At 60.9% G+C, this 56,139-nt stretch carries 52 protein-coding genes and 1 riboswitch (2 of these 53 running past the window's edge); of the genes, 35 read left to right on the top strand and 17 right to left on the bottom strand.

Features of this window, described 5'->3' with window-relative positions:
- The 4 genes from K3J57_RS10390 to K3J57_RS10375 all read left to right on the top strand — a co-directional run.
- Positions 1 to 204, top strand: the final stretch of a protein-coding gene (locus K3J57_RS10390; protein ID WP_259795737.1) for an ATP-binding cassette domain-containing protein. Its footprint begins 564 nt before the window's first position; the window shows 204 of its 768 coding nt (coding positions 565–768); its start codon lies off the left edge, out of view; it ends in the stop codon at positions 202 to 204.
- On the top strand, positions 198 to 941 hold the full coding sequence (locus K3J57_RS10385) for an ABC transporter ATP-binding protein (RefSeq protein ID WP_259795735.1): 744 nt from the start codon (positions 198 to 200) through the stop codon (positions 939 to 941). The genes K3J57_RS10390 and K3J57_RS10385 overlap by 7 nt, the downstream gene beginning before the upstream one ends.
- 297 nt (positions 942 to 1,238) lie before the next feature.
- Positions 1,239 to 2,663, top strand: coding sequence for a sensor histidine kinase (locus K3J57_RS10380; protein WP_259795733.1), 1,425 nt, complete (start codon positions 1,239 to 1,241; stop codon positions 2,661 to 2,663).
- Positions 2,635 to 3,273 (top strand): response regulator, encoded by a 639-nt coding sequence (locus K3J57_RS10375; RefSeq protein WP_259784347.1) that lies wholly within the window; start codon positions 2,635 to 2,637, stop codon positions 3,271 to 3,273. Before K3J57_RS10380 ends, K3J57_RS10375 begins: the two co-directional genes overlap by 29 nt.
- 82 nt (positions 3,274 to 3,355) lie before the next feature.
- On the opposite strand, the gene K3J57_RS10370 is transcribed toward K3J57_RS10375, so the two are convergent.
- The 3 genes from K3J57_RS10370 to K3J57_RS10360 all read right to left on the bottom strand — a co-directional run bounded on the left by K3J57_RS10370 (position 3,356) and on the right by K3J57_RS10360 (position 5,810).
- Complete coding sequence (locus K3J57_RS10370) at positions 3,356 to 3,976, bottom strand: TIGR02466 family protein (RefSeq protein WP_259791550.1); 621 nt, start codon at positions 3,974 to 3,976, stop codon at positions 3,356 to 3,358.
- A gap of 106 nt (positions 3,977 to 4,082) precedes the next feature.
- On the bottom strand, positions 4,083 to 4,562 hold the full coding sequence (locus K3J57_RS10365) for an EF-hand domain-containing protein (RefSeq protein ID WP_259795731.1): 480 nt from the start codon (positions 4,560 to 4,562) through the stop codon (positions 4,083 to 4,085).
- Positions 4,563 to 4,775: 213 nt separating this feature from the next.
- Positions 4,776 to 5,810, bottom strand: a complete 1,035-nt coding sequence (locus K3J57_RS10360; RefSeq protein WP_259795727.1) for a zinc ABC transporter substrate-binding protein — start codon at positions 5,808 to 5,810, stop codon at positions 4,776 to 4,778.
- A gap of 148 nt (positions 5,811 to 5,958) precedes the next feature.
- Between K3J57_RS10360 and K3J57_RS10355 the strand changes: the two genes are divergently transcribed.
- The 5 genes from K3J57_RS10355 (at position 5,959) to K3J57_RS10335 (ending at position 10,574) form a co-directional block, all read left to right on the top strand.
- Positions 5,959 to 6,438: a transcriptional repressor gene (locus K3J57_RS10355; RefSeq protein ID WP_259777458.1), complete on the top strand. Its 480-nt coding sequence runs from the start codon at positions 5,959 to 5,961 to the stop codon at positions 6,436 to 6,438.
- Positions 6,435 to 7,253, top strand: a complete 819-nt coding sequence (locus K3J57_RS10350; protein WP_259784340.1) for an ATP-binding cassette domain-containing protein — start codon at positions 6,435 to 6,437, stop codon at positions 7,251 to 7,253. Before K3J57_RS10355 ends, K3J57_RS10350 begins: the two co-directional genes overlap by 4 nt.
- A complete protein-coding gene (locus K3J57_RS10345; RefSeq protein WP_259795724.1) occupies positions 7,250 to 8,056 on the top strand; it encodes a metal ABC transporter permease in 807 nt (268 codons plus the stop codon). Before K3J57_RS10350 ends, K3J57_RS10345 begins: the two co-directional genes overlap by 4 nt.
- Before the next feature lie 225 nt (positions 8,057 to 8,281).
- Positions 8,282 to 9,310, top strand: coding sequence for a lipid A-modifier LpxR family protein (locus K3J57_RS10340; RefSeq protein ID WP_259795722.1), 1,029 nt, complete (start codon positions 8,282 to 8,284; stop codon positions 9,308 to 9,310).
- 202 nt (positions 9,311 to 9,512) lie between these two features.
- The gene (locus K3J57_RS10335) at positions 9,513 to 10,574 is read left to right on the top strand and encodes a Hint domain-containing protein (protein ID WP_259775679.1); all 1,062 of its coding nucleotides are present in this window, start codon (positions 9,513 to 9,515) and stop codon (positions 10,572 to 10,574) included.
- A gap of 265 nt (positions 10,575 to 10,839) precedes the next feature.
- Here the strand turns inward: K3J57_RS10335 and K3J57_RS10330 are convergent, their stop codons facing one another.
- Entirely contained in the window at positions 10,840 to 12,231 is a 1,392-nt protein-coding gene (locus tag K3J57_RS10330) for a hypothetical protein (RefSeq protein ID WP_259795720.1), read from the bottom strand.
- Between the two features lie 464 nt (positions 12,232 to 12,695).
- Here K3J57_RS10330 and rpsD point away from each other — a divergent pair, with 464 nt between their 5' ends.
- The 5 genes from rpsD (at position 12,696) to K3J57_RS10305 (ending at position 18,105) form a co-directional block, all read left to right on the top strand.
- A complete protein-coding gene (rpsD, locus tag K3J57_RS10325; protein WP_259773993.1) occupies positions 12,696 to 13,316 on the top strand; it encodes a 30S ribosomal protein S4 in 621 nt (206 codons plus the stop codon).
- A gap of 495 nt (positions 13,317 to 13,811) precedes the next feature.
- Entirely contained in the window at positions 13,812 to 14,930 is a 1,119-nt protein-coding gene (locus K3J57_RS10320; protein ID WP_259795718.1) for a Hint domain-containing protein, read from the top strand.
- Between the two features lie 183 nt (positions 14,931 to 15,113).
- Entirely contained in the window at positions 15,114 to 16,250 is a 1,137-nt protein-coding gene (gene hisC / locus K3J57_RS10315) for a histidinol-phosphate transaminase (protein WP_259795716.1), read from the top strand.
- Positions 16,247 to 17,188 carry a prephenate/arogenate dehydrogenase family protein gene (locus K3J57_RS10310; RefSeq protein ID WP_259795714.1) on the top strand — a complete coding sequence of 314 codons (942 nt, stop codon included), beginning with the start codon at positions 16,247 to 16,249 and terminating at the stop codon, positions 17,186 to 17,188. The genes hisC and K3J57_RS10310 overlap by 4 nt, the downstream gene beginning before the upstream one ends.
- Positions 17,185 to 18,105 carry an extensin-like domain-containing protein gene (locus tag K3J57_RS10305; protein ID WP_259795712.1) on the top strand — a complete coding sequence of 307 codons (921 nt, stop codon included), beginning with the start codon at positions 17,185 to 17,187 and terminating at the stop codon, positions 18,103 to 18,105. The genes K3J57_RS10310 and K3J57_RS10305 overlap by 4 nt, the downstream gene beginning before the upstream one ends.
- 143 nt (positions 18,106 to 18,248) lie before the next feature.
- Here K3J57_RS10305 and dtd read toward each other — a convergent pair whose 3' ends face one another.
- From dtd to K3J57_RS10265, 8 genes are all read right to left on the bottom strand, one after another.
- Positions 18,249 to 18,686, bottom strand: coding sequence for a D-aminoacyl-tRNA deacylase (gene dtd / locus K3J57_RS10300; protein ID WP_173485711.1), 438 nt, complete (start codon positions 18,684 to 18,686; stop codon positions 18,249 to 18,251).
- A 117-nt stretch (positions 18,687 to 18,803) separates the two neighbouring features.
- Positions 18,804 to 19,472 carry a nitroreductase gene (locus K3J57_RS10295; protein ID WP_259795710.1) on the bottom strand — a complete coding sequence of 223 codons (669 nt, stop codon included), beginning with the start codon at positions 19,470 to 19,472 and terminating at the stop codon, positions 18,804 to 18,806.
- A 7-nt stretch (positions 19,473 to 19,479) separates the two neighbouring features.
- On the bottom strand, positions 19,480 to 20,625 hold the full coding sequence (locus K3J57_RS10290; protein WP_259795708.1) for a TFIIB-type zinc ribbon-containing protein: 1,146 nt from the start codon (positions 20,623 to 20,625) through the stop codon (positions 19,480 to 19,482).
- A gap of 197 nt (positions 20,626 to 20,822) precedes the next feature.
- Positions 20,823 to 21,986, bottom strand: a complete 1,164-nt coding sequence (locus K3J57_RS10285; protein ID WP_259795706.1) for an SPFH domain-containing protein — start codon at positions 21,984 to 21,986, stop codon at positions 20,823 to 20,825.
- A 70-nt stretch (positions 21,987 to 22,056) separates the two neighbouring features.
- A complete protein-coding gene (locus tag K3J57_RS10280; protein ID WP_259795704.1) occupies positions 22,057 to 23,091 on the bottom strand; it encodes a DUF2927 domain-containing protein in 1,035 nt (344 codons plus the stop codon).
- Between the two features lies 1 nt (position 23,092).
- Positions 23,093 to 24,250 (bottom strand): toxic anion resistance protein, encoded by a 1,158-nt coding sequence (locus tag K3J57_RS10275; RefSeq protein ID WP_259795702.1) that lies wholly within the window; start codon positions 24,248 to 24,250, stop codon positions 23,093 to 23,095.
- A gap of 27 nt (positions 24,251 to 24,277) precedes the next feature.
- Positions 24,278 to 25,186 (bottom strand): 5-bromo-4-chloroindolyl phosphate hydrolysis family protein, encoded by a 909-nt coding sequence (locus K3J57_RS10270; RefSeq protein WP_259795700.1) that lies wholly within the window; start codon positions 25,184 to 25,186, stop codon positions 24,278 to 24,280.
- Positions 25,187 to 25,702: 516 nt separating this feature from the next.
- Positions 25,703 to 26,755, bottom strand: coding sequence for an alkane 1-monooxygenase (locus K3J57_RS10265; RefSeq protein WP_259795698.1), 1,053 nt, complete (start codon positions 26,753 to 26,755; stop codon positions 25,703 to 25,705).
- Positions 26,756 to 26,972: 217 nt separating this feature from the next.
- Here K3J57_RS10265 and K3J57_RS10260 point away from each other — a divergent pair, with 217 nt between their 5' ends.
- Together K3J57_RS10260 and K3J57_RS10255 are read left to right on the top strand one after the other, a co-directional pair.
- The gene (locus K3J57_RS10260; RefSeq protein WP_259791473.1) at positions 26,973 to 28,658 is read left to right on the top strand and encodes an NAD(P)H-dependent oxidoreductase subunit E; all 1,686 of its coding nucleotides are present in this window, start codon (positions 26,973 to 26,975) and stop codon (positions 28,656 to 28,658) included.
- Between the two features lie 150 nt (positions 28,659 to 28,808).
- A complete protein-coding gene (locus K3J57_RS10255) occupies positions 28,809 to 29,444 on the top strand; it encodes a lysoplasmalogenase family protein (RefSeq protein WP_259791471.1) in 636 nt (211 codons plus the stop codon).
- A 34-nt stretch (positions 29,445 to 29,478) separates the two neighbouring features.
- Here K3J57_RS10255 and K3J57_RS10250 read toward each other — a convergent pair whose 3' ends face one another.
- Positions 29,479 to 30,228 carry a BUD32 family EKC/KEOPS complex subunit gene (locus tag K3J57_RS10250; protein WP_259795696.1) on the bottom strand — a complete coding sequence of 250 codons (750 nt, stop codon included), beginning with the start codon at positions 30,226 to 30,228 and terminating at the stop codon, positions 29,479 to 29,481.
- A gap of 116 nt (positions 30,229 to 30,344) precedes the next feature.
- On the opposite strand from K3J57_RS10250, the gene ftsY reads away from it, so the two are divergent.
- From ftsY to K3J57_RS10210, 8 genes are all read left to right on the top strand, one after another.
- Positions 30,345 to 31,526, top strand: coding sequence for a signal recognition particle-docking protein FtsY (gene ftsY / locus K3J57_RS10245; RefSeq protein WP_259784315.1), 1,182 nt, complete (start codon positions 30,345 to 30,347; stop codon positions 31,524 to 31,526).
- 57 nt (positions 31,527 to 31,583) lie between these two features.
- Positions 31,584 to 32,486, top strand: coding sequence for an EamA family transporter (locus K3J57_RS10240; protein ID WP_259794909.1), 903 nt, complete (start codon positions 31,584 to 31,586; stop codon positions 32,484 to 32,486).
- Positions 32,487 to 32,589: 103 nt separating this feature from the next.
- Positions 32,590 to 33,204 carry an inner membrane-spanning protein YciB gene (locus tag K3J57_RS10235; RefSeq protein WP_055189922.1) on the top strand — a complete coding sequence of 205 codons (615 nt, stop codon included), beginning with the start codon at positions 32,590 to 32,592 and terminating at the stop codon, positions 33,202 to 33,204.
- A gap of 92 nt (positions 33,205 to 33,296) precedes the next feature.
- Positions 33,297 to 33,376: riboswitch (SAM riboswitch) on the top strand.
- A gap of 64 nt (positions 33,377 to 33,440) precedes the next feature.
- Positions 33,441 to 34,619: an O-succinylhomoserine sulfhydrylase gene (gene metZ / locus K3J57_RS10230; protein ID WP_259795694.1), complete on the top strand. Its 1,179-nt coding sequence runs from the start codon at positions 33,441 to 33,443 to the stop codon at positions 34,617 to 34,619.
- An 82-nt stretch (positions 34,620 to 34,701) separates the two neighbouring features.
- Positions 34,702 to 35,808 carry a GTP cyclohydrolase FolE2 gene (gene folE2 / locus K3J57_RS10225; protein WP_259775662.1) on the top strand — a complete coding sequence of 369 codons (1,107 nt, stop codon included), beginning with the start codon at positions 34,702 to 34,704 and terminating at the stop codon, positions 35,806 to 35,808.
- Positions 35,809 to 36,048: 240 nt separating this feature from the next.
- Entirely contained in the window at positions 36,049 to 36,291 is a 243-nt protein-coding gene (locus K3J57_RS10220) for a DUF1127 domain-containing protein (protein ID WP_259784302.1), read from the top strand.
- Between the two features lie 112 nt (positions 36,292 to 36,403).
- Positions 36,404 to 37,852 (top strand): TrkH family potassium uptake protein, encoded by a 1,449-nt coding sequence (locus tag K3J57_RS10215; protein WP_055189916.1) that lies wholly within the window; start codon positions 36,404 to 36,406, stop codon positions 37,850 to 37,852.
- A gap of 33 nt (positions 37,853 to 37,885) precedes the next feature.
- The gene (locus K3J57_RS10210; protein WP_259795691.1) at positions 37,886 to 39,499 is read left to right on the top strand and encodes a 5-guanidino-2-oxopentanoate decarboxylase; all 1,614 of its coding nucleotides are present in this window, start codon (positions 37,886 to 37,888) and stop codon (positions 39,497 to 39,499) included.
- A 178-nt stretch (positions 39,500 to 39,677) separates the two neighbouring features.
- Here the strand turns inward: K3J57_RS10210 and K3J57_RS10205 are convergent, their stop codons facing one another.
- Entirely contained in the window at positions 39,678 to 41,483 is a 1,806-nt protein-coding gene (locus tag K3J57_RS10205) for a serine protease (RefSeq protein WP_259795689.1), read from the bottom strand.
- A gap of 195 nt (positions 41,484 to 41,678) precedes the next feature.
- Here K3J57_RS10205 and K3J57_RS10200 point away from each other — a divergent pair, with 195 nt between their 5' ends.
- From K3J57_RS10200 to glmM, 8 genes are all read left to right on the top strand, one after another.
- Positions 41,679 to 42,617 (top strand): glycine--tRNA ligase subunit alpha, encoded by a 939-nt coding sequence (locus K3J57_RS10200; RefSeq protein WP_259774017.1) that lies wholly within the window; start codon positions 41,679 to 41,681, stop codon positions 42,615 to 42,617.
- A 27-nt stretch (positions 42,618 to 42,644) separates the two neighbouring features.
- Positions 42,645 to 43,112, top strand: coding sequence for a DUF6446 family protein (locus tag K3J57_RS10195; RefSeq protein ID WP_259784294.1), 468 nt, complete (start codon positions 42,645 to 42,647; stop codon positions 43,110 to 43,112).
- Positions 43,113 to 43,126: 14 nt separating this feature from the next.
- Positions 43,127 to 45,352: a glycine--tRNA ligase subunit beta gene (gene glyS / locus K3J57_RS10190; RefSeq protein ID WP_259795687.1), complete on the top strand. Its 2,226-nt coding sequence runs from the start codon at positions 43,127 to 43,129 to the stop codon at positions 45,350 to 45,352.
- 173 nt (positions 45,353 to 45,525) lie between these two features.
- The gene (ppdK, locus tag K3J57_RS10185) at positions 45,526 to 48,075 is read left to right on the top strand and encodes a pyruvate, phosphate dikinase (RefSeq protein WP_259795685.1); all 2,550 of its coding nucleotides are present in this window, start codon (positions 45,526 to 45,528) and stop codon (positions 48,073 to 48,075) included.
- Between the two features lie 161 nt (positions 48,076 to 48,236).
- Positions 48,237 to 48,950, top strand: a complete 714-nt coding sequence (locus tag K3J57_RS10180; protein WP_259795683.1) for a cell wall hydrolase — start codon at positions 48,237 to 48,239, stop codon at positions 48,948 to 48,950.
- 114 nt (positions 48,951 to 49,064) lie between these two features.
- Complete coding sequence (locus K3J57_RS10175; protein ID WP_375542804.1) at positions 49,065 to 49,934, top strand: dihydroneopterin aldolase; 870 nt, start codon at positions 49,065 to 49,067, stop codon at positions 49,932 to 49,934.
- A gap of 26 nt (positions 49,935 to 49,960) precedes the next feature.
- Entirely contained in the window at positions 49,961 to 50,941 is a 981-nt protein-coding gene (gene folP, locus K3J57_RS10170; protein WP_375542842.1) for a dihydropteroate synthase, read from the top strand.
- Positions 50,938 to 52,284 carry a phosphoglucosamine mutase gene (gene glmM / locus K3J57_RS10165; RefSeq protein ID WP_259795681.1) on the top strand — a complete coding sequence of 449 codons (1,347 nt, stop codon included), beginning with the start codon at positions 50,938 to 50,940 and terminating at the stop codon, positions 52,282 to 52,284. The genes folP and glmM overlap by 4 nt, the downstream gene beginning before the upstream one ends.
- 197 nt (positions 52,285 to 52,481) lie before the next feature.
- Here the strand turns inward: glmM and K3J57_RS10160 are convergent, their stop codons facing one another.
- The gene (locus K3J57_RS10160) at positions 52,482 to 53,411 is read right to left on the bottom strand and encodes a DMT family transporter (protein WP_259791435.1); all 930 of its coding nucleotides are present in this window, start codon (positions 53,409 to 53,411) and stop codon (positions 52,482 to 52,484) included.
- A gap of 105 nt (positions 53,412 to 53,516) precedes the next feature.
- On the opposite strand from K3J57_RS10160, the gene K3J57_RS10155 reads away from it, so the two are divergent.
- Complete coding sequence (locus tag K3J57_RS10155) at positions 53,517 to 53,966, top strand: SRPBCC domain-containing protein (RefSeq protein WP_259784263.1); 450 nt, start codon at positions 53,517 to 53,519, stop codon at positions 53,964 to 53,966.
- A gap of 72 nt (positions 53,967 to 54,038) precedes the next feature.
- Here the strand turns inward: K3J57_RS10155 and ilvC are convergent, their stop codons facing one another.
- Positions 54,039 to 55,061, bottom strand: coding sequence for a ketol-acid reductoisomerase (ilvC, locus tag K3J57_RS10150; protein ID WP_259774025.1), 1,023 nt, complete (start codon positions 55,059 to 55,061; stop codon positions 54,039 to 54,041).
- 142 nt (positions 55,062 to 55,203) lie between these two features.
- On the opposite strand from ilvC, the gene K3J57_RS10145 reads away from it, so the two are divergent.
- Entirely contained in the window at positions 55,204 to 55,659 is a 456-nt protein-coding gene (locus K3J57_RS10145) for an Lrp/AsnC family transcriptional regulator (protein WP_173485684.1), read from the top strand.
- Positions 55,656 to 56,111, top strand: coding sequence for an Lrp/AsnC family transcriptional regulator (locus K3J57_RS10140; RefSeq protein WP_055189896.1), 456 nt, complete (start codon positions 55,656 to 55,658; stop codon positions 56,109 to 56,111). Before K3J57_RS10145 ends, K3J57_RS10140 begins: the two co-directional genes overlap by 4 nt.
- Here the strand turns inward: K3J57_RS10140 and K3J57_RS10135 are convergent.
- On the bottom strand, positions 56,108 to 56,139 hold the end of the coding sequence (locus K3J57_RS10135; RefSeq protein WP_259791432.1) for an ArsR/SmtB family transcription factor. 295 nt of this gene lie beyond the right edge of the window; 32 of the gene's 327 nt are visible here — the last part of the coding sequence; the start codon falls outside the window, past its right edge; the stop codon is at positions 56,108 to 56,110. The two genes, K3J57_RS10140 and K3J57_RS10135, sit on opposite strands and share 4 nt — an antisense overlap.

Here is a 56,139-nt window from a genome sequence, read left to right as displayed (position 1 = left end):
AACACCATGGCGGATGAAACCGGGGCCACCTTGTTGTTCATCAGTCACGACCTGCGCGCGGTGCAAGCGGTTGCCGAGCGCACATTGGTCATGCAGCAGGGGCGTTTGGTGGAAGACGCACGGATTGACCAACTCGCGGTGTCCGGCGTTGCGGCGGCACGGGATCTGGCGGGGGCGGCGGCGGCGCTGCAGGGCCAATGCTGAGGGTGCGCGGCCTGTCGAAACGCTTTCACGGGCAGGAGGTGTTGCGGGACATTCATCTGGATCTGGCCCCGCGTGAAGTGGTTGGCCTGATTGGCCGGTCCGGTGCGGGGAAATCCACCCTTGCCCGGTGCATGGTCGGGTTGGAACAGCCGGATGCGGGCTCGATTTCGCTGGGCGGCCACAAGGTGGCACCCGGCTCAGGTGCGGCGCGACAGAAGATACAATATCTGTGGCAGGACCCGACCCAGTCCCTGAGCCCGTTTCTGACTGCCCAAGGTGCGGTGCTTGAAACGCTGGACGGGTTTGGCATCGGGGATAGGCGGCAGCGCCGATCGCGCGCCGCCGCCCTGCTTGAAGAGCTGGGGGTGCAGGGCGAGATGCAGCAGCGCCGCCCACATGCGCTGTCGGGCGGGCAATGTCAGCGCGTGGCGCTGGCACGGGCAATCGCCGCCAGACCCGAGATCCTGATCCTTGATGAACCGCTGTCCTCTCTGGATCTGGTGACACAGGTGAACACGATCCGCCTGTTGCGCCAGCTGCAGGGGCAAAATGCCCTGTCGATGCTGATTGTCAGCCATGATCTGGCCCCGTTGCGCCAGTTGGCAAACCGGGTTCTGGTGCTGGATGAGGCGCGCATTGTCGAGGATATCCCGATGGCCGGATTTGCCACCTGCGCGCGCCACCCCCTGTCACGGGCCTATGCCGACACGCTGGTCCGCGACGCCCCGGCAATCTGATCTGAGGGACGTGGCGGGCTGAGATCTGCAGGGGGAAACAGACTGGGGATTTGCCTCGGCAAGACCTGCCCCGAAACCCGCGCGCCTTTCTGGCATGAGGATGGATTCTGTCGCCATGGCGTGGTCACGGAAGGGCGTCTTTCGGCCAGATGCCACCTTGGGCCAGCCCTGCTATACTGATCCCGGCCACGGGGCCAACACGGGGCCAAAAAGCAAGCGATTCCCGCCCTTTTTCCGTCAATTGATAGGACCAAAGTCGATAGTGTATTGCCCGAAATCCCATAAGATCGCCGCATCATGTTGACCCCGGCCCGAAACATCCTGTCCCGCGCGTCCATCTCGGTGCGGTTCCTGTTTGCCGCCTGTATCGTGATGTCTTTGGCCGCCTATGTGCTGGGGACATGGGTGGTGCGCAAGATTGAAAACGGGGTGGTGCAGAATTACGGCTCAACTGCCGCGCTTTACATTGAAAGCCTGGTGTCCTCGCGGGCGTTGGAGCGTATCTTTCACCAGGAGGACGCAGCCGATCCCCATGGGGCGCTTCACACGGTTTTCACAGCGGGCAATCTGAGCGAGCGGGTGGTGACCTATAAGATCTGGGACCGCAGCGCCACGATTTTGGAAAGCAATAACAAAGCCCTGGAGGGGAGGGGCTTTGCACCGTCCGAAGAGCTTTTGGTCGCCCTGAACGGGGACGTGGCCGCAAGTTTCAGCCCGCTGGAGGTGCATGCAGAGACCGAACAGGCCATTGTCGGCCTGCCGCTGCTTGAGGTCTATGTGCCAATTCGTGACCCGGCCAGTGGCGAGGTGGTGCTGGTGGTCGAGTTCTATGAGCGGGCGGAGAGGCTCGTGGAGGATCTGCAGAAAGCCCGGCGCGACACATGGTATGTGGTGGCCGCGATTTTCTGCGCCAGCGGGCTTGCGCTTTACGGCATCGTGCTGTCGGCCAGTCGCCTGATCGAACGGCAGCGCGCCGATCTTGCCGCGCAGCTCGATGCGACAAGCGAGCTGCTTCGGCTCAATACCGAGCTCAGAGAGCGCATGGCGCTGGCGGCGCGGCGGTCGTCCTCTCAGGCCGATCGCATCATGCAGCGGATTGGTCTTGATCTGCATGACGGGGTGGCGCAGCACCTGTCGCTGCTGGCGCTCAGGCTGGAGGGGGCCGGGCTGGCGGACACGGCGGATGGCGAAACGGTGCGCCGCTCGCTGTCAAATGCCATGGCGGAGTTGCGCGCGATTTCGCGCGGGCTTGCGCTGCCGGATATCGAAAAGCTGACCCTGAGCGAGATTGCCGCGCGGGCCGTGCAGGATCACAACAACGCCTTTGCAGCCGAAGTCCGGTTGGTGGATGAGGTGAAAGAGGAGCTGCGCCCGGAGGAAGCCACCAAGCTTTGCCTCTACCGCGTCATTCAGGAACTGCTGGCCAATGCGGAAAAACACGCCAAGGCGCAGAATATCACCGTGCGCCTGTCGCAAGGTTCGGCCGGGATCGAGGTCGAGGTGGCCGATGATGGGATCGGGTTTGACGTGGAGCAGGCAACCCGGCTGCGCGAAGATGGCGGGCAGGGGTTGATCGGGCTTGAAGACCGGCTGGCGCCGCTTGGCGGCGCGCTCATGGTTCAATCGCGGATCGGGGCGGGAACCCGCGCCCGGTTCCATTTGCCGCTTGAAGGAAAAGAGGTAGGGAAGACAGATGACACTGCGCATTCTGGTCGCGGATGACCACCCGATTTTTCGCGACGGGCTGGTCACCAGCCTTGAGGAAACCGGCGAGTTTCAGGTGGTGGCGCTTGCCTCGACCGCGGATGAGGCGGTTGAGCTGGCACGACAGCACCAGCCGGATCTTGCCCTTGTGGATCTGTCCATGCCGGGGGGCGGGATGCAGGCCATTGCCCGCATTTCGGCCGATAACCTGTCTGGCAGGATTGTCATGCTGACCGTGTCGGAAGAGGGGGAACATGTCACCGAGGCGCTTCAGCTGGGGGCAAATGGCTATGTGCTCAAGGGGGTGTCCGCCCGCGAGCTGCGGCAGATCCTCAAACAGGTCGCAGCGGGAGAGACCCATGTCTCGCCCGCATTGGCGCAAAAGGTGCTGTCGCTGATGTCACAGGGGCAGGGCAGGCCGGAGCCCTCCCCGCTGCGCGACCTGAGCGCGCGGGAAGAGGAAATCCTGCGGCTGGTGGCCCGCGGTCAGAGCAACCGCGAGGTGGCAGAGGCGCTTGGGCTTCAGGAAAAGACGGTCAAACATTACATGACAGCCATCATGGAAAAACTTCATGCCCGCAACCGGGTTGAAGCCGCGATCATTGCCCATGAGGCCTGGCGCAGCTGACCGGGGACCCGCCTGTCCCTCTGCCCCCCGCGCAGAACCCCGCGACAGGGTGGTCAGGGCAGGCTGATCAGTGGCGGGTGGGTCAGCTTTTCTCGCGGGCTGAGAAGGTGGCGTTGAACGCGATGCTGACCCGATCTTCGGCTGAGCTGTTGGGAAACACCCAATGCATCAGATAGGAGGGGAACAGGATCATCTCACCCGGTTTTGGTTTCAGGCTTTTTTTCACCTTGAAAGCCTTGGCGTTCAGGAGGCGCCAGTTCGGCAGGTCGCTGCGGGGATCCAGAAATTCGATCCGGCCACTATCCGGGTCGTCCACCTTTGGCTGGGCCACGTAGTAGACGCCGCTCCAATGGGCGCCCGGATGGGTGTGCGGGGCGTTGAACGCGCCGGTGGGGTTGCGGTTCATCCAGGCAAACAGCTTCAGGTCAAGCTGGTCGGGATCCGTGCCGCCAATGCGGCGGGTCGCCTGTTTGACGGCCGTTTCACACAAGACAGACAGCAGCGAGATACAGGGGGCCTCTTCGTCAAACAGGTTGCCTTTTGAATGCCAGCCCCCCCGGTTCGACTTGGCGGACCCTTTGTTTTGTCGCTCCAGTGCCTGTCCGAAGGCCAGAAGCTCCGTGTTGAGGGCCTCATGCCCGTCGACCTGAAATGAAAAGAAGGGGCTGGAGAACAGCTTTTCGTATTTCTGCGCTTCGATCATTCGGGGATTTTCCGCGGTGTAAGAACAGGAGGGCGGGTGCGCAGCTTTGCTTTGATCGCGCGCACCCGGTTTGGAAGGGTCAGACTGTGCTGGCCGCGACGATCAATCAATCGTCGCTTTCGTCGCCGCCGCCTTCGCCATCATCGCGGTCGTCACGATCATCGCGATCCGAGCTTTCATCGTCCCGATCCCGTTCGTCATCATCCCGTTCATCGTCATCACGATCATCGTCACGCTCGTCATCGTCGCGTTCATCATGTTCGTCATCTTCATGATCATCGTTTTCGTCATCATCATTTTCGTCGTCGTTTTCGTCGTCATCCTCATCGTCATTTTCGTCATCATCATGCTCGTCATCCTGCGAGACCTGAATTTCAGATGGGGTGATCAGCCCGTCCCCGTTCAGATCGCTGCGCTTCATGATCGCACGGGCCCCTCGGGCGCTGAACGCGGCTTCCAGCTCTTCCAAAGACAGGGCGCCGTCCTTGTTCTGGTCGATCTCGCTGAAATTGCGCGATTTTGCCCATCCGGGTGCGGCGACCATGGCGCAAAGGGAGGTTGTCAGCAGCAGGTGTTTGAGTTTCATCTCGGATCTCCTTGGTCCAGTGCCGGTTTGGCGTCTGCCCCCATCCTGACATTGCGGGACAGGGGACGGAACGCACCTATGTCCGGCGCTTTTTCAGACCAAGGTCGGGCCCAGATTACCCCGGACCTGCCAGGGCGGGCCATGGTGGGCCGATGAGGGGGCCATGCCCCCGTCACCGCTCAGGCCCCGCCATGACTTAGGCCCGGTCAACACTTAGGGAAGGCACCCGGCAAGGCTTGTGCCCATGTCGCGCAATAGATCCGCATAGAGCGCGGCCCCCGGTGTCAGGCTGGTGCCCAGCGGATCAATCACCCGGACCTCAACGCCGGAGCTGTCAAACACGGTAGCAAACAGGCCCGGATCAAACTGCGGTTCCGCAAGTGCGCAGCGAATGCCGTTTTCGCGCACCGCCTCTTGCAGTGCAATCAGCCGCGCCGGGCTGGGTCGACTGGCATCACCCAGAGAAATTGCCCCCGCAGCGGCAAGGCCGAAATGGCTTTCAAAATACTGATAAGCGTCATGGAACACCACGAAAGGGGTGGACTGAACCGGGGCCAGCTGGGCGCGAAGCTCACCTTCCAGCGCGGTCAGCTCTGCGCGGGCCTGATCCGCGTTGCGTTGATAGGTGGCTGCGTGCTCCGGGTCGAGATGGGCCAGGGTTTCGGCAATCCGCGTCAGCCAGAGACCTGCATTTTCCGGGTCAAGCCAAGCATGTGGATCCGAGCCGCCGGGGCGGTGATCATGCCTGTGGTCGTCATGATCATCATGCTCTTGCGCATCGTGGTCATGCCCGCCATGGTCCTCATGGTCCTCATGGTCCTCATGGTCCTCATGGTCCTCATGGTCCTCATGGTCCTCATGGTCCGTCTTTCCGTCAAAGACCGGCGTGTCGCGCAGGGCCAGACGCCGGGTGCCGGGCAGGGTCAGAAGCTCAAGCTGGGTCGCCTGTGACGCGATGGTCTCCAGCGGTTTCTCCAGCCAGGGCACAAGGTCATGGCCCATCCAGACCACCAGATCCGCCTGCGCAAGACTGGCCGCCTCCGAGGGGCGCATCGCATAGCCATGCGGAGAGGCACCGGGCGGCAGGATCAGCTCGGGCGTGCCCACCCCCTGCATCACCTGCGCCACCAGGGAATGCACCGGGGCGATATCGGCGGCCACTTTCGGGACCTCTGCCAGCGCGGGCAGGGCAAGCAGGACGGGGCTGGACAGAATTGAGGTAAACGCAAGAAGGGGGGAGAGTCGCATAGGGTTCCTGTTACTTTATAACATCGCTGCCTGCTTGCTATATGTAATACTATATCATATCAAGTGAAAAATCCGGTGTCTCAGAGCGCCCCTATTCAATGGACTTTCAATGACCCAACCCGTCGCAGACCCGCACAGCCGGGATGACATGGCCACGCTGGGCTTTGCCAAGCATGATCACCATTCCTGCATTCATACCGCCCTTGAGGCCGCTCAGGCCCATTGCGCCCGCGAAGGGTTGCAGCTGACGCCGGTGCGCAAACGGGTTCTGGAAATCCTGCTTGAGCGCCATACCGCGCTGGGCGCCTATGAGATCCTCGACATGCTGCGCGCAGAGAAGCTCGGCTCGCAGCCCCCGGTGGCCTATCGCGCGCTGGATTTCCTCGTCACCCACGGGTTCGCCCATAAGATCGAGCGTCTGAACGCCTTTATTGCCTGTGCCCATCCCGATACCGAACATGCCCCCGTCTTTCTGATCTGCCGCGCCTGTCAGGCCGTGGCCGAGACCCATACCGACCTGACCGTGGGGCGGCTGGGGCAGGCGGCCGGGGCGGTGGGGTTTGCCATTGAACGCATGGTGGTTGAGGTCGAGGGGCTCTGCCCCAATTGTCAGGATGCGGCCGCATGACCCTGATCCAGACCGAAGCCCTCTCCGTGCGCCGGGGGGGCAAACCAATCCTGACCGGTGTGGATTTTTCGCTGAGCAAAGGCGAGATTGTCACCATTGTCGGTCCCAACGGGTCGGGCAAATCCACCCTGCTGAAACTGCTGATCGGGGCAGAACGCCCCAGCGCCGGCAAAGTCCACCGACAAAAGGGGCTGCGCATCGGCTATGTGCCGCAAAAGCTGCATATCGACCCGACCCTGCCGCTGACCGTTGCCCGGTTTCTCAACCTGCCGCAGCCGGTTGACAGGGGGCAGGCGCGGGCGGCCCTGGAGCGGGTGGGCGCGTCAGGGCTTGAGCAGCGCCAGATGACCGACCTGTCCGGGGGCCAGTTTCAGCGTGTCCTGCTTGCCCGTGCGCTGCTGATGGAGCCGGACCTTCTGGTGCTGGATGAGGCCACCCAGGGGCTGGATCAACCCGGTTCTGCGGCCTTTTACCAGTTGATTGAAGAGCTGCGTCAGGAGCTGGGCTGCGCGGTGCTGATGGTCAGCCATGAGCTGCATGTGGTGATGGCAACCTCGGACCGGGTGCTGTGCCTCAATGGGCATGTCTGCTGTCAGGGCGCGCCGGAACAGGTGGCCTCTGCCCCGGAATACCGCGCGCTGTTCGGATCCGGCACCCATGGGGCGCTGGCCCTTTACCGGCATGAACATAATCATAGCCATGACGGGCACAGCCATGACGGGTGCAACCACGATCAGGATCCTGCGCCCTCACACGCGCATTCAGATCAGACCCGTGCAGATCAGGCCCGTGCAAATCAGAAAGGGGCGGTATGAGTTTTCTGGATGCGTTCATGGTGCGCGCCGCGCTGGCCGGGCTGGGCGTGGCGCTGGCCGCTGCCCCCTTGGGGTGTTTTGTCGTGTGGCGACGAATGGCGTTTTTTGGCGATGCCACCGCCCATGCGGCGATCCTTGGCGTGGCATTGTCGCTTAGTTTCGAAGCGCCGGTTTTTGTCGGGGTGCTGATCGCCGCGCTGGGAATGGGCTATGCGGTCTCGACCCTGAGTGTGCGCGGACATGCGATGGATACGCTGCTGGGTGTGCTGTCCCATTCCGCCATCGCCTTTGGCCTCGTGGCGGTGTCCTTCCTGTCCGGTGTGCGGGTCGATTTGATGGCCTATCTGTTTGGCGACATTCTGGCGGTCAGCCGGATGGATCTTCTGGTGATCTGGGGCGGAGCGCTTGCGGTGCTTGGCCTGCTCTGGTGGCGCTGGTCTGCGCTTTTGATGGCAACGCTGAACCCGGATCTGGCGGCGGCCTCGGGGATTGATCCCCGACGCGAACAGCTGGTCCTGACCCTGGCGCTGGCCCTTGTGGTGGCGGTGGCGATCAAGGTGGTTGGGGTTCTGCTGATCGGCGCCATGCTGGTGATCCCGGCGGCGGCGGCCCGTCCCTTTGCCACCACGCCCGAGCGGATGGCGCTTGGGGCGGTGGGGCTGGGGGGGCTGTCTGCGCTGGCCGGGCTGCAACTCTCGTTCTGGATTAACACCCCCACCGGGCCGACCATCGTCTGCGTGGCGGCAACCCTGTTTGCGCTGGTGGCGCTGGGGGATGCGCTGCGTGCGGTGATCCGGCACTAACGGGAAGTGCTTTAAACGGTCCGGGACCGATCCGGCTTGCGTGCCAGCCGCGAAAAATCTGCTGTATTGGCATCCGATGCCACCTCCCGACGTGCGCGCGGCAGGTGCAGGAAAAGTCATATTATTCGCTCGGAAAATAACGGAAAACTTCGAAAGATTGTTCGAATCATCCAGTTAAGGTTAATATTGGCCCTCAAGGGTGGGGGCCCTGAACCTGGATTTGACATGCGCAATTTGATTTCAAACCTCCCCCAAAAAGCGATCCCGATCCGTGCGATCTTTGCCTCAGGGCGACGTCTGGGCAGCCCTTGCCTGCGCGCGGCACGGGGCATGTCCGTCTGGTTTCTTTTGCTGCTGACGGTCCTTCTCGGCACCGTTCCGGCGCAGGCAGACAGGGATGTATCGGGCTTTGCCAGCCTTGGCTACGGGCGCGTGTTTACCAATGATATTCTCGGGGATGGTGATGACCGCTGGCGCACCGGTGCCTATGTCCTGTCAAATCTGCGTGGCCCCAGGGGCACCCTGTCCCTGCCGGACCGGATCGGTGTGCTGTACGAACTGCGCTTTGGGGTGCAGATGATCTCTCCGGCCAACCTGACTGAGGGTGGGGCGGGGGACCGGCCTTATGCGGGGGTGATTTCTGCAGGGCTGCACAGCTATTTCCAACGGGGCCGGGCCGAGCTGCGCGCCGGTCTGGATCTGGTCGCCACCGGCCCGTCGACAGGGGTGGGCAATTTCCACCAGTGGTTTCATGAGCGTTTCGACATGGTGCCCCCCTCGGACAGCGTGCAGCAGGCGCAGATCGGCAACAGGATTTTCCCCACAGCCTCGTTTGAAATTGCCCGCCCGCTGCGCTTCGGCGCGGCCACGCTGCGCCCGTTCCTGTCGGCACAGGCCGGGGTTGAAAGCTATGCGCGGATTGGCGGGGATCTGTTGTTCGGCCCGGCCTATCACAACCCGGTGCTGCTGCGGGACGTGACCACGGGGCAGCTTTATCCCGGTCTGCAACAGGCCTCCGACCCCGGCTGGTCCTTCCTGATCGGTGGTGACCTGGCCCATGTGTTTGACAGCGCGTTGCTGCCGCAGGACCGGGGGCTGGACCTGACGGACCTGCGCGCCCGTGCCCGCGCCGGGGTGCAGCGGCAGGGGCGGCGATGGGGGATGTTTTACGGCCTGACCTGGCTGGGACGCGAATTTGACAGCCAGCCCGAGGGGCAGCTGGTCGGCTCGGTCAGCCTGCGGATGGCCTTCTGAGGGCGGGAGCGAAAAGGCCCGCTGATCGCCGTTTCGACAGGCCCCTTTCTACATGCGCCTGTCCTGAACCTGTCTTGCGCCCTGTGTCCTTTTCGCAAGAGGACCTATCCAAAAGATGTAGAAAGGTTAACAAGCCGCTTCACAGGCCGAATCACCTCTGCTAACGTGCCTGTAATAAAAAAAGAAAATGGCAGGTACAGGCATGAAGACGGGCTATCGTGGCACGTTTGTCATCTCTTGGGCGCAGACGGAAATTGACGGTTTGGCGAATGCTGCCAAATCCGTATTGGGTATGGGCGCCATCTGGCGCTGGACCGGCGCGCCGTTGCGGGTGGACGGACCACAGGATGTGCTGAGGCTGACCGAAGCCTCGGGCGAGGCGGATCTGCGCAGGCGGGCCGCGAAAATGGTGCATAAACTGGTGGGGGCCGCGCTGGTTCCGGGCCTCTCGATTGAGGCTGCACCGGTTGAGGATCCCCTGCTCAATATGGGGTTCAAGGTCACGGACGGGCACCGGAGTTTCACCATTACCCTGATCGAGATCGGCCCCGGCAAGACGCCACTTCTGATGTTTGTGGATGACGTGCCGCCGGCTGATACCGACCTTTGGGTGGTTGAGGCCCGTCTGGAACCCAGCACGGTGAACCGCCTGACAGATCAGCCCACCGGGGTGATCTGTTTCACCCCCGGCACACGCATTCGCACTCCCGAGGGCGAAGTCCCGGTCGAAGAGCTGCGCGAAGGGGACCAGATCCAGACCCGTGACAATGGCGCGCAGACGCTTTTGTGGATCGGCCAGCGCCGGATTTCCGGGGCACGGCTGTTTGCGATGCCCGAGCTGCGACCGATCCGGGTGCGGGCCGGTGCCCTGTCCAGCGGACAACCGGATGAGGACCTGCTGGTCAGCCCGCAACACCAGCTTCTTTTACGCGGGGACCGGGCCCGCGACCTGTTCAACAGTGACGAAGTGCTGGTGCGTGCGCAGGATCTGGTGGATGAACGCCGGGTGATCGTGGATGGATCCGTGCGGGAGGTGACCTATTATCACCTGCTTCTGGAGCGCCATCAGGTGGTCTGGGCCAACGGGGTTGCCGCGGAGAGTTTCCACCCTGCGGGCACGGCGCTTGAAACCGTGGAAGACGCGCAGCGCGCGCGCCTGTTTGAGATGTTCCCGGCGCTCGACCTGAACCCGATGAGCTATGGGGATTATGCCCGCCGCACATTGACAAAGGCCGAGGCGGCGATCCTGCAGGGGGTGGCCTAAGGGGGTGGCCTAAAGCGTTTCGGTTTTAACCTGATACAGGGGGAAACCGAAACGCGGTAAGAGATCTCAATGTCGTGGGCGTTTCGGAATAAACATGTGTCTCAAGTTTATCCCGAAACGCTTTAGGCGCCCACGAATGTGTTGGAGGCCCCCGAGTAGGTCGCGCAGTGTCTGTCGCGAGGTGCTCCGGCCCGTGCATTTTCAGACCCGGTTTCAGGGTTTCCCAGCCACAGGTTTGCAGGGGCTATGGTCAGGTAGGGAAGGGTTATTTTGCCCGTGGGTCTGGTCTTCTGCGGGTCGCCTCCTGTATCGGTGCACCGCCTTGTCCCTTGACCTGTCCCTCGTGCTGTCCTCTGCGTTGTCCTCCGCGCAGCCGGGCCAGAAGGCCATGTCGTGCAATCTGTCGTTCGTAATGGCGATATGAGGGCGAGCGCCGCAGGCAACGCTCCTCGCATCTGGCGCGCAGCAGGTAGATCAGGTTGACCCCCAGCAGCGACGCGCAATTGGAAAACCCGGTGGCCAGATCAGTGGCCACAAAGGGGATGTCGATCAGCCACCAGGTGATGTTTTTGGAGATATATTGCGGGTGCCGGGACAGGTTGAAGGGAAACCCATAGGCCACGCCGCGATAGGTGAGGTTGGAAAAGCGCAATCCCATCCGCATTGTTCCCATCGTGTAGATTGCCATCAGGACAAGGATGGTTGTGCCCCAGATCCCATAGGCCACGGGGTAATCCCACAACCAGTTGCCCCAGGTGTAGCTGGGCGAGAAATAGTCGAAATAACTGCGTGAGAACAGTTGCCAGAATGGGGCATAGCACAGGATGCAGACCACCCAGCCCAGCATGGTGGGTTCGCTCCAGCGGATATGCGAATTCAGCACCCGCGCGGCAAAGACATAGCCCACCACCACCAGGCTCAGATCTGCAAAGAAAAGAAACCGGTATAGAAACGCGTAGATCGCGGGGAAATCGGTCAGGGTGGTCAGGTCGACACCGCGCAGATACTCCCAGTCATAAACAAGGTAGCAATACATCAGCGGGATAAAGAAACCCTTGATGGTAAGGGCGAGCAGATGCCCGGTGATCTGCTCCCGGTCTGTATCCCCGCGGCCGAGGGTCAGCAGCAAGGCCCCGATATGCCAAAGCCCGTCCCGCGGGCGCAGCATCGCGAAATGGGCCAGCGTGACATTGGTGACAATGACCGCAAGGATCAGCCCCCCATGGTCAGACAGCGTGGCGAAAAACGGGGCATACCAGTCCCCCCGATACAGCTCTGCCGCCCAGTAGACCACCGCCAGCCCGCCAAGGCTCGCTGCCAGCCCCACCAGTTTGACCACATAGCTCTGCCAGCAGGTCGGGTCAGTGAAATTGCGCCTGTCAAACCGCAGCCCGGTGCCCGGGCTGTTATGGATCCTGAGAAACAGCAGCTCGTGCAGGGCGAGGCTGAGAAACAGGGCAAGGATGTAAAGATTGCAGCTGTCGCGCGCAGACAGGGCTGTCCTGTCAGGCAAGAGCGAGTTGGGTGTGAGAATGTCGGGCCAGGATGTGTCGGGCCAGAGGAAAAACAAAAGCGGAATGGCGGCAGCGGCGACCCAACCGGAAGAGGCCGGGATGGCATGGGCCGGGGGCTTAGCTGAGAGTGCGGATCGCGCCATAGGGGCTTTCGTAAAAAGGGGTTTTGTTATCTGAGCTGTAGCATAGTTTGCGCTTGGGCCGAAAAGTTCTTCGTGATGCCACAAAACAGGCCCCGACGCGGTTGGGCTTTCATCTGAGACCGGGAGGGGTCGAAACGCCGCAAGAGATCTCAATGCCGCGGAGGGCAGTAGGGGGGCAGAATAAAGTGGGCGGCGGAACAAACATGTGTTTCAAGTTCATCCTGAAACACTTTAAAAGTGGAAAAAACGGGGCGAAAACCGGTGCCCGCCCGTTGACTCCCCTCTGAACCCCGCTATAAGCGCCCAGTCGGTCCCTTTTGGGGGCCGCATTCATTTGGTGTTGGTGGCCCTCGCAAGAGGATGCCTGTCACGCCCGAGAGCCCCGGGGTTTCAGTTCATGAAAAACCGGACCCGGTTCAAAGGCGAGAGGACAACGCCCTTCGAAACTATGAAGGAGAACAGCTGTGACGAAACGTACCGCTGCCAAGTATAAAATTGACCGCCGCATGGGCGAAAACATCTGGGGCCGTCCGAAATCCCCGGTGAACCGTCGTGAATATGGCCCCGGCCAGCACGGCCAGCGCCGCAAGGGCAAACTGTCGGACTTCGGTCTGCAGCTGCGCGCCAAGCAGAAGCTGAAAGGCTACTACGGCGACCTGACCGAGAAACAGTTCCGTCGCATCTACGGCGAAGCCGAGCGTGTGAAGGGCGACACCGGTGAAAACCTGATCGGTCTGCTGGAACGCCGCCTGGACGCCGTTGTCTACCGCGCCAAGTTTGTGCCGACCGTCTTCGCTGCCCGTCAGTTCGTGAACCACGGCCACGTGACCGTGAACGGCAAAAAAGTGAACATCCCCTCCTACCGTGTGAAAGAGGGTGACGTGATCGAAGTGCGCGAGAAGTCGAAGCAACTGGCCATCGTGCTGGAAGCTGTGGCCCTGGCCGAACGTGATGTTCCGGACTATGTCGAAGCTGACCACTCGAAAATGACCGCCACCTTCACCCGCACCCCCGGCCTGTCGGACGTGCCGTACCCGGTGATGATGGAACCGAACCTGGTGGTTGAATTCTACGCGAAGAACTAAGGCGTTTCGCGGGTCACACTGCAAGGCGTATCGGGTTTCACGTTCGAGCTTCTGGCGAAGACAGAGGCGAGAGGCAGAGAAACCCGGTTCCTTCGGACCCGGAAACGGCTGTCTTCGCCGATCCACAGAATTACGAAAGGGCTGCGCCATCGCGCGGCCCTTTTTTGTTGGCGTGACCCCAGTTCAGGGGGCGCGACAGCTTGGGCGCGGCTTAATGCCTTCTCGAAACGCTTCAATGAGGCGGTGAGGTGTTAACCTCCGGGGGAGTTTTTTCAGCGATATCCCTGCGGATTCTTGCGGGTGAGAAAAGATGCCCTCAGGGTCAAGCCTGTCTCTATGCGGCTGAGTTTTCAGGGAAATCCTGTGTCGCCGCCCGATTGATTGCTTGTTTCAAGGCGCGGATTTCTGCCGATCTGCCCCGCTGCCAAATTTTTACCTAAATTTGCAGGTAGTTAATCATGTAATCAAGAACTGATTACAGTTATGAGTAGAGTCATGTCAGATCCATACATCTCAGAGGTGAAGTACCTGGGCGCCGCTACCCTCGACTTTGTCGAGATTGCCGTGGAGTCGGGGACTGATGTGTCCGATCTGGTGGTGACGATTTACAACGCGGATGGAACCGTGCGGTCGACCAATTCGCTGGATGGTCTCAGCTACACCACTGTAAATGGAAAAGATGTCTATGTGGTCGAGAGCGGTTCCCCCTCGACCTTCAGTGGTCTGCACAAGTTTGGCGGGGTATCGCTGAGCGATAGCAGCACGCTCTACAATTTCATCTCGTTTTCTGACAATGCCTCAACCATCACGGCCACGGAAGGACCGGCAAGCGGGCAGACCTCAACCGATATCGGGGTGGCAGGGTCCGGGGCGTCCCTTGAAACCACCGATGGGGGCGCGACCTACGTCACGCAAACCAGCCCCAGCAAAGGGACTATTCCATGCCTGACCAAAGGTGTTCGCGTGCGCACCGACCGGGGGGATGTGAAGGTTGAGGATCTTGAGCCGGGAATGCGGGTTGCGACTGTGGACGGGGGCCATATCACATTGCGCAAACTGCTAAGTCGCAAGGTTTGCGATCAAGAGATCAGGCGCGATATCAGGCTGGCCCCGGTGCGAATCAGACAAGGCGTGCTGGGGAACAACCTGCCGACCCGCGACCTGCTGGTGTCCCGGCAGCATCGCATGCTGGTCTCGTCACCGATTGTAAAACGGATGTTTGGTGAGGAAAACGTTCTGGTCGCGGCAATCAGGCTGACCGACCTGCCGGGCATTTCGGTTGATGACAGCGTTATGGACGTGACCTATTACCACCTGCTGTTTGACCGGCATTGCATCATTTTCGCAGAAGATGCGCCAACGGAGAGCCTTTTCGTGGACCGCGATGCCATGTCCTGCCTGCCCTCGGATGTGATCGCAGAGCTTTCGGCGCTGTTTCCACATTTTCGGGCGACAACCTATGTCCCCAAACCAGCCCGCCATATTCCGGATGGAAAACGGCAGAAAAAGCTGATGCAGCGCCATGCGAAAAATGCCTGTTTGCCGCTGCTTTCCTATAAGGCGCCCATACCCGGTTCAGCGAAAGCGTCTTCAGATTTCGCTGAAACAGCGTGATGTGGAAACGCTTTATCATCTGAATTATCAGACCGACGCAGATCCGCATCCCTCAAGGCATATGTCTTTGCTGCGCTGCGTGCGCGAAAGCCTCACCTTGTCCCGGATCACACCCGTTAGCGCTTTCCCTCTTCCACCGCCCCGCGCCCGCCACTACAACCGCCCCCAGAAGGAGTATCGGTGATGGCGAAGATTGAACCGCAACCCGGGATCATGACAATCAAACCCTATGTGGGCGGGGCCGCGAAAGTGGCCGGCGTTCAGAATGTGGTAAAGCTCAGCTCAAATGAAAACCCGTTTGGCCCCAGCCCGGACGCGGTTGAAGCGTTCAAGCGCGCGGGCCATGACCTGCATCGTTACCCCAATACCGACCATGCGGCCCTGCGCAAGGCCATCGGAGATCTGCACGGGCTGGACCCCGAGCGTATCATCTGCGGTGTCGGCTCGGATGAGATCATCACCTTCCTCTGCCAGGCCTATGCCGGGCCGGGGGACGAGGTGATCCACACCGAACATGGTTTCTCGATGTATAAGATTTCCACCCTGGCCGCCGGGGCAACCCCGGTTGAGGTGCCAGAGCGGGAACGGATGGTGGATGTGGACGCAATCCTTGCAGGCGTGACCCAAAACACGCGGCTTGTGTTCATTGCCAACCCCGGCAACCCGACCGGCACCATGGTGGGGATGGGCGAACTGGCCCGTCTGGCGGAAAACCTGCCGCCACAGGTGCTTTTGGTGCTGGACGGGGCCTATGCCGAATATGTCGAAGGGTTCGATGGTGGCGCGTCGCTGGTCAGCATGCGCTCAAACGTGTTCATGACCCGGACCTTTTCCAAGATGTATGGGCTTGGCGGACTGCGCATCGGCTGGGGCTATGGCACGGCTGAGGTGATTGATGTGCTGAACCGTATCCGCGGGCCGTTCAACCTGTCGATGCCGCAACTTGCCGCCGCCGAGGCCGCCTTGCGCGACCGGGACCATGTGGCGAAATGCCTGTCGGAAAACACCCGGCTGCGCGGCTGGATGGCCGAGGCGCTGGCGGAAATCGGTGTGCCCTCCGACACGTCCTGCGCCAACTTCATCCTCGCGCGGTTTGCCTCGGAAGACGAAGCCAACGCGGTGGATGAATATCTGAAATCCGAAGGGATCATCGTGCGCCGGGTGGCGGGCTATGGTCTGCCGAACTGCCTGCGGATCACCGTGGGGGACGAACCTTCCTGTCGCCGCATCGCCCATCTGGTGGGGCGGTTCAAAGGGGTGATCCCGGACCCGAAACAGACCGGCAAGGCAAATGCTGCGACGAAGGAGGGGCAGGCATGAACACTCCGGGCACACAAGTTTACAATCGCGTCGCCCTGATCGGGCTTGGCCTGATCGCCTCCTCCATGGCCCATGCCATGCGACGCGCCGGTCTGGCGGCTGAGATTGTCGGCACCGCGCGCTCTGCGGAAACCCGCGATATCACCCGAGAGATCGGGTTTTGCGATCAGGTGGTGGACAGCGCCGCCGAGGCGGTGAAAGAGGCTGACCTGGTTGTGCTGGCCGTGCCGGTGGGGGCGATGGGCCATGTGGCCGAAGAGATCGCGCCGCATCTGATGCAGGGCGCCACCGTGACCGATGTCGGGTCTGTGAAACAGGCCGTGATCGAGGCTGTCGGGCCGCATCTTCCCACGGGCATCCACTTCATCCCCGGCCACCCGCTGGCGGGCACCGAACATTCCGGCCCGCGCGCCGGATTTGCCGAGCTGTTTGACAACCGCTGGTGCATCCTTGTGCCCAATGGCTCTGATCCGGCGGCGGTGGCCCGGCTGCGGGCGCTTTGGGAAGGGATGGGGTCCAATGTGGAAGAAATGGAGCCCGACCATCACGACCTCGTGCTGGCGGTGACCAGCCATACCCCGCACCTGATCGCCTATACAATGGTCGGGGTGGCGGATGATTTGCGCCGGGTGACCGATAGCGAGGTGATCAAATACTCCGCTGCGGGGTTTCGTGATTTCACCCGGATTGCGGCCTCCGACCCGACCATGTGGCGGGACGTGTTCCTGACCAACAAGGACGCGACACTGGAAATCCTCGGCCGGTTCACCGAAGAGCTGTTTGCCCTGCAACGGGCCATCCGCACCGGGGATGGGGAACAGCTTTTTGACTATTTCACCCATACGCGCGCGATCCGTCGCGGTATTATCGAAGCCGGGCAGGATACGGACGCCCCCGATTTCGGTCGCGTTGGCCAGCACGAGGCCAAGCGGAAATGATCGGGCGGGGGCTCGGGGCGCTCTTGCTGGTGACCGCAATGTGCGGGCAGGCGGCCCTTGCCTACGCGCCCGAACGATCTGAGCGCCCCCTGTTGCGACCGGGCACCCCGGTTTCGGCGCCCCCCGCAAAGCCGCAGTTTAACGTGGTTGTGCGGTATCACGCGGATATTCGCCCGCGCCTGCGTCCTGGCACAGCGACCCCGGGCACAGCGATCCCCGCAACCGCTCCGGTCAGCGCAGGCCAGCCGGCCGTGATCGCGGCCTCTCCGACCAGCCCCTATGCGGTTGCCCGCTCTCCCCGCCCGCAGCTGCGTCCCCGCAGCCTTGTGGGGCAGGCACGGGTCGCCACGCCGCAGAAAACACCGGCGGCGCTCCCGCAATCTACCGGGACATTCGGGGCGATTTGCGGCTCTCGCCGGATCCGGGGACAGAAAGTTTCCGCCATTTCCGGCACCTTGCCAGGCTGCGGGCTGCGCGGGGGCGTGAAGGTCAGCGAAGTGTCCGGTATCCGCCTGTCCACCCCTGCGGTGATGGATTGCGATACCGCCAAGGCGCTGGACAGCTGGGTGCGCAAAGGGGTGGTGCCTGCGGTGGGGCGCCTGGGCGGCGGCCCGGCAGAGCTTAGGGTCATCGCCCATTATGCCTGCCGCACCCGGAACAACAAACCGGGGGGGAAAGTGTCGGAACATGGCAAGGGCAAGGCGGTGGATATCGCGGGCCTGACTTTGAAAAACGGTGCCCGGATTTCGGTCCTGAAAGGGTGGAAAGATCCGGTGCAGGGCAAGGTGCTGCGCGCCATGCACGCCTCGGCCTGTGGCCCGTTTGGCACAGTGCTGGGCCCGGATGCGGATCGCTATCACAAGGATCACCTGCATCTGGACACGGCGCGCCATCGGGGCGGATCTTATTGCCGCTGAGGCGGAATGTCTCTTGCCAACAAGGGGCCGCTCTGGCCCCGTTTTCTAGTTTTCTAGTTTTCTAGTTTTCTAGTTTTCTAGTTTTCTAGTTTTCTAGTTTTCTAGTTTTCTAGTTTTCTAGTTTTCTCCTGCAGATCCCGGTCTCAGATCTCCATCCAGATCGTGACGGGCCCATCGTTGACCAGCGACACTTTCATATCTGCGCCAAACTGCCCCTGTGCAACCTCCATGCCCAGGGCGCGCAGCTGATCGGCGAAATATTCATACAGGCGGTTGCCTTCCTCCGGTTTGGCGGCCGTGGAAAACCCCGGTCGGTTCCCGCGCGACGTGTCAGCGGCCAGGGTGAACTGGCTGACCACAAGTGCGGCGCCGCCAATATCGCGGACCGACCTGTTCATCTTGTCGTTTTCGTCCTTGAAAATCCGCAGTTTGGAAATCTTGGCCGCAAGCTGATCCGCGTTGGCGTCGCTGTCGCCTTCCATCGCGCAGATAAGGATCAACAGCCCGGGGCCGATTTCGCCGATCACGTCGCCATCCACCCGGACGGCAGCTTCTGAGACACGTTGGATAAGAGCGCGCATGGGGGTCCTCTCTGCGGGTTTGGTCTTCTGGGTTGCTTTAACGGTCAGCCCCGTGCCTGTCCATTGCCGTGCTTGCCTATCACAGAGACCGGCTCGCCCAAATCTTCCAGACCCGGCTCAGCCGTGCCAGCGCACCCATTCGTCCAAAGGCGCGCGGGTGGTGCGGAACTGGTTTACCGGGGCCTGCGGGTCAGGGCGGCCAAAAGCAATGCCGCACAGGATCACCCGCTCCTCGCTGATGCCAAACCAGTCACGCAGAAAAGGGGCAAATGCGGCAACGGCGGCCTGCGGAATGCTGCCCAGCCCCAGCGATTGTGCCGCCAGCGCAAAACCGGTGACGAACCCGCCGCAATCAAGATAGGCATATGGGCCCAGTTCGCGCGGGGCCGAGATCAGGGCCATGTGCGGCGCGCCGAAAAACCGGAAGTTTTCCAGCATCTGCTGCCCCGATGCCACCCGGTCTCCGCGCGCGATCCCGACACTTTCATAAAGCTGGAGGCCACAGGCACGGCGCCGGTCCTGATGCGCGCCGCTATAGGCGGAAGGCCAGTCGAGATCCGGGGCATGGCTGTTATGTAAGGCATGGTCGTAAAGGGCTGCACGCAGGCGATGGGTTTCCTCCGCGCGGGTGATCTCTACCTGCCAGGGCTGGGCGTTGCACCAGCTTGGCACTTTCTGGGCGGCGGTCAGGATCTGGGCAATCTCGCGGTCGGACAATGGGTCCGGCAGGAAGGCGCGACAGGAATGGCGGGTGCTGAGCAGGGCGTTGAACGCGTCGTAATCCATCTGGGCCTCATTGATTGATGGCGATCAGGTAACCGATCCCTGCGGCGAGGATCAGCCCGAACAGAACCGCAACCGTGATCTTCGCGGCAGACCACGGACGTTCGCCCTGCACCCGTCCGGTCTGACCATTGACCACAAAGCGATAGGTCTTGCCGCGATATTTATAGGCCGCCAGCCAGACCGGGAGCAGGATGTGTTTGAACCGCACATCGGACACCTCCGTGTCAAGCGATGTCACCCGCTGCCGGTCCCCGCCAATGTCAAATTTCACATCGCGCAGGATCACCCGGTCCATATGCGCCCGCGCCTCGGCAAACCCTTCGGCCAGTTCCACCGTGTATCCTTCGGCCTGAAACCCGGCGAGGTAATCCGGGCTATAGGGGGTCAGACGGGACAGATCCCAAGGCGCCAGCGCATCGGTATAACGTTTCGGCAACCCCCGTGAGGCCAGCACCAGCACATCGTCGAAAAATCGCGCAACCCGGCCGGACCGCGACGACCAGCGGGTTTTGCGCTCGCGCCGTGTCTGGCGTTTTCCATCCACCATCACCACGCGGTCGACATAATAATCGTCACCGCGCTGCCCCAGATACCGCGTGTCGGTCTGGGCGTCATATGTCCAGTAGGGCACATAAATCCCGTTCAGTTTCCGCCCCTTGCGGGCATAGTCCTGAAGGCCGTTTGGCGCAAACCACAGCCTGCCCAGCCAGCGGGTCATGGCCTCGCGCGCGGCGGTTTCGCCAAGGGCAAAAGGCACCACCCCCCTGGGTTTGATCTGTCGGTAGGTGCCGCTGTCGGCCACCACCGGGGTGGCGCAGAACGGGCATTCGGCGGCATGGCGATTGGGGTCGAACTCGAAGATCGCGGCGCAGTTGGGGCAGGTCGTGGCGCGGGCTTCGACACTGTCTGCCTCGGGCAGGGCATGGGTGAGGGCGGCGCGGTAATCCAGCTCGACAATCGCTTTCACCCCCGCCTCGCGGGTTCGGGTCAAAGGGGAATGAAACCCGCAGTGATCGCAGCTCAGATCCTCCGTTTCGGGGTCAAACCGCAGATCCGCCCCGCATTGGTCGCAGGGGAAACGGTGTTCGGCCTCTTGCGGCGCGGCGGCGGGGGCTGGGGGCGCTGCCGGGGGCCTTTGGGGAGGGTAGGACATGGGTTTTATGCCTTCGGCGAGGATATTTAAAGCGTTTCGAGATTAACTTGAGACACAAGTTGATTTCGAAACGCCCGCAACATCAGTAGGTTTCGAGCGTTTTGCCTCATTATTGTGTCTCAATAATAAGTCGAAACGCTTTAAGACAAGAAAAAAGGGGCGGCGGTCCCGTCCGCCCCGATCAGATCAGGTGTCGATCATGCGCCGGGTGGCGGCGGCGGGGCAACGGTGAAGAGCTGGGCCAGTTCCGGCACGTCTTCGGCGAAAAGCCAGCCATCCTGCCCCGGTGTCCAGACATGGGTCTGGCGCGAGAGGCTTCCCTCGGCGGCCATCCGGCCCAGTTTTGCCTTGGAAAACGGGCCGGTGGTTTTGCCGTTTTCGGCCAGGTGCCAGAGTTTTTCGACCGGAGGCGGGGGTGGGGGCATGGTGCGGGTGGCCGAGACAGTCCGAGGGAGGGGCGCGCCCCATGGTCCGGTCTGCTGGCTGTTCTGGGGGGCGGTCTGTGCACGATCCCCATTTTGCGCCATACCCTGGGCCATTGCCATGCCCATGCCGGCGCCCATGCCCGCCCCCATCGAGCTTGCCATGGCGCTGTTTTCCGCCCCCATGGCTTCGGCTGCGTTGAATTTCATGTAATTGTCGAGATTGCCCGCAATCCCCATCGACGTGCGCTTGTCCAGCACCTCTTCCACCGCGGGCGGCAGCGAGATGTTTTCGATGTAGAATTCGGGGATGGAGAGGCCGTATTCCCCCACGATGGCAGTGATTTCACGCGCCACGATCTGGCCCAGATCATGGGTGTTGGCCGCCATATCCAGCACCGGGATGCCGGCGCTGGCGATCACGCGCGAAAAGGCCTGCACGATGATATTGCGGATCTGGAAGGAGATCTCGTCCATGGTAAATTCGCCATCGGTTCCGACGATTTCCACAAGGAACCGCGCCGGATCCGTGACACGCACCGCATAGGTGCCAAAGGCGCGAATGCGGGTCGGTCCAAACTCGGGATCGCGGATCATGATCGGGTTCTTGGTGCCCCATTTCAGGTCAGCAAAGCGCGTCGTGTTGACGAAATAGATCTCGGATTTGAAGGGGGATTTGAACCCATGATCCCAGTGGTTCAGCGTGGTCAGCACCGGCATGTTGTTGGTTTCCAACATGTAAAGCCCGGGGGTGAACACATCCGCCAGCTGGCCTTCGTGGATGAACACCGCCGACTGGCCTTCGCGCACGGTCAGCTTGGCGCCATATTTGATCTCATGCCCTTCGCGTTCAAACCGCCAGACCATCGTGTCGCGCGTGTCATCCACCCAATGGATCACGTCGATGAATTCGCCGGTCAGAAAATCAAAAATACCCATGATGTCCTCCTTCGGAGTGTTGGGGGGAATGTGGTGGGATATGGGGCCGTGCAGGAGATAGCATGTCTGCTCAGACCTCGTCATCTGTTTGGGATGTATGGGGTGTTTGATCCGGGCGCGCGCTGCGATGTGCGGGGGGCACCAGCTCCGCTGCAATCTCGGTCACAATCGGGCGGGCCTCATCCGCGCTCATGCCGGGGTGCAGCCGCGCGTCATATAAGATCCGCAACAGCATCTCGTCATGGGTGGTGAGGCGGCCAAACTCCTCATCATCATTGAAAATCGACGGGCGGGCCTGCGGGCTGTCATTGCCGATGCCCAGCCCCTGCGCAATCTCTTCATGCAGGCAGGCGCCCATCATGCGCGGCGGGATTTCGGTGCGGATCACCACATCGGCCTTGGTCAGGGTGGCCGTGCCCTGTGGCGCGCGGGCCAGAACGTGGCAATAATTGCGGCGGTCAAGGCTGATCAGCGCCCGGATGGCGGCGGCAGAAAGCGTGCCATCCCCCCGCGACAGGCGGGCCTCCAGCGCGCGCCGTTCACGTTCATCAACGATGAAGATGCGCATATTGGCGCGGGGGTGGTCCGGTTTCAGAACCGAAATCGACAGGCCGGTGATCCGCGCCAGCCGCGAGGCATAGCGGCGCGTGATCGCGGTGACTTGCGTCCGGGTGTCGGGATCCACCGACGCGCCGAAAGACAGCGACAGGCGCACCGGCCCGTCCCATCGGTTGAGGAATTGCGCACGCGACTGGCCGGATTGGCCGGCCCGGCCGGGCAGCGCATATTCACTGGAAAAGGCCAGGCGCATGAAGTTGCGCGCAAGCATCTCATCCGTAAAAGGCGTGTCGACGCCGCCGCCATCACCGCGCAAAAGACCCTGCACCAGCAGCCCGCGCTGAACCCGTTCGTAATAACCCGCCAGTTCGACGCTTTCGGCGGAGGGGGTGTAGATTGCAGGGGCGGGGCGGGGCTGTGGCACGGGCGAGGTCCGGACCCCGCCCTGAAACGCCAGACACCCGGACAACAACAGGCTGCTGGCAAGGAGCGCCCCTTGCCATCCGGCCTGTCCGGCCACGCGAGAAAAGGTCGCGCGCCGCGTCATCTTACCCTGCTTTGGCGGGGGCGCTGGCCCGCGCGGCTGCCAGGGTTGATTTCAGCTCTGCTTCCATCTTGATCAGCTCTTCCTCGGCCTCGGCGCGTTTGGCCTTGCCTTCATCGGCAATGCGCAGGCTGTCTTCGATCGTGCCGATCAGATCGGCATTTGCCGCCTTGATCGCCTCGATGTCGAACACGCCACGTTCCATCTGTTCACGCACCAGTTCATTGGCTTCGCGCAGGTTGGAGGCGTTGGCTTTGAGCAGTTCATTGGTCAGATCGGTGGCGTCCTTGACGGCGGCTGCCGCCTCGGTCGAGCGCTGGATGGTCACCGCCTGCGCCAGCTGGGTTTCCCACAGCGGCACGGTGTTCACCAGGGTCGAATTGATCTTTGTCACCAGAGACTTGTCGTTTTCCTGCACCAGCCGGATTGACGGCAGCGATTGCATCGTCACCTGACGGGTGAGTTTCAGGTCATGCACCCGGCGTTCCAGATCATCGCGCGCCGCCCGCAGGTCGCGCAACTCCTGCGCTTTCAGCACCCCTTGCTCCTCGGGGGCATCCGCCAGTTCCGCCTCTTTCGCCGGGATCACATCGGCATCCAGCTGGTCAATCTTGGCTTCCCCCGCCGCGATGTAAAGCGCCAGCTCGTCGTAAAACTCCAGCGTCTTTTCATAAAGCTTGTCGAGCGATTTGATGTCCTTGAGCAGCGTGTGCTCATGGGTCAGCAGATTGTCGGTGATCTTGTCGATCTGGCCCTGCACATCTTCAAAACGCGCCAGGAATTTCGCCGCAGGCGCGGCCCGGCCAAGCAGCTTTTCCCACCAGGACTGCTTGCGCCGCATATCCAGTTCCGAGACCGAAAACCCGCGAATGGTGGTGACCATGTCGCGCAGCCCGTCCCCCGCAGGCCCCAGATCCTTGTTGCGCACCCCTTGCAGCATGTCCTGGCTGATCACCTGCAATTCCGCCTGCGCGGCAGAGCCAAATTCGATGATCGACTGGCTGTCGCTCATGTCGATTTCATCCATGCGCTTCTCGATCTCGGCGCGGTTTTCCCCTTTGGCCTCAGACAGCGGCACAAGGGCACCGGCCGGTTCGGGCAGGGTCACGGCGGTGACGTCCTGCAATTCCTTCAGCTGGGTTTCGGTAGGCAATGTCGACATGACCAATTCCTCTTTAATTTCTGTCCATCAATCTTTGTCCATCCGCACGCCTTCACGTGCGAGACGGTCGCGAAGCACCTCGATCTCGACCTCAAGATCGGTGCGGTTGTCACTTAAAAGCGCCTGGGTCTTGGCGGCGAAATTCTGTTCCAGATCATCCAGCAGCGCCTCGTAGTCGCGGCGCGCGGTGGCATCGTGACTGCGGGTGTAAAGCTCGGTGAATTTCACCGTCGCGTCACGCGCCCCGCGCAGATAGACCGACAGGAACTTGCGGGCGGCGGTCAGGTCGCGCGGGTCGTCCTCGACCACCCGGAACATGTCGCGCGCGGTCAGCTGAAAGGTCTCAACCCGGGCCGTCAGATGGCGATCACGCAGCGCATCAACCGCGCGGCTCATGGCGCCCAGCTGCGCTTCGGCCTCTTCCACCACCCGGGCCACCCGGTCGGTCTGGAAGGTGTCCACCCCTTCGGTGGCCTTGTTTTTCAACGGGTCCAAGCCAAAGGAAAACAGATGCAACCCAGTCCCCAGAATGGCATACAGCGCCGCCTCGATCATGCTGCCCTGCACCAGCCCCGCCGCCGCAAGGCCCGCCCCGGTCAGGATGGCGGCAAAGATTTTGCGCGGAAAGGCCGGGCGGCGCGCCACTTTGCGCGCGTCATAGGCCTCATGTGCGGCCACCCCTTCGCGGGTCAGCCAGGCCGCCGCCAGCAAAAGCCCGGCGCCGACCAGCGACAGGGCCATTGGCGCGGGGTCGCGGAAAAAGGCCAGCCCCACCAGTGGAAGGGGCGCCAGGAACAGCAGGTTTACCCGCGCGCCGGCCCGTGCAGGCTGGGTCCCTTCAAACGGAGAGCGCTGCCGGCGTGGCGCGTTCTGCCCGTCGCGTTCAGGGCGTTTGGATCCGTTTGGACTGTAGTCGCCCCCGTATCGTTGCGCCATCACGCCCCCCCTGTCAGCGAGACATAGAGGATCAGCGCCACCAATGCGAAATAGGCGGTTTTCTGTAAGCCATTGCCACTCATGCCTTCCCTCCTGTCACTTGCATTTCAATATAGGCGCGGATCCGCTGCATTACCACGGTGTCGCCGGGTTTGGGCAAGCTGCCGCTTGGGGTATCCGTGATCGCAGCCGGGCGGTGCAGCGGATGCCGGAAACCTGCGGCGCCTCTCCCTCCCTAATTGCCCGCATGTTCCAGTCGGGAACAAGGGGGAAAACCGGGGCACAGTGCTCAGGATCGTGCTCAGGAATGTGCTCCGGTTTGTGCTTAGGATGAGGGCCGGGATGGCGGGTGACGCATGGTCAATTTCCGAGGGGTCGATAAGCCTTACCGAAACCTGCCCTCGCACCCGGCCTTCCCGTGTCCTTTCCCGCGTCATTTCCGGGCGAAAAAGTTTAAACTTCGCTGATCTGCGCCGTGGAAAGTTTAAACTTTGGCCTTTCGGGCTGGGCAAAAGATTAAACTTTTCGGATCATCTCCCACTTCGCCAGCGACCGCCGCATCACGCGTTTCCAGACCGGTGGAAACAGCGCAAGAGTCGCCATTGTCGGCAGGGGATAGGGCAGCATCGGTGCCCGGGTCGCATCCGGCAGGCGCAGCGCAGGGTAGGGGCGCATCGGATGGGCGTGGTGATCGGAATGACGTGGCGCATTCATCATCAGATGAGAGGTGAACCAATGAGGAGAGTTCCAACTGTGATGGTCCCCCACAGGTTCATACCCGCCATTTTCAACACGGGCCCGCATCAACCCGTAATGCTGCACGTAATCCGACAGGAGCAGCTGAACTTGTGCGTAAAAACAAAGGAATAGATAGGCGGCCACCCCCTTTGTCCCAAAGCTTGTCCCGACCAGAACAAGCATGATTACCGCCCCGGCCAGATAGCCCGCATAGGGGTTAACCCGCCATTTTCCGGCCTGTTTGGCGCGGGCGATATCGGCTTTTTCCATCGCATATCCCGCGGTGAAAGACCCGATCCATGCGCGTGGCGCAAAGGCATAGAAGCTTTCCCCCTCACGGGCGGAATTTGGATCATCTTCTGTGGCGACAAACCGGTGGTGCACCTTGTTATGGGCTGAGGTGTGATGACCAAAAAGGAGCGAGATGTAGACGAGTTTTCCGAGGGTAAACAGGCGCTTATCTGATCTGTGGATCAGCTCATGCGCGTTGGAATTGGACACTTGTCCAAAGAAAAGGCCCGCCGCAAGCGCCAGGGCAATGCCGGGAAAGATCCCGATCCCGGTGCCTCCGGACAGGGCGAAAACCACCAGCAGCAGCAGGATGAAATGCGCGGTTGCAAGCAGGATCGAAAGCTGGTTCGCGGCGGTGAAATCCGCCTCCGGGTCGGCGGTTCCGGCCAGTTTTCCGATCCACTCATCCAAGACAAAAGACAATAAAGTCATATAGATAAGGGCTGATACCGCGAACCACCCGCCAAGGCCCCCCCCCAAGAGCAACAGCGCCACGGGCGCCAGGGCCGCCATGGCAAAATAACGTAGCTTGTAACCCATCATCATGTCCTCGGACTATGCGTGTTCGACCCACCCAGTGGACTAATCGGGGGGACTATCGGGAAATTTCACGGCCGAGGCAATCCATACCGCGAGCTTAAGACGCAAACCGACTTGCGGTGATCGGTGCGCAATCCGTTATGTCTATGTCGTTTTTGACATGTGTCCGCAGAACCGTGCAGGGTAGGATTGCCCGGAACGGTTTTAGGAGTGGGCAATGGCCTTGGATGAGAAAAAAGGGATCTGGAAGAATGCGCGCGGCAAGGGGCGCAAGATGCCCAAGGGGCGCCAGATCGACCCGGTCGCATGGGAAGAAATTCAGGAATTACTTGGGGATAGGCCGCGTCGCCGCGACCTGTTGATCGAGTTTCTGCACCTCATCCAGGATCAATATGGCCATCTTTCCGCCGCCCATATCCGCGCCCTTGCGCAGGAGATTGGCACCGGTCAGGCCGAGATTTACGAAGTGGCCAGCTTCTATGCCCATTTCGATGTCGTGAAAGAAGGCGAGACCCCTCCGCCCGCGCTGACCATCCGCGTCTGTGATTCACTGGCCTGTGAACTGGCCGGGGCCGAACAGTTGCAAAAGGCGCTTGAGGAGGGCCTGAAGGCTGAGGAAGTGCGGGTTCTGCGCGCGCCCTGCATGGGGCGTTGCGACACCGCTCCGGTTCTGGAACTGGGCCACAACCATATTGATCATGCGACACCGGAAAAGGTGCTGGCGGCGATTGAAGCCGGGGATACTCATGCTCATATCCCGGATTATCAAACACTTAGCGCCTATCAGGCTGAAGGTGGATATGTCGAGCTTGCCAAGCTGCGCGCCGGCGGCGACTGGAAGGACGTGCAGGACAAGGTGCTTTCTGCCGGGCTGCGTGGCCTAGGTGGGGCGGGTTTCCCGTCTGGCACCAAATGGGGCTTTGTGCGCGCCAATGAAGGGCCGCGTTATCTTGCTGTCAACGGCGATGAGGGGGAACCCGGCACATTCAAGGACCGGTACTATCTCGAACGCACCCCGCATCTGATGCTTGAAGGGATGCTGATCGCCGCATGGGCGGTCGAGGCTGAGACCTGTTTCATCTATATGCGCGACGAATACCCGGCGGTTCTCAAAATTCTCGCAAATGAAATCAAGGCGTTGGAAGATGCCGGGCTGGTTGAGCCCGGTTATATCGAGCTGCGCCGCGGGGCAGGGGCCTATATCTGCGGCGAAGAAAGCGCGATGATCGAATCGATCGAGGGCAAACGCGGCGAGCCGCGCCACCGTCCGCCTTTTGTGGCGCAGGTGGGGATCTTCAACCGTCCGACCCTTGTGCATAACGTCGAAACCCTGCTTTGGGTTGCCCGCATCCTGCGCGAAGGGCCAGAGATCCTGACATCGGTGGAAAAGAACGGCCGCAAAGGATTGCGGTCCTACTCTGTGTCCGGTCGGGTCAAGGCCCCCGGTGTGCATCTTCTGCCGGCAGGCTCCACCATCACCGATATTATCGAGGCCGCCGGTGGCATGCTTGATGGGCATAGTTTCAAGGCGTATCAGCCGGGCGGTCCGTCCTCTGGCCTGCTGCCTGCGTCGATGGCGGATATCCCGCTTGATTTTGATATGCTGCAGCCGCATGGCAGTTTTATCGGCTCTGCGGCCGTGGTGGTCCTGTCTGATCAGGACAGCGCCCGGGATGCAGCACTCAACATGCTGCGCTTTTTCGAGGATGAAAGCTGCGGTCAATGCACCCCCTGTCGTGTGGGCTGTGAAAAGGCCGTGAAGCTGATGCAGGCGGAGAAATGGGATCAGGCCCTGCTGGAAGAGCTGAGCGCCACCATGGTGGATGCGTCCATCTGTGGTCTGGGCCAGGCCGCGCCGAACCCGATCCGTCTGACGATGAAGCATTTCCCGGACGAGGTCTGATCCCACGGGCCCAATGCAGTCAAACGCCATTTAAGGGGTGCCATATCCGGCGCCCCTTTTTTCTTGTTCCAGATATTCCGGGGGCAAAGCCCTCATCTTTCCCTCACGTCCCACTTGACCCACACCCATCGGTTGCGCATCGCTGGAGCCATGACACTTGCACCGCTTTATCTTGGCCTGGCCATCGCGCTGGCCTATCTGCCCTACACCAATGGCGCAACCGGTTGGCGCCGCTCGATCCACAAGACACTGCCGCTGTTGCTGTTTGCCCTGGCCGGGTTTCTGACCGGCGTGCCTGCCTTTCTGGTGGCGGGGCTGTTCCTGTCGGCGCTGGGGGATTTCGGGCTGTCGCGCGACGGGGATAGCGCCTTCCTTTACGGGTTGTCCGCGTTTGCGCTGGCCCATGTGCTTTACATCCTGCATTTCCTCGCGCTGGCCAATGCCCCCCTGTGGGAGGTTTTCTCGGTGGCCCCCATTCCCGCCATCGCTCTCATCGCTCTGGTCCTCTCGACCGAGCTGTGGCTGACCCCGCATACGGGCCCGCTGACCTGGCCCGTGCGCCTTTATGTCTTGGTGATCGGTGTCATGGGCCTGTCGGTGCTGCTGGTGCCGCTGGGAGCCAGCACCCTGGGGGCTGCGCTTTTTATCCTGTCGGATCTGATCCTGGCAGTGGAACTGTTTCGCATGACCGAGGCAGATCCCCGCCGCAGGCTGGCCGGTATCCTGATCTGGGGGTTCTATATTGCCGGGCAGGCTTTGATCCTCATGGGCGGGCTGCCTGCATAAGACCCTGCCGCGCTTTGAAAATCGCGGTGCGGGTTCAGCGCGAGACGCCAAACGCCTGCAGGGTCAGGGGGATCGCCTTGAACTCTCTTGTGCCGCGGCGTGCGCCCCATTGCAGCGGCTTTGTCGCCAGATCGACCCAACGATGACGCCGACCCCATTGGGCGGCCATATCCCAGATCCCAGCCTGATCGCCGTCACGATAGGCGGCCAGGCCAGCGTCGATTTCCGGCAGGTTCTTTTGCGTGAAGGCAAAGCAGCTATGGGTCCAGATGATCAGGTCCTGCATATGCCCCTTGGGCGTATTGCGTCGGGGCGAGAACCGTTCAAAATCCAGCAGCGTCAGCCGGTGCCCATCCCAGCACATATCCTTGATGGCCGGCCGGCCATGCGACAATCCCTTGCTGTGCAGCAGGGCAAGTTCGCGCCCGGCGGCTTTCATTGCGCGGGTGCGGTCTTCCAATGTGCTTTTTTGGTGGCGCAGCAACCCTGACAGGGCCGGGCCGCTGTCTCTCATCACCAGAAAATCCTCGCCCTCTGCTATCACGTCCGGCACGGAAATCCCCGCGTCCCGCAAGGCCCGAAGCCCCATCAGATCCGCTTTGAAAGCCGCCGCCGGGTCACCCTTTTGCAGGCGCCATTTCAGCGACAGGGTCTCGCATTTCTTGGCCCAGAATACCTCATCGCCCCGCTGCAACCGCTGCACGCGGGCGTTCTCATCCGCAAGAAAGGCGTCCAGATCTTCGTTCAGAAGAGGATTGGAGAAAGGGTGCATATGGGTTTTCATACGCCTCGTGTAGCAATTCTCTGACGAAAAGCAAATCACCCCGAACCGCGCCGCGCCATACCCCTTTCAAATCGGTGCATTCTGGCTTAGGTGAGGGAAAGCAAGCGGAGGCAGTCATGGCGTTTTTCTCAAAGCTCAAGGATCGGTTGTTCAAATCCTCGTCCAAACTGGAACAGGGGTTGGAAGCCATTGTTGATGAGGGCGGCGAGGAAGATGTGGTTGCGGATGTTGCCGCAGAACTGCCCGTTCAAACAGATCCCGCTCCCGAACCTGCCCCTGAGCCGGGCCAGCAAACCCCGGAAGCAACACCGGACCCGGTGGTTGACGCGGAACCGGAACCCGCCGTGGCCGCCTCGACGGCCCAGCCTGAGAGCGAAGCGAAACCCGCCAGCGAACCCGTCAATAAACCCGGCCTCATCGGTCGGATGCTGGGCCGCTCCTCCTCTGCCGCGGGCACCGTCACCCGCCGCATGGTGGATGATGACATGCTGGAAGAGCTCGAAGACCTGATGATCACGTCTGATATGGGCGTCGACACCGCCATGCGTGTAACCGCCAATATTTCCGCCTCTCATTTTGGCAAGAAACTGTCGGTGGACGAGATCAAGTCCGTGCTGGCTGGTGAAGTCGCCCGGATCATGGATCCGGTCGCCGTGCCGCTGCCGATCTATCCCAAACGCCCGCAGGTGGTGCTGGTGGTGGGGGTGAATGGCGCCGGCAAAACCACCACAATCGGCAAACTTGCCAGCCAGTTTACCGCAGCCGGCAAAAAGGTGGTGATTGCCGCAGGTGATACGTTCCGCGCAGCCGCGGTCGAACAGCTCCAGGTCTGGGGCGATCGCGCTGGCGTTCCCGTGCTGACCGCGCCCGAAGGCTCCGATCCCGCCTCCTTGGCATTTGACGCGATGACCAAAGCCGAAGCCGACGGCGCCGACCTTCTGATGATCGACACGGCGGGGCGTCTGCAAAACCGCACCGACCTGATGGAGGAGCTGGCCAAGATTGTGCGGGTGATCAAGAAAAAAGACGACACCGCACCGCATAACACCCTGCTTGTGCTCGACGCGACCACCGGGCAAAACGCGCTCAGCCAGGTCGAAACGTTCCAAAAGCTCGCCGATGTCTCAGGCCTTGTCATGACCAAGCTGGACGGCACCGCAAAAGGGGGCGTTCTGGTGGCGCTGGCAGATAAGTTTGCTCTGCCAATTCACGCGATTGGCGTGGGGGAACAGATCGACGACCTCGCCCCGTTTGATCCCGAAGAGTTCGCCAACGCCCTGATCGGTATTCGCAACTGATCTTCCTCTTGCCTTAAATATCCCGGGGGTATGGGGGCAGCGCCCCCAGTGCAGAACATGAGCAACTGGCTGATCTCTCTCGAAGGAACGGAGGCCGGGCACAATCTTGCCCTGGGGCTTGCGCTGATGGCTGCGTTCCTGCATGCGCTCTTTGGCGCATTGCAGAAAGGGCGCCATGACCCCTGGCTTTCGCGCGGCGCAATTGACCTGTCTTATGGCCTGATCGCCGCCCCCTTCGCACTTTTCGTTGTGCCCTGGCCAGAACCGCATATGTGGCCGCTCTTTGCCGTGATCTGGCTTGTCCATGTGGGCTATAAGCTTGCGCAAAGCTACACCTATGTGCTGGGCTCCTATACAGTTGTCTATCCGGTGGTGCGCGGCACCGGGCCGCTCTTTACCGTGCTGGGGGCGGGGATTGTGTTCGGGGAAAGCTACTCGGCGGTGCAATGGCTCGGCGTATTTGTCCTTCTGGCCGGGATCTATGCGCTGGGCTGGTATAATCTCAGACATTGGCAATTGGGCCGCGCGCAGCTCAAACCGGCACTTGCGATGGCCGTGGTGACCGGGTTGTTCGTGGCGGGCTATACCACAATCGACGCCTACGGGATCCGCGCCACCGCCGATCCGTTCACCTTCCTCGCGTGGTTCTTCTTTATCGACGGGTTCTTCATGCCGGTGATTGCCGGGATCCGCTGGTGGAACATGCCAAATCGCCCCGCGCTGGCCCCGCTCATGGGGAGAGGTGTGCTGGGCGCCTTCATTGCCTATGCCAGCTTCGGATCAATCATGCTGGCCACGCGGCTGGACAAGGTGGGCGAAGCGGCGGTGCTGCGCGAAACCTCCACCGTCTTTGCTGCGCTGATCGGATGGGTGGTTCTCAAAGAAAAGGTCGGCCCGCGTCGCGTGTTCATGATGGCGTTGATTGCCGCGGGCGCCGTGTTGGTGGAGATGGGTGGATAAAGGCCTCCCTCCCCCGGATCACGGGAAATTACCCTCCCAGCACTTGCCATCCGCGCCACCGCCCCTCACATTCCCCAAAAGACCACAAACAGGACCAGGCCCCATGACCGACCCGACGCCCCCCGTGAACCCAACCCTGAAAACCGCGTTGGAATATGGGCCGATTGTTCTGTTCTTCGTGGCCTATACCTTCCTCAAGGACCAAAGTTTTCTGGTCGCGGGCACCGAGTATTCCGGCTTTGTCGCCGTAACGGCCCTGTTCATTCCGGTTTTGATCGCGGCCACGCTCGCCATGTGGAAACTCACCGGCCACCTGTCAAAGATGCAGATCGTCACGCTGGTGCTGGTGGTTGTCTTCGGGGGCCTGTCGATCTGGTTCAATGATGAACGGTTCTTCAAGATGAAACCTACCATCATCTACCTGCTCTTTGCCGGTATCCTTGGATTTGGCCTGATGCGTGGGCAAAGCTATCTGGAAAGCGTGCTTGATGCCGCCCTGCCACTTGAGCGCGAGGGGTGGATGATCCTTACCAAGCGTCTGGCCCTGTTTTTCCTCGGGCTTGCCGTCGCCAATGAGGTGATCTGGCGCATGATGTCCACCGATGCCTGGGTCAATTTCAAAACCTTCGGCCTGCCCCTGGGCACCATCGCCTTTTTCGCCACCCAAAGCGGGTTGTTCAAACGCTATGGCACGGATGAAGAAAACAGCGGCACATAATCTGCCGCCCCCTTCCTCTTGCCGCAAATATCCCGGGGTGAGCGCAACGCGCGAGGGGCAGAGCCCCTTGACGAAAAATGCCCCAGCCGTTAGGGAACCTGCGTGGCGATTTGTTCACCGGATTGCGGGCCACGTAAAATAATTCTGCTAAAGAGGTCAGGGAATGAAGGCGGATGCCGTGTCAGCCCCCGACGCTTATCAGCGGTGGGGGCTTTATTGTGTGAAAGGAACACGCGATGACAAAATGGGGAAAACGCACCGAGGCCGTGCATGGCGGCAGCCGTCGCAGCCAGTATAACGAGCTCTCCGAGGCGATGTTCATGACCCAGGCCTTTGTCTATGACACGGCCGAGGCTGCTGAGGCGCGCTTTATCGAAAGTGGCCCGGACGAGTTCATCTATGCCCGCTACGGCAACCCCACCAACCGCATGTTCGAGGACCGGATTGCGGCGATCGAAGGCACGGAAGACGCCTTCGCCTGTGCCTCCGGCATGGCCGCCGTCAATGGTGCCCTGATGGCGCTGACCAAGGCGGGCGACCACGTGGTGTCCTCACGCGCGCTGTTTGGGTCCTGCCTTTATGTGCTCGAAGATGTGCTGGGCCGCTTTGGGGTCGAAATCACGCTGGTCGACGGCACGGATAATGCCGAATGGGAGGCCGCCATTCGTCCCGACACCAAGGTGGTGTTCCTTGAAGCCATTTCCAACCCAACCCTGGAAGTGATTGATCTCGCCCATGTGATCAAGCTGGCCCATGCGAATGGCGCGCTGGTTGTGGTGGACAATGCCATGCCCACCCCGGTCTTCTCCTACGCCGCCAAACTGGGGGCGGATCTGGTGGTTTATTCCACCACGAAACATGTGGACGGGCAGGGGCGGATGCTCGGCGGGGCCATTTGCGGTTCGCGCGAACTGATCCGTGGCCCGATTGAGACCTACGTGAAACACACCGGGGGCGCGATCAACCCGTTTGCCGCCTGGACCCATCTAAAGGCGCTTGAGACGCTGGACCTGCGCGTGCGCGCACAGGCCGCTGCCGCCATGCAGGTGGCCGAGGCGCTTGCGGATCACCCGAAACTCAGCCGGATGAGCTATCCGCAGCACCCCTCGCACCCGCAACACGCAATTGCGATGGAACAATCCCCTTCGGGCGGTACCGTGCTGGCGATTGAGGTGAAAGGCGGCAAAGAGGCGTGTTTCCGCTTCCTCAACGTGTTGGATATCTTCATCATCTCGAACAACTTTGCGGACGCAAAATCCATCGCCACCCATCCGGCCACAACAACCCACCAGCGTCTGCCGCAGGAACAAAAGGATATGCTGGGCATTTCCGACGGGCTGGTGCGCCTGTCCATCGGTCTGGAAGACGTGGACGACCTGATTGCCGACCTTGAACGTGGCTTAAACGCGGTCTGATTTGTCGCATCCTGCCCTGCCGGTTTGGCATTTTAGTGGCAGAACGGTTAGACTTAGGCGTGCGATAGATGCGGGGGCCGCGATGAATCAGATGAAACGCGGATCGAAAAACAATGTTGATCGGGCGAGCGCCGAAGAGGCGCTGGCCACTTTACGCGCGTGGGCCGAGGCTGCGGATCCGGTTGAGGTTGCCGCACTTGACCCCTCGATTGCCCGTCTTCTGCCGGGGGGCGAGGTGTCAAACTATCCCGCGCTCAGCCGTACATACCCGGACGAGTTCACCCCTGATGCGGATTACAAGGCCTCTATGCCTGACCTGCAGAACGGACCGGCCAGCCTGATTCAGGGCGCCAAACGGCATATTCAGCACGTGGGCATTTCCAATTTCCGCCTGCCAATCCGCTATCACACCCGCGACGGTTCTGACCTTACGCTGGAAACCTCGGTGACCGGCACGGTCAGCCTTGAGGCCGGCAAGAAGGGCATCAACATGTCGCGCATCATGCGCAGCTTCTATGCCCACGCGGAGAAGACCTTCAGCTTTGACGTGATCGAACATGCGCTGGATGACTACAAGGCGGATCTGGAAAGCCTGGATGCGCGGATCGAGATGCGCTTTTCCTATCCTGCCAAGGTGGAAAGCCTGCGCTCTGGCCTGATGGGATACCAATATTACGACATTGCGCTGGAGCTGTTTGAACATCACGGCAAGCGTCGCAAGTTCCTGCATCTCGATTATGTCTATTCTTCGACCTGCCCCTGTTCGCTGGAGCTGTCCGAACATGCGCGCCAGTCGCGCGGTCAGCTCGCCACGCCGCATTCGCAGCGATCCGTGGCGCGGATTTCGGTCGAGAAAATCCATCAGCCGGGCAATACGCTCTGGTTCGAGGATCTGATCGACATGTGCCGCATTGCGGTGCCGACCGAGACACAGGTGATGGTGAAACGCGAAGATGAACAGGCCTTTGCCGAGCTGAACGCGGCCAATCCGATTTTTGTTGAGGATGCGACCCGGCTGTTTTGTGAGCAACTACAGCTTGATCCCCGGATCGGTGATTTCCGCGTTGTGGCCAGTCATCAGGAAAGCCTGCATAGCCACGATGCCGTCTCGATCCTGACGGAAGGAGAGACGTTCGAGGCGCAATCGCTGGATCCGAAACTCTTTTCCACCCTGTTCCACGTCGGCTGAATTATCCCGTATTTGCACAAGGTTGCGCCCGCTGCATGGCGGGGTTGCGGTGCTGTGGGGTGGCCGTGTCGGGCGAACTGACCTATGTCCCCGCTCAAAGCGTGTCGCCTCTCACCTGAGACAGGGAAAGGCGCCGCGCCGCAAGGGATATCAATGTCGTGGGCGTTTCGGCATAGGCAAGTGGTTCAAGGTTACCCCAAAGCGCCTTAGGGGAGGAACCAATGAAGGTGAGGTTTCCAAATGGCAATGCAGACGGCACATTCGAACAGTTTTCACTTCACCGGCGCAAAATCGACCCTGCGCGCAGCGGTTTCCCGTTGGCTGGACGGTTTTTTCCAGGCGATGGAACAGCACGCCAGCCAGATGCCCTTTGCCCGCAAGATCCGTGCTCTTGAGGCGAAATCGGATGCAGAGCTGGCGCAGATGGGCCTGACCCGTGCCGACATCCCTCAGGCGGTGCTCAGAAGCTGTAGTCACATCTGAACCCAGATCCTGCGGTCCCTCCGGACTGCAGCAAGGGTTTGGTGCCGTTTGTCGGGTCCTGCCCCGTGCTTCACGCTTGACACCCGGGCGTCGCAAGGCCAACCCTGCGCCCATGTTTGACCTTCGTCCCGTGGCCTATGTGACCGGCCTTTTGCTTCTGGCGCTTGGCTTTTCCATGCTGATCCCGATGGGGATTGACCTGCATTATGGCAGTGCTGACTGGCTGGTGTTTCTGGAAAGCGCCCTTCTGACCATGCTTGTGGGCGGCTCTATGGCGCTGGCCTCGGCCAATGGGGTGGGGCGCGGGCTGTCGATCCAGCAGACCTTTCTGCTGACCACCGGTGTCTGGCTGGCCCTGCCCATGTTCGGGGCGCTTCCCTTCATGTTGTCCGAACTGGACGCACGGCCCGTGGATGCGTTTTTTGAGGCCATGTCGGGCCTGACCACAACCGGGGCAACGGTGTTTTCCGGTCTTGATGACATGCCGCGCGGGATCCTGTTCTGGCGGGGGCTGCTGCAATGGTTCGGCGGCATCGGCATCATTGTTGTGGCCATGGTGTTCCTGCCCGAGCTGCGCGTGGGTGGAATGCAGATCTTCCGCTCCGAGGCTTTTGACACAATGGGAAAAGTCCTGCCCCGCGCGGCGGAAATTTCCGGCCGGATCTCATGGATCTATATCAGTCTGACCATTGCCTGCGTATTAAGTTACCTGGCGGTGGGGATGGACACCTTTGATGCGGTTGTCCACGCAATGACCACGATTTCGACCGGCGGGTTTTCGACCCGCGATGCGTCTTTCGGGGCGTTTCAGGGGGTGGCGGAATATGTGGCCTCGGTTTTCATGATCCTCGCGAGCCTGCCCTTTGTGCGCTACATCCAGCTGGTGTCCGGCACCGCAAAACCGATCCTGCGCGACACGCAGGTCCGCGCCTATCTTGCCACGATTTTTCTGATCACCATCGTGATGACGCTTTACCGCCTGTTTGCCAATGGCGACCATATGGAGCACGGCTTTCGCGAAGGGATCTTCAATGTGACCTCGATTATCAGCGGTACGGGCTACGCCTCGGTGGATTACCAGCTCTGGGGCACCTTCCCCGTGGTGGCGTTTTTCTTTCTCGGGCTGATCGGGGGATGCGCAGGGTCCACCGCCTGTTCGGTCAAGATCTTCCGCTACCAGTTGCTGATTTCCTCGATCAAGGCCCAGATCCGGTCCATCCACTCCCCCCACGGGCTGTTTTCCCCGCGTTACGCGGGCAAACGCGTGGATGAAGAGGTGCTTTCGTCAGTGATGAGCTTTTTTGTCTTTTTTGTCGTGACCTTGGGGATCGTGTCGATCCTGCTGGGCCTGACCGGGCTGGATTTCATCACATCGGTTTCCGGTGCGGCCACCGCCGTGGCCAATATCGGGCCGGGGCTGGGCGACCAGATCGGGCCGTCGGGCAATTTCTCGGGCCTGAATGATGTCGCAAAATGGGTGCTGGCAATCACGATGCTGATTGGCCGGCTGGAACTGCTGGCCGTTTTTGTCTTGTTCACACCGCAATTCTGGAGAGGCTGAGGTCCCACGTGTGGACCGGCCGGAGGATACCGCATGAGTCGCAACTCAACCCTTGAGAAACCACTGGGCGCGCAGATCTCCCACATGTTGAAATCACGTGGGGTCGAGGTGATCTTTGCCATCCCGGGGGTGCATAATATCGAGATGTATCGGGGGCTTGATGAGGCTGGCATTACCCCTGTTCTGGCCCGCCACGAACAGGGCGCAGGCTTCATGGCAGATGGCTATGCGCGTGCAACCGGCCAGCCGGGGGTCTGTTACCTGATCACCGGGCCGGGGCTGTGCAATGCGATGACGGCTTTGGGACAGTCCTATTCCGACAGTGTGCCGGTGCTGGCAATCTCGTCCTGCCTGCACCCTGAGGATCTGGGTATGGGGCGCGGGCGTCTGCATGAAATGAAGGATCAGGAGGCCGCCGCTGCCACCGTCTGCGACTGGTCACATACGGCGATGGATGCCCCCTCTGCCTATCGCCTGATTGATCGCGCGATGATGGAGTTTGCCACCCGCCGACCCAGACCGAAACATATTCAGATCCCGGTGAAGGCTCTGTCCAGAAGAACCGCCCAGGCCCCGGAAACCGGGGTTTTGCCCGCCCGGCCGCTGGCCCCTCCTGAACAGGTTGCCGCCGTGGCGGAATGGCTGCTGGGGGCGGAACGACCGCTTTTCATCTTTGGTGGCGGGGCCATTGAAGGCGCCGATGCGGCGCGCGCATTGGTAGAACTGACCGGGGCCGCCAGCATCTGCACCGTTGCGGGACATGGGGTGATCGCGGACAATGCCCCTCTTGCCTATGGCCCGATCCTGCCGCGCCCGGACAGTGTGCAGGAGATCGCAAAGGCCGATCTGATTGTCGCGGTGGGCACGGAACTTAGCGAAACGGATCTGTGGCGGGACAGGCTGGGCCATGAGGCCCCGATGATCCGGGTGGATCTGGATCCCATGGTGCTGGCGGATGACCACTGCGCCGACCTGCCGGTCCTGGGGGATGCGGGGCCGTTCCTCGAAGATCTGCGGGCGCTTCTGGACGGTCAGTCCAAACGCTCGACAGATTGGAGCCAGGCCGAAGTGATCCAGGCCCGGGCGCGGTTTCACCTCGAAGCGGATCAGGAACGACCGGATATCCTGCCCATCTGTGAACGGCTTGGCCCTGCCATTCCTGACGAGACCATGATCTTTTCGGATATGACCCAGTTTGCCTATGTCGCCAATGAGGTCTGGCCGCTGGACCGCCCCGGCCACTGGCACCACCCGTCGGGCTTTGGGGCGCTGGGCTATGCGCTGCCCGCCGCGATCGGGGGCAAAATTGGGCGACCGGATCTGCCTGTGCTGGCGATTGCAGGGGATTACGGGTTTCAGTTCACCCTGCAGGAACTTGGGGTCGCGGTTGAGCTGGGGCTCGCATTGCCAATTCTGCTTTGGGACAACGAAAAGCTGAAGGAAATCGAGGATTGCATGGTTGGGCGTCAGATTGCCCCCGGTTCGGTGAGTGTCCGCAACCCCGATTTCTGCGCCCTTGCCCGAGCCTATGGTGCGTTTGCCGAAAAGCCCGGCTCTCTGGCGGCCTTGATTGAAACCGTAAATGCCGCCTTCACTGCGGATGGTCCGACCCTGATCCATGTGACCCCCGAGGTGCTCCGGGGCTGACCCGTCGTTTTTCCGGTCACAAATTTTCTGGTCACAAACGTCGCGGGGGCCGCGGAAGGCCGGGTGCCGCCCTGCTTTGAAAAGGCGAGGGGCAGTGCCCTTCAGGGGCGCGCAGTGCGCCACCAAAAACCCCCGCTCCAAATGGCCGGGGGTTTTCATGTTTGTCAGGTGTCAGGTGTTATTTCCAACAGTTGACCAGAACCGTCATATCTGACGCAAGCGCGGAGATGTCGACCGGATCCATAGAGGCCAGCGCGTCGGTGGCCTGCGGGGTCACGCCGTTGGCGGCCAGGAACTCGGCCACGGAACCGGCATCCAGCGCAAACTGAACATCCTCTGGAAGGCTGCGCCCCGTGCTGTCATCGCGCGGAAGCAGCATTCCCATCACCGCACCTCCCGCGTCAAGAACGGGTCCTCCGGTGTCTCCGGGAAGGGTGCGGACAGCCAGACGGTTCAGGTGGGGCTGCCCGTTCAGCCCTGCGAGGTCCGACAGGGTGCCAAAGCTTGTGCTTGGGCTGCCCAGCCGCCCCTCATAGGAGTAACCGGCCACGGCAATATCGCTGCCCAGACGCGGTTGTGAGGTCAGAAACGCGGCCACGGCCTGCGGGGCCTGCGCACTTTCGGGTTTCAGAAGGGCCAGCCCGGCGACCGCATCCTGTGCCAGAACGGTGGCATCATAGGCGTCATCGACCGAGATCCGGCGGCACCCTGCAACCGCGTCGGCAGTGGTCACGATCATGCCGGTTTGATCCACGAAAAATCCCGACCGGGATGTGTCGGCGCGTCGGATTTCCAGCCCGGACAGCAGGTCGATATCCTGCACCGCGGCCTCCAGACCGGCATTGTCAGCAAGCGCTGTTTCCCCGAGCGAACGGAAGCTCTGCAGCATTTCGTTCAGCACCAGCTGACGGCGTTTCTCATCCCCTTTGGGCCAGACCAGCGTAAAGCCCTTTACACTTCCATCAACCAGTTTCGCATAGGTATGCGAGATGATCTCGGCGTTTTCCCCTTGCAGGGTGAACTCCCGGTCCTTGCGTTTACGCGGCCCATCTTCGGGCACGATTTCAAGGGTTTGCAGGATGTCGTATAGGCCAAACAGTGTGTCCTGATTGCCGGACTGACTGATCAGAACCACCTTTGCGGCACTTCCGTCGCGGGTTTTGAAATGGGCAAAAGGGGCTTCATAGCGGTCAAAACTCACCACCGCCTTTGGCAGCGAAATGCTGATGCCGGCTTCTTTGTCTTCATGGTCGGCAAGGCCGATGCTGTCGAGCACGGTCTGGCGTTCGGCCATCACGGCGGCGCGTTGCCGGGTGGTCAGGATGCCAGTGGGTTCATACCCGCGCGCCTCCTGCCATGCGGCCATCGAGCGACGGGTCCCGCGTCCAAAAGCGCCATCAATGCCCGAGGAGTAGAACCCCGCAAATTGCAACGCCCGTTGCAGATCCATCCGCTCGTCCCGGGTCAGACGTTGTTCGCTCACCTGTGCTTCGCGCTTCGTTTCATCGGGAAGGGTCGAGGGCAGGGCCGGGGTCGCCGGGGCAGTGGCCTCGGTTGTGGGGGCGGTGTCTGGTGTGGGCAGGCTGGCAGGAGGGGTCTGCGAGGTGGCGCTCAGGCCGACCGGCCAGAATTGCTGGCGCAGATCACGCGACCGCACAAGGAAACTGTCGCTGGGGATGACCCCCTGGCGTCGCAGGTTGCGCAGCTGAAGATCTGCCGCTGCCTGTGTGTAGGGCCCCAGAACAATTGCATACCAGTTGCCGCCCACACGAAATCCGTTCACCCCGTCTATCTGACCGGCATAACCGCGCACCCGCTCTTTGGCTTCGCGCAGGCTGGGATGGGCTTCGATCTGGATCCATATCGCGTTTTGGTTCTGCGTGGCCTGGGAAAGGGCCTGGGCCTGGGCAATGGTCGGGGCAAGGGGAAGGGTCGTCAGGGCTGTACTGCCGGCAATCATGACTGAAGTGAAAAGAGTTTTCATGGGTCCTCGTTGGCCTTGGGGCGCCGCTGTGTTTGGGGCGGTCGCAAACGGCTTTATTGAATTTGCTTGTGGCAAGTAACACAACCCGGCGGGGATAGGTCAATAACCGGGATGCAATGTCCGATGCAAGATTGACCCTGTGTGGCCCAATGCCTATTGAGGGGCCAAGTTGAATTGATCTGATGGGCGACGGATATGGGCCAAGCTGACACGAAACCGCAGAGCTTTCAGGAAATCATCCTGCGGCTTCAGAATTACTGGGCGCAAAAGGGCTGTGCAGTGATGCAGCCTTATGACATGGAAGTTGGTGCGGGCACGTTTCACCCGGCGACCACGCTGCGCTCGTTGGGATCAAAACCCTGGGCGGCCGCCTATGTGCAGCCCTCCCGCCGTCCGACTGATGGGCGGTATGGTGAAAACCCGAACCGGTTGCAGCATTACTATCAGTATCAGGTGCTGATCAAACCCAGCCCGCCCAATCTGCAAGAGCTCTATCTGGGTAGCCTTGAGGCAATCGGCGTTGATATGGCGATGCATGACATCCGCTTTGTCGAGGATGACTGGGAAAGCCCGACGCTGGGCGCTTGGGGGCTGGGCTGGGAGGTCTGGTGCGACGGGATGGAAGTCAGCCAGTTCACCTATTTCCAGCAGGTTGGTGGTCATGATTGCAAACCCGTCTCGGGGGAGCTGACCTATGGTCTGGAGCGTCTGGCAATGTATATTCTGGGCGTCGATCACGTGATGGACATGCCGTTCAACGCCCCCGATGCGCTGATCCCGCTGAGCTATGGCGACGTGTTCAAGCAGACCGAAGAAGAATACGCCCGCTGGAACTTTGATATTGCCAATACGGATGTGCTGCTCAAGCAATTCGAAGAGGCCGAGGTCGAGTGCCAGAAGATCCTCGATCAGGAGCATATCGACCCCAAGACCGGCAAGCGCATTATCATGGCCCACCCGGCTTATGACCAGTGCATCAAAGCCTCGCACCTCTTTAACCTGCTTGACGCGCGCGGGGTGATCTCGGTCACCGAACGTCAGGCTTACATTGGCCGCGTCCGTGCGCTGGCAAAGCTTTGCGCCGATGCCTTTGTGCAGACCGGCGCCGGTGGATATGTGGCGGATCAGGCGTAATCCTGCGGGACAGGCGGCAAAAGGCAAATGAGCGGAAAACTTCTTGGTATCATGATTATCGCATCCTCCCTCATTTTTGGGGCTGTGGTCTATTACACCCAGCTTTACGCGTTCTATGAACCTGCCGCGGCGGATACGGAATTGCGGATGATCAATGTGGTCACCGGCCAGCCTGAAACGGTGATCTATGACCAGTTTGACGGGATTGACAGCGACAGCTCTCCGCTGCGCTTTCGGGGCTGTTTCACCACCACCATGTCGCTGGCCATGCTGACCGAAACCTTCGAGGTTTACGACCGTGCGACGCCGCTTGTGGCCCCCGGCTGGTTTGACTGTTTCGACGCCCAGGCGATTGGCTACGCGCTGGAAGAGGGCGATGCGATCGCGTTTCTGGGCGAGAAAAATATCAAGGATGGCGTCGATCGCGTGATTGCCATCTTTCCCGATGGCCGGGGCTATACCTGGCATCAACTGAACGAAAAATATGACGACTAAAAGGGCGAGACCCAATGCCTGACCTGCTGATTGAACTCTTCTCCGAAGAAATCCCCGCCCGGATGCAAACCCGCGCGGCCCAGGATCTGAAGAAACTCGTGACTGACGGTCTGGTCGAGGCCGGTCTGACCTATGCTGGCGCCCATGCGCTGTCCACGCCGCGTCGCCTGACGCTGGCGATTGACGGTCTGCTTGCCGCCTCGCCTGACACGCGCGAAGAACGCAAGGGCCCCAAGGTGGGCGCGCCGGACAAGGCGATTGAGGGCTTCCTGCGTGGTGCGGGCCTGACCCGTGATCAGCTGGTGGAACGCGACACGCCGAAAGGGCCGGTCTATTTTGCAATGATCGAAAACAAGGGCCGCCCGGCGGCTGAGATCATTGCCGAGGTGCTGGAAAAAACCATCCGCAACTTCCCCTGGCCCAAGTCGATGCGCTGGGGCAGTGGCAGCTTGAAATGGGTGCGCCCGCTGCATTCGATCCTTTGTATCCTCAGCGATGAGGCCGGTGCCGACGTGGTGCCGATGGAGGTTGACGGGATCCGCTCGGGGGACACGACCCAGGGGCATCGCTTCATGGCACCGGGCACAATCACCGTCACCGGGTTTGAAGATTACGCCACCAAGCTGAAATCCGCCAAGGTGGTTCTCGACCCGCAGGAGCGTGCAGATCATATCTGGGAAGACGCCAAGAACGCAGCTTTCGCACAGGGGTTGGAGATCGTGGAAGACACCGCTCTTTTGCGTGAAGTGGCCGGTCTGGTGGAATGGCCCGTCGTGCTGATGGGCGATATTGCCGATGATTTCATCACCCTGCCGCCCGAAGTGCTGCAAACCTCGATGCGCGAGCACCAGAAGTTCTTCTCGGTCAAGAACCCGAAAACCGACCGGATCGAGAAGTTCATCACCGTCGCCAATGTGGAGACCGCCGACAATGGCGCAACCATTCTGGCAGGCAATCAAAAAGTGCTGTTTGCCCGTCTGGCAGATGCGAAATTCTTCTGGGAAAACGACATTCGCGAAGCCGAAGCGGGTGGGCAGAAATGGCTTGATAGCCTGACCAACGTGACCTTCCACAACAAGCTGGGCACGCAGGCCGCGCGGATCGACCGGATCGCAACTCTCGCCCGCGCCATCGCTCCCACCATCGGCGCTGACGCCGATCTGGCGGAACGTGCCGCGCGCTGGGCCAAGGCCGATCTCAGCACGGAAATGGTCTATGAATTCCCCGAACTGCAAGGTTTGATGGGTAAATATTACGCTGGTCCCGCGGGGCACCCGCTGGAAGTCGCCAACGCCGCCACCGAGCATTATTCGCCGCTGGGCCCGTCCGATGATGTGCCCTCGGCCCCCACCTCGGTGGCTGTCGCACTGGCCGACAAGCTCGACACGCTGACCGGGTTCTGGGCCATCGACGAAAAACCCACCGGGTCAAAAGACCCGTTTGCGCTGCGCCGTGCAGCCCTTGGGGTCATTCGGTTGGTGTTGGAAAACGGGTTGCGGGTTAATCTCGATCAGCTTTTCGATGCGCAGTTGCTGCGTCACGAAATTTCCCTGGAAGATGATGCCGCACAGCGAAACGCCCTGCTGGCGGATCTTGATCGCGAGATTGCGGACCATGGGGTGTTCGGGGCTGCGTTGCGCACCGTGCTTGACCATTTTGACGGTGACCTGACCCAACATCTGGAAGAGGTGAAGGCAGCGCTGCCGGATACTTCCGACAATCTCCTCTCCTTCTTCCACGACCGCCTCAAGGTCTACTTGAAGGACCAAGGCATCCGCCACGACGTGATCGACGCCTGCCTTGCCATGCCGGGCAATGATGACCTTACCTTGCTGGTCAAACGGGCCGAGGCCCTGTCGGGTCTGCTCAAGACCGATGACGGTGAAAACCTGCTGCAAGGCTTCAAACGCGCCAACAACATCCTGACCCAGGCCGAGGAAAAGGATGGGGTGGAATATTCCTACGGCGCGGATGTGAAATTCGCTGAGGATGACAGCGAAAAAGCCCTTTTCGCAGCCCTTGATACCGCCGAGGCGGCGATCCAACCGGCCATGCAGGCCGAAGATTTCGCCGCCGCCATGACCTCGATGGCCGCCCTGCGCGCGCCCATTGATGCTTTCTTCGAGGCGGTGCAGATCAACACCGAGAATGAAATTATCCGCCGCAACCGCCTGAACCTGCTGTCGCGGATCCGGCAAATCTGCCTTTCGGTGGCCGACCTCACCAGGGTCGAAGGGTAAAACCACAAGGGGGCGCCGCAAAATCCGGCGCCCTTTTTCTTGCCCCAAATATCTCGGGGTGAGCGCGAAGCGCGAGGGGCAGCGCCCCTTTCCTCCTTTTCCACACCCACGCCCCTTGTGTGATGCACAGCCCTTGCTATGCTGAGCAAAACCCCTTGCTGCGGTGCAGAATTATGAGCGATCTCGGATTTACGGAAATTACCCCAACGGCGGATATCCATGTGTCACAACATGGTGGCCGGGCGAAATGCCTGCAACGGCTGATCCGGCTCGATATGCCGGTGCCGCGCACCATGGCGCTGTCTTTTGACGCGGTGCGGGCGGTGTCCGCCGGGGAAATGCCCGATCTGGATGCGATGCTGGCGCGCTTTGGTTCCGACCCTCTGGTCTCGGTGCGGCCGTCCTCGGAAGATTCCGACTGGGGCGGGCCCGGTGCGATCCTGAATATCGGGATGAATGACGTGGTTCACGCCAAGCTCATGGAAACACACGGGGAAATGGCAGCGCACGCGCTTTACCTGCGCTTTATCCAGGCCTATGCGGTGCATGTCTGGCGGCTGGACCCGGACGAATTTGATGAGTTTTCGCAGCCCACGGCTGACACGGTTCAGGCAGCACTCGACCTTTATGAAGAAGAAACGGACAGCTATTTTCCGCAAGACCCCAAAGTGCAACTGACCGAGGTGCTGCGCTCCATGTCGCGGGCCTGGCAGGGCACCACGGCGCGGCTTTTGCGCGAAGCCAAAGGCGCGCCCGCGGATGCGGGGCTTGGCCTTGTTGTGCAGCAGATGGCGCTTGGGGTTGGGCGCGATATCTGTGGCTCCGGCGTGATCCAGTTCGTGAACGGCCAGACCGGCCATCGAGAGCTGCGCGGGCGCTACCTGTGCAAAAGCCAGGGGCGCGATGCGCTGACCGATGCGGATGACCGCGATGTGATGTATCTGACCCGTGACCCGCGCGGTCGATCGATTGAAGAGGTCTTGCCGGAAATGTTCCAGGCGCTTCTGGACTGCGGCGACCTGTGCCGGACCCGGCTGCGTGAGGAGATGGAGGTCGAATTTACCATCGACAATGAGGAATTGTTTATCCTCGACGCGGTGCGCGTTGCCCGCAGTGAACGCGCCAATGTGCGTATCGCGGTGCAGTTGGCAAAAGAGGGGATCATCACCCGTGAAGAGGCGGTGATGCGCATTCCCCCCCGCGCCCTGACCGAACTTCTGCACAGTCAGGTCGATCCCGAAGGCGCGCGCGACGTGTTTGTGTCGGGCATTGCCGCAAGCCCGGGTGCCGCAACCGGTAAGATCGTCTTTTCCGCCCGCGATGCCCAGGCCATGGCCGCGCAGGGCGAGGATTGTATCCTGGTGCGCCGGGAAACCAGCCCCGAAGATATTCGCGGTATGCATGCCGCCCGGGGGATCCTGACCATCCGAGGTGGCATCACCAGCCATGCGGCGGTGATTGCCCGCGGTCTTGGTCTGCCCTGTGTGGTGGGGGCCAACGGTATGACGTTGGAAAAGAAGAACAAAAAGATCATTTCCACCCAGGGGCGCGAGCTGCGCGAAGGGGATGTGATCACCATTGACGGCGCCAAGGGCGAGGTCTTGTTCGGGGCGGTTGGCATGTTGCCACCCGAATTGGGCGAGAGTTTTCAGACCCTGATGTCCTGGGCAGATGAGTTTCGGGACATCGGTGTGCGCACCAATGCGGACACGCCGCCAGATGCGCGCAATGCACGGATGTTTGCGGCAGAGGGCATCGGCCTTTGCCGGACGGAACACATGTTTTTCGACGATGATCGCCTGCTGGCCATGCGCGAGATGATCTTTGCGGACCAACCCGAAGACCGGCGCGCGGCCCTTGCCCGTCTGCTGCCGATGCAGCGGGCGGATTTCACCGAACTGTTTGAGATCATGCAGGGGCTGCCGGTCTGCATCCGTCTGTTTGACCCGCCGCTGCACGAGTTCCTGCCGCATGGTCGTGAAGGGATCCGTGAGCTGGCGGAGGCTTTGGACCTTGGCATGTCAGCGGTGGAACGTCGCGTGGCTGGCCTGCGGGAGTTCAACCCGATGCTGGGGATGCGTGGTGTGCGCCTTGGGGTCACGGTGCCGGAAATCTACGATATGCAGGCCCGCGCCATCTTTGAAGCCACGCTGGATGCCTCCAAATCTGGAAAGCCGGTGGTGCCGGAAATCATGATCCCGCTGGTGTCCGCCAAACGTGAGGTGGAAATCGTCAAGGCGCGCATTGATGCGGTTGCAGCGGCGGTTCGGATCGAGCGCGGCGAAGAATTCACCTATCGGCTTGGGGTGATGGTTGAAACGCCCCGTGCCGCGCTGCAGGCGGGGGAAATCGCCAAACATGTGCATTTCCTCTCCTTCGGGACCAACGACCTGACCCAGATGACCTATGGTCTGTCGCGCGATGATGCGGGGCGGTTCATGGGGGAATATGTCAGGCAAGGCGTTTTTGAAGAGGATCCGTTCCATGTTCTCGACACGGACGGGGTGGGTGAACTTCTGGAAATCGGGGCGCAGAGGGGGCGTGAAGAAGATCCGGATCTGACCCTTTCGATTTGTGGTGAACATGGCGGTAACCCCGAATCAATCCGCTTTTGCCGCGACAAAGGCTTCTCTTATGTGTCCTGTTCCCCCTTCCGTGTGCCCGTCGCCCGGCTGGCGGCCGCGCATTTGGCGGTTGCCGCCAAGCTGGGGGGAGGGGGCTGACCAGCCACAATATGTTGCGGTGCAGCATAAATTTCTCGGCATGAAACAGCGACCAGTGGGGCGGGGTATTTCGTCGCACTGGACGTGAAGGGGTTTTTCGCGTAAATCGCCTCGTCAACTGGCCATCCTGGATGGATCTTAGTGGAACTGGAGTGGGCGAAATGCTGAAAACCAATGTAACGACCTTGTTGCGTGCGATCGCACTCGGATCGGTTCTGGCCGCCGCGCCTATGTCCCTTATGGCCGATGCGGATGGTGCCGGACGCGAAACTGGAGCAGCGAGTGGGGATGAAAACCCGATGGTCCTGCTGTTCACCAAGCTGTTTCAGAAAGAGCGCGCAGGTCTGGAAGCCATGCCGGAAGACCAGATTGAGAAACTGGCCAGTCTGGACGCAGATCCATCCGCGAGTGGCGCGGCCAATCGCTATACTCGCAAATGGCTGGCCGCCCAGCCCAAGGCGCGCGGGGGGGATCAATGGCAATGCCTGACCGAGGCGCTTTACTTCGAGGCGCGCGGGGAAAGCTTGAAAGGTCAGTTTGCGGTGGCTGAGGTGATCCTGAACCGTGTGGATCATGCCCGTTTCCCGAACTCGATCTGCGGCGTGGTCAATCAGGGGACCGGTCGGAAATACCAGTGCCAGTTCACCTATACCTGCGACGGGCGGGCCGAGGTGATCCATGAACCCAAAGCCTATGAAAATGTCGGCAAAGTGGCCAAGGCCATGATTGATGGCGCGCCGCGCAGCCTGACCAAAGGCGCCACCCATTACCACACCACGGCGGTGAACCCGAAATGGGCCAAACGGTTTGAGCGCACCGCAAATATCGGCGTGCACCGTTTTTACAAGATGCCGGTGCGCGTGTCGTCCAACTGATCCCTTTTCTGGGTGCGCTTTCCCGCCTTGGCCTGTCGGAACCGGCTGGTCTTTTGGTGGCGTTTTCAGGCATTATTGCGCAAAACATTTGCGCAGTATGGGATCAGCACCGCTATGGACAACAGCACAGCCTTTCAGCCGCTTGAAGCGCGCGCCATCGAGATGGGCGGCCCCAACCCGCCAGACCGGATCTCGGTGCGGGATCATACGGTTAAGGTTGAAATTGGCGCCTTTCAGGCGGAGCGTGACGTCACCCAGAGGCTTCGATTTTCGGTTGTGGTCGAGGTGGCCCCCAGCACGGGCGCACAAACCGATGACGTGGATGACATCCTGTCCTATGACGCGGTGACCGAAGCCATCACGGGTGAGCTTGCCGCGGAGCGGCTGAACCTGCTGGAAACCCTTGCGGAACGTATTGCTGAGCGGATTTTGCGCGAACCGCAACCGCTGCGCGTCTTTGTGCGGATCGAAAAGCTCGACCGGGGGCCTGGCAATCTTGGGGTTGAGATTGTGCGTGGCCGAACCGGGCAACAGGCCGCGTCTCCAACTGAGGCACCCCGCCCGCGCCTGATCCATCTGCGGGCAGGGGCCATCGCTGCCCCCGGACTGACCAATGCCCTTGATCGCTGGGAACAAGACGCAGCCCCGGTTGTGCTGCTGGTTGGCCCCGGTGAGGGGCCTGTCCCGCAGGTTCAGGACCCATCCAGCCAGCGCCGCATCAACCTGCTGGCCATTGAGCAAAACGCCTGCGTGCTTGCGGCCCGTGATCCGCGCATGAAGGCGGTGGGGACGCGAACAGAGCTGGATTGGGGGATGAAAAACGGACAGATCTCTGTCTGGGCCCCAACCAAGATGGTTATGGATGCGGTTGATGGCCCGGCGGAGCTGAGGCCCGAAACCCTGCTTGAGTGGCTCGGGCAGGAGCTGGGAGCGGCATCCGCTTGCCAGATTTCAGACCCAGACGGGTTGGAGCGCGCGCTGTGACCCGGCGCTACCAACCGATCCCACGCATGGGCGCGCCGTATTCCGGGCGCGCGCTCGCTGGGTCTGCGGATCTCTGGTTTGATCAGGTGATGTGGCGGGACCGCACGGGGGCGTCAGGAGTGACGGTGCTTGACGATTGCCCGCAAGAGGTGCTTGCCCGCCTCTCGTCGCCGCGTGCCGCAATTGCCGGACTGTCGCTGGATCGACCGCGTGTGATGGGGATCCTGAACGTTACCCCAGACAGCTTTTCCGACGGGGGGGATCTGGCCACGGTCAGTGCCGCCGTGGCACGGGCGCGGGCGATGGAGGGGGATGTGGATATCCTCGATATCGGAGGGGAAAGCACTCGCCCCGGTGCTCTGGAAGTTGATGTGGCGGAAGAAATCCGCCGCACCGCGCCTGTGATCCGTGCCCTGCGGGATGCTGGCATCACAACGCCGATCTCAATCGATACCCGCAAATCCGCAGTGGCCGAGGCGGCGCTGGAGGCGGGGGCGGATATGGTGAATGATGTCTCGGCGTTCGAATTTGACCCGGAGCTTGCCCATCTCGTTGCGGAACGCGATGTGCCCGTGTGCCTGATGCATGCCAAGGGGCTGCCTGAAAACATGCAGGATGACCCGCGGTATGAGGATGTCACGTTTGAGGTGCTGGAACATCTCGAAGCACGGATTGCCCTGGCTGAGGCAGCGGGGATCCGCCGGGATCGTATTATCACCGATCCGGGAATTGGGTTTGGTAAAACACTGCAGCACAATGTGATTTTGCTGCGCGCGCTGGCCTTGCTACATGATCTGGGACTGCCGATCCTGCTGGGTGTGTCGCGCAAGCGCTTCATCGGGGCGCTGGGTCAGGCGGATGAGGCAAAAGACCGCGCGCCCGGCTCTATCGCCGTGGCCCTGGATGGGGTCCGGCAGGGTGCACATATTCTTCGCGTGCATGATGTCCGGGAAACGGCTCAGGCATTGCGATTGCAAAACGTATTGATGACGAGGGACGCGTTGTGACGGAAAAACTGTTTGGCACGGATGGGGTGCGTGGATTGGCCAATAGCTGGCCGATGACGGCGGAAATGGCGCTGAAACTGGGGGCTGCGGCCGGGCGACATTTTCGCCGGGACGGATCCAACGGGCATCGGGTTGTCATCGGTAAGGACACGCGCCTGTCGGGGTATATGATCGAAAACGCCCTGACCGCCGGGCTGACCTCAACCGGTATGAACGTGCTGCTGCTGGGGCCGGTGCCGACACCGGCGGTTGGACGCATGACACATTCGATGCGGGCAGATCTGGGGATCATGATTTCGGCCTCGCATAACCCGTTTCACGACAATGGGATCAAGTTTTTTGGCCCCGACGGCTTCAAACTGTCTGATGCGGATGAGGCCGAGATTGAGCGGCTGGTGCAGGCTGGTGTGGATCCGGTGCAGCCGCAAAATATCGGGCGGGCCAAGCGGATCGAAGAAGCGCGCCAGCGCTATACCGAATATCTGAAAACCACCTTCCCCGCGCAAAAACGCCTGAGCGGGATCAAGGTCGTGGTGGATTGCGCCAACGGGGCGGCCTATCGCACCGCGCCAGACGCGCTTTGGGAGCTGGGGGCCGATATCGTGACGGTCGGTGTATCCCCTGACGGGACCAACATCAACAAGGGCTGTGGATCGACCGACACGGCGCTCGCGGCGAAAACCGTAATCGAGACGGGTGCGGATCTGGGGATCTGCCTGGACGGAGATGCCGATCGGATCATGATCATCGACGAGACGGGCCGGGTGGCAGATGGCGATCAGATCATGGCCATGTTTGCCAGTCATTGGGCGCGCCAGGGAATGCTCAAAGGGGGCACTTTGGTGGCAACGGTCATGTCCAATCTCGGGCTGGAGCGGTTTTTGCAGGGGCAAGGATTGGATCTTCTGCGCACCAAGGTCGGGGACCGGCACGTGGTCGAGGCAATGCGCGCGGGTGGGTATAATCTGGGCGGCGAACAATCCGGCCATATCGTGATGAGCGATTATGCCACCACCGGTGACGGTCTGCTGGCCGGGATCCAGTTTCTGGCCGCGATGGTTGAGACCGGACGCCCTGCGTCTGAGCTGTGCCAGATGTTTGAAACCGTGCCGCAACTGTTGAAAAACGTGCGCTACGGTGCCGGGCAGACCCCCCTTGAAATCTCCAGCGTTCAGGCCGCGATTTCGGACGCGGAAGGCGTGCTTGAGGGCAAGGGACGGCTGTTGATCCGCAAGTCCGGGACCGAACCCCTGATCCGCGTGATGGCGGAATGCGAGGATGAAGGGCTGTTGTCTGAGGTGGTCGAAGGGATCGTTGCCGAGGTTGAGGCCGCGGTGTCCTAAAGCGTTTCGGCTTTAACCTGACGCAAGAGGAAACCGAAACGCTGTAAAAGAAATCAAAGTTGTGGGCGTTTCGGAATAAACATGTGTCTCAAGTTTATCCCGAAACGCATTAATCTTGGGGTTACCCGCGCATATGTTCGAAAATGTAAAGATGGTGCCCAATGCACCGCCTTTTTCTTTGTAAAAATTGAAAATGTTCAAGTGTCAGTCTCGCGCGCAAACAAGCGGGTCAGGGCGCCGAGTTGGCTTATCGCCACACCGATCAGGATCAGGAGCATTGCCCAGATCAGGCTGGAGGGCAGCGCCTCCCCCAACAGGACCGCCCCAAGGAACAGGGCCCAGAGCGGCACCTGGTAGTTGACCAGGCTGAGAAAGGTGGGGCCTGCCCGCCGCACAAGGATCACCAGAAAAATCTGGGCAAGTGCCGTTGGAAAGATCCCCAGAAGGATCACGGAAAGCACCGGTAGGGCGGATGGCAATTCGCGCGGTATCCCCTCTTGCCACAGGGCTACGGGCACAATCATTACGGTCGCAGCCACAAGGGCCGTGGCCGCAAATGCGCGGCGATCCACATCCGGGCACAGGCGCGCGACGATAGAGCCAATCGCGTAACAGGCCCCGGCTGCCAGGCAGACAAGACGGGCAGTATTTTCCAGCGCCAGCCCCGTGCTTTCAAAGGCAGACGGGCCGATCAGGACCAAGACCCCGGCAAGCCCGATCAGGATGCCAATCAGGCGGCGCAGCGTGATGCGTTCTCCTGACACAAGGAAATGGGCCAGAATAAGGGTGATCAGAGGCATGGCCGCCATCGACACCCCGGCAAAACCTGACGCGACATAGGCCTGCGCCCAGCCCAGCAGGAAAAACGGAATGGCGTTGGAAAAGGCCCCCATCGCGATCGCCGCCGCCCAGACAGCAATACCATTTGGAGCAGAGAGGGCCGGCATGCGTCGCCCGCTTGCTTTTGCGAACACAACCAGCAAAAGCGCCCCCAGAGCGATGCGATAGGCTGCGATGCTGAGCGGGCCAAACCCTTGAAGGGCGACGGAAACCCCCATGAAGCTTGCCCCAAAAAACAGGCCAAGTATGGCAAGGATGAACCAGTCGAGGCGGGTAGGATGTGTCATGCTCCGACATCTGGCATATTGGTATTTCTTGTAAAAGCGAATTCGTCCGCCGGGGCGTAAGTGACCAATGGGCAAAAATGGCGTAAGATAGGGCAGGAGACTGCCATGTTGCCGCCGATCATCAAAACTGTCCGCTCCCCTCTGCCGCGTGAAGAACTGTTTGAATTCTTTACACTCGGACTTGGCAATTGGTGGCCGGTTGCGACCCATTCCGTCTCGGCAAATATGGGGGGCCTACCGCAAGAGGTGCATTTCGAAACCCGGGAAGGGGGCCGGATATATGAGGTCCTGCCAAAGGGGGACGAGGCACTTTGGGGGCGGGTGCTGCATTGGGATGCGCCATCCAGAGTCGTATTTTCCTGGCATCCCGGCCGCGATCCGGGGCAGGCCACTCGGGTTCAGCTGCGGTTTGTCCAACTGGCCACCCAGACCGAGATTGAGCTGATCCATGATGGATGGGAGGCCCTCGGCGATGAGGCGTCAACACAACATGCCGGGTATGATCCCGGCTGGGATTACGTGTTTGGCCAGTGTTTTATGGAGAAGCTGGTCTAACGGTGGGGAATGAAAAAAGGCGCCCCAATTGGGACGCCTTTCAACAGAAGCGGGGAAAGCCCGCGCTCTGTCTTAGTTCTTTTCCTGGTCAACCAGCTTGCCAGCCGAGATCCACGGCATCATGTCGCGCAGCTTCTTGCCGACAACCTCGATCTGATGCTCGTCATTGTGGCGACGGGCAGCTTTGATGGTCGGCTGACCAACGGCGTTTTCCAGCATGAAGTCGCGCACGAATTTACCAGTCTGGATGTCTTCCAGCGATTCTTTCATGGCTTTCTTGGTGGCCTCATAGGGCAGGATGCGCGGGCCGGTGACGTACTGGCCGTATTCTGCAGTGTTCGAGATCGAGTAATCCATGTTGGCGATGCCGCCTTCATAGATCAGGTCCACGATCAGCTTGGTTTCGTGCAGACACTCGAAGTAAGCCATTTCCGGAGCGTAGCCAGCTTCAACCAGGGTCTCGAAACCGCAACGGATCAGCTCAACGATGCCGCCGCACAGAACAGCCTGCTCGCCGAACAGGTCGGTTTCGCACTCTTCGCGGAAGTTGGTCTCAATAATGCCCGAGCGACCACCACCGATGGCCGAGCAATAGGACAGGCCGATTTCCAGCGCTTTGCCGGTGGCGTCGGTGTCAACGGCCACGAGGCAGGGCACGCCGCCGCCTTTGACATATTCGCCGCGCACGGTGTGACCCGGGCCTTTCGGCGCCATCATGATCACGTCAACGCCTTCTTTCGGCTCAATCAGGCCAAAGTGCACGTTCAGACCGTGGGCAAACGCGATGGCTGCGCCCGGTTTGATGTTGTCGTGAACGTATTTCTTGTAGGTCTCAGCCTGCAGTTCGTCGGGCATGGTGAACATGATGACGTCACACCAGGCAGCGGCTTCGGCGATGCCCATGACTTCCAGACCTTCGGCCTGTGCTTTCTTGGCCGAGGCCGAGCCTTCGCGCAGGGCAACCACAAGGTTCTTGGCACCCGAGTCACGCAGGTTCAGCGCGTGGGCGTGGCCTTGCGAACCGTAGCCCAGAATGGCCACTTTCTTGTCTTTGATCAGGTTGATGTCGCAATCGCGATCGTAATAAACGCGCATGATTTTCCCTCGCGGTTCGTGTTGCGGTGTGTGTTTGAGGGCATCATAGGCAGTGCAATCCGGGATGCGAGATGAGAATGGTTGGAAGTTTTGGAATAATTGATATAGTTCATGCGCAAAAATAGAAAAATATGGAAAAATCATGCTCGATGATCTTGATCGGCGCATTCTGCGACAGATGCAGGCGGATCCAATGATGTCAACGCCGGACCTTGCGGACCGGCTGGGGCTTTCATCGGCCCGGCTCACGCGGCGGATCGAGCGTCTGCGCGACCGCAAAGTGCTGCGTGGACCGCGCGCGGTGATCAACTGGCAAGCTTTGGGGTATGCGGTAGAAGTCAGTCTGCGGGTGACGCTGGACAAAACCCAACCGCGCGCATTTGATGACTTCATCGAAGCGGCGCGCACGATTTCCGAAGTGATCGAGATCCAGACATTCCTTGGCCGGGTGGATGTGCGCCTCTCTGTGATTGCGCGTGATATGCCACATTATCAGTCGATTTATCGCAACCAGATCCTCGCCCTTCCGCATATTGCCGATATTGAAGCCCTGATGCATGTGGCGCGGATCAAGAATGATGACGGTTTGCCGCTATGATGGAGCTTGATGACATCGACCGTACGCTTCTTCGGGCCTTGGAAGAGGATGCAACGAAATCCGCTGGGGCGCTGGGGCGCGAGGTGGGGCTGTCGCAACCCGCCACCTGGCGGCGGATCAGGCGCCTGACTGAAGAGGGAGTGCTGGCTGGCCGGCGGTTGGATCTTGACCGAGAGGCGCTTGGATTTGGGGTGGCGGTGTTTCTTGGTGTGAAACTTGCCACAAAAGGCCGTGTCAGCCTTGAAGATTTTGAACGCGCCGTTTCTGCTATTCCTGAAGTGCAGACGGTTGAGCATGTGCTTGGGCTTTATGACTATCGCCTGCGCGTCGTGGCGCGTGACCTTGCCGATTTTGAACGGGTTTTGCGTCGCCGTATCATGACCTTGCCCGGGGTTGGGGATGTTGAGGCCAATGTGCTCTTGTCTGAGGAGCGCAGACCGGGTCCTCTTTAGGCCGCCGCGCCAAGATCTGTGGCCCGCC

The sequence above is a fragment of the Aliiroseovarius crassostreae genome (assembly GCF_025137635.1).
Classification (GTDB): domain Bacteria; phylum Pseudomonadota; class Alphaproteobacteria; order Rhodobacterales; family Rhodobacteraceae; genus Aliiroseovarius; species Aliiroseovarius crassostreae.
The sequence above is the reverse complement of the archived record's forward strand: the minus strand, read 5'-3'. Positions and strand labels throughout refer to the sequence as shown.

Excerpts from the sequence above, each read along its gene's own strand:
- K3J57_RS10385 (WP_259795735.1), top strand. The coding sequence starts at position 198 with ATGCTGAGGGTGCGCGGCCTGTCGAAACGCTTTCACGGGCAGGAGGTG.
- K3J57_RS10380 (WP_259795733.1), top strand. The coding sequence starts at position 1,239 with ATGTTGACCCCGGCCCGAAACATCCTGTCCCGCGCGTCCATCTCGGTG.
- K3J57_RS10375 (WP_259784347.1), top strand. The coding sequence starts at position 2,635 with ATGACACTGCGCATTCTGGTCGCGGATGACCACCCGATTTTTCGCGAC.
- K3J57_RS10370 (WP_259791550.1), bottom strand. The coding sequence starts at position 3,976 with ATGATCGAAGCGCAGAAATACGAAAAGCTGTTCTCCAGCCCCTTCTTT.
- K3J57_RS10365 (WP_259795731.1), bottom strand. The coding sequence starts at position 4,562 with ATGAAACTCAAACACCTGCTGCTGACAACCTCCCTTTGCGCCATGGTC.
- K3J57_RS10360 (WP_259795727.1), bottom strand. The coding sequence starts at position 5,810 with ATGCGACTCTCCCCCCTTCTTGCGTTTACCTCAATTCTGTCCAGCCCC.
- K3J57_RS10355 (WP_259777458.1), top strand. The coding sequence starts at position 5,959 with ATGGCCACGCTGGGCTTTGCCAAGCATGATCACCATTCCTGCATTCAT.
- K3J57_RS10350 (WP_259784340.1), top strand. The coding sequence starts at position 6,435 with ATGACCCTGATCCAGACCGAAGCCCTCTCCGTGCGCCGGGGGGGCAAA.
- K3J57_RS10345 (WP_259795724.1), top strand. The coding sequence starts at position 7,250 with ATGAGTTTTCTGGATGCGTTCATGGTGCGCGCCGCGCTGGCCGGGCTG.
- K3J57_RS10340 (WP_259795722.1), top strand. The coding sequence starts at position 8,282 with ATGCGCAATTTGATTTCAAACCTCCCCCAAAAAGCGATCCCGATCCGT.
- K3J57_RS10335 (WP_259775679.1), top strand. The coding sequence starts at position 9,513 with ATGAAGACGGGCTATCGTGGCACGTTTGTCATCTCTTGGGCGCAGACG.
- K3J57_RS10330 (WP_259795720.1), bottom strand. The coding sequence starts at position 12,231 with ATGGCGCGATCCGCACTCTCAGCTAAGCCCCCGGCCCATGCCATCCCG.
- K3J57_RS10320 (WP_259795718.1), top strand. The coding sequence starts at position 13,812 with ATGTCAGATCCATACATCTCAGAGGTGAAGTACCTGGGCGCCGCTACC.
- hisC (WP_259795716.1), top strand. The coding sequence starts at position 15,114 with ATGGCGAAGATTGAACCGCAACCCGGGATCATGACAATCAAACCCTAT.
- K3J57_RS10310 (WP_259795714.1), top strand. The coding sequence starts at position 16,247 with ATGAACACTCCGGGCACACAAGTTTACAATCGCGTCGCCCTGATCGGG.
- K3J57_RS10305 (WP_259795712.1), top strand. The coding sequence starts at position 17,185 with ATGATCGGGCGGGGGCTCGGGGCGCTCTTGCTGGTGACCGCAATGTGC.
- dtd (WP_173485711.1), bottom strand. The coding sequence starts at position 18,686 with ATGCGCGCTCTTATCCAACGTGTCTCAGAAGCTGCCGTCCGGGTGGAT.
- K3J57_RS10295 (WP_259795710.1), bottom strand. The coding sequence starts at position 19,472 with ATGGATTACGACGCGTTCAACGCCCTGCTCAGCACCCGCCATTCCTGT.
- K3J57_RS10290 (WP_259795708.1), bottom strand. The coding sequence starts at position 20,625 with ATGTCCTACCCTCCCCAAAGGCCCCCGGCAGCGCCCCCAGCCCCCGCC.
- K3J57_RS10285 (WP_259795706.1), bottom strand. The coding sequence starts at position 21,986 with ATGGGTATTTTTGATTTTCTGACCGGCGAATTCATCGACGTGATCCAT.
- K3J57_RS10280 (WP_259795704.1), bottom strand. The coding sequence starts at position 23,091 with ATGACGCGGCGCGCGACCTTTTCTCGCGTGGCCGGACAGGCCGGATGG.
- K3J57_RS10275 (WP_259795702.1), bottom strand. The coding sequence starts at position 24,250 with ATGTCGACATTGCCTACCGAAACCCAGCTGAAGGAATTGCAGGACGTC.
- K3J57_RS10270 (WP_259795700.1), bottom strand. The coding sequence starts at position 25,186 with ATGGCGCAACGATACGGGGGCGACTACAGTCCAAACGGATCCAAACGC.
- K3J57_RS10265 (WP_259795698.1), bottom strand. The coding sequence starts at position 26,755 with ATGGGTTACAAGCTACGTTATTTTGCCATGGCGGCCCTGGCGCCCGTG.
- K3J57_RS10260 (WP_259791473.1), top strand. The coding sequence starts at position 26,973 with ATGGCCTTGGATGAGAAAAAAGGGATCTGGAAGAATGCGCGCGGCAAG.
- K3J57_RS10255 (WP_259791471.1), top strand. The coding sequence starts at position 28,809 with ATGACACTTGCACCGCTTTATCTTGGCCTGGCCATCGCGCTGGCCTAT.
- K3J57_RS10250 (WP_259795696.1), bottom strand. The coding sequence starts at position 30,228 with ATGAAAACCCATATGCACCCTTTCTCCAATCCTCTTCTGAACGAAGAT.
- ftsY (WP_259784315.1), top strand. The coding sequence starts at position 30,345 with ATGGCGTTTTTCTCAAAGCTCAAGGATCGGTTGTTCAAATCCTCGTCC.
- K3J57_RS10240 (WP_259794909.1), top strand. The coding sequence starts at position 31,584 with ATGAGCAACTGGCTGATCTCTCTCGAAGGAACGGAGGCCGGGCACAAT.
- K3J57_RS10235 (WP_055189922.1), top strand. The coding sequence starts at position 32,590 with ATGACCGACCCGACGCCCCCCGTGAACCCAACCCTGAAAACCGCGTTG.
- metZ (WP_259795694.1), top strand. The coding sequence starts at position 33,441 with ATGACAAAATGGGGAAAACGCACCGAGGCCGTGCATGGCGGCAGCCGT.
- folE2 (WP_259775662.1), top strand. The coding sequence starts at position 34,702 with ATGAATCAGATGAAACGCGGATCGAAAAACAATGTTGATCGGGCGAGC.
- K3J57_RS10220 (WP_259784302.1), top strand. The coding sequence starts at position 36,049 with ATGGCAATGCAGACGGCACATTCGAACAGTTTTCACTTCACCGGCGCA.
- K3J57_RS10215 (WP_055189916.1), top strand. The coding sequence starts at position 36,404 with ATGTTTGACCTTCGTCCCGTGGCCTATGTGACCGGCCTTTTGCTTCTG.
- K3J57_RS10210 (WP_259795691.1), top strand. The coding sequence starts at position 37,886 with ATGAGTCGCAACTCAACCCTTGAGAAACCACTGGGCGCGCAGATCTCC.
- K3J57_RS10205 (WP_259795689.1), bottom strand. The coding sequence starts at position 41,483 with ATGAAAACTCTTTTCACTTCAGTCATGATTGCCGGCAGTACAGCCCTG.
- K3J57_RS10200 (WP_259774017.1), top strand. The coding sequence starts at position 41,679 with ATGGGCCAAGCTGACACGAAACCGCAGAGCTTTCAGGAAATCATCCTG.
- K3J57_RS10195 (WP_259784294.1), top strand. The coding sequence starts at position 42,645 with ATGAGCGGAAAACTTCTTGGTATCATGATTATCGCATCCTCCCTCATT.
- glyS (WP_259795687.1), top strand. The coding sequence starts at position 43,127 with ATGCCTGACCTGCTGATTGAACTCTTCTCCGAAGAAATCCCCGCCCGG.
- ppdK (WP_259795685.1), top strand. The coding sequence starts at position 45,526 with ATGAGCGATCTCGGATTTACGGAAATTACCCCAACGGCGGATATCCAT.
- K3J57_RS10180 (WP_259795683.1), top strand. The coding sequence starts at position 48,237 with ATGCTGAAAACCAATGTAACGACCTTGTTGCGTGCGATCGCACTCGGA.
- K3J57_RS10175 (WP_375542804.1), top strand. The coding sequence starts at position 49,065 with ATGGACAACAGCACAGCCTTTCAGCCGCTTGAAGCGCGCGCCATCGAG.
- folP (WP_375542842.1), top strand. The coding sequence starts at position 49,961 with ATGGGCGCGCCGTATTCCGGGCGCGCGCTCGCTGGGTCTGCGGATCTC.
- K3J57_RS10160 (WP_259791435.1), bottom strand. The coding sequence starts at position 53,411 with ATGACACATCCTACCCGCCTCGACTGGTTCATCCTTGCCATACTTGGC.
- K3J57_RS10155 (WP_259784263.1), top strand. The coding sequence starts at position 53,517 with ATGTTGCCGCCGATCATCAAAACTGTCCGCTCCCCTCTGCCGCGTGAA.
- ilvC (WP_259774025.1), bottom strand. The coding sequence starts at position 55,061 with ATGCGCGTTTATTACGATCGCGATTGCGACATCAACCTGATCAAAGAC.
- K3J57_RS10145 (WP_173485684.1), top strand. The coding sequence starts at position 55,204 with ATGCTCGATGATCTTGATCGGCGCATTCTGCGACAGATGCAGGCGGAT.
- K3J57_RS10140 (WP_055189896.1), top strand. The coding sequence starts at position 55,656 with ATGATGGAGCTTGATGACATCGACCGTACGCTTCTTCGGGCCTTGGAA.